A 57,120-nucleotide genomic window follows, 5' to 3' on the forward strand; every position below is an offset into this window, starting at 1 on the left:
TCCAACGCGCCGCCGAGCGCGGCACCACCATCGACATCACCACCAAAACCGAGCGGCCCGCGCCGTTGTCGCAATCCTTGCGCGACGGCCGGCTGGCCCGCTGACACACGGGAGGAGAAGAATATGCGCGAAGCCCTGATCGTCTGGGGTGGCTGGAGTGGCCACGAACCGGAACAATGCGCCGAGATCATCCGCGACATGCTGCAGGCGGATGGCTTCAAGGTCTATGTGGAACGCAGCACGGAGGCCTTTGCCGATCCTTCGATTCACGATCTCTCGCTGATCGTGCCGATCATGACCATGTCGAAGATCGAGAAGGAGGAGGCCAAGAACCTCGCCGCCGCCATCGAGGGGGGCGTCGGTTTTGCCGGCTATCACGGCGGCGCTGGCGACGCCTTCCGCGAATGCGTGGAATACCAGTTCATCGTCGGCGGGCAATGGGTGGCCCATCCCGGCAACATCATCGACTACACCGTCAACATCACACGTCCTGACGATCCGCTGATGGAGGGAATCGCTGATTTCCCCTATCACTCCGAACAGTATTACATGCATGTCGACCCCTCCAACGAGGTGCTGGCGACGACAACCTTTACCGGCGACCACGCCTGGTGGATCGAGGGTGTCGTCATGCCCGTCGTCTGGAAGCGCCGCTACGGCAAGGGCCGCGTCTTCTACTCCTCGCTTGGCCATGTGGCGCAGGAATTCGAGGTGCCGCAGATGCGCGAGATCTTTCGCCGCGGCGCGAACTGGGCAGCCCGCTAGGGCAGTGCCACGCGCTTTTGCGTGATGACAGGCGTCACGCTTGCCGTCGTGTCGCCAGCGGCCAACGCAAGTTTCGTCCCCGACTGGTGCCGGGGACGAAGCGCCCCGCTCAGAAGCGGTGAATGCGAAGACCCAGGAACTTCTCCGTCACCACGACCACGAGGAGCGTCAGGACCACCGACAGCGTGGAGACGGCGGCGGCTTCGGGCGTGAAATTGGTTCTCAGATAATCGTAGAGTTGGATCGGCAGCGTCGCCGTCCCGACACTCTTCAGCATGAACGAGATGGTGAAGATGTCGAAGGAGATGATGAAGGCGAACAGGCAGCCGCCGATCACGCCCGGCTTGATGAGGGGCAGCATGATGCGGCGGAAGCGGGTGACGGCCCCGGCCCCCAAGCTGCGGGCCGCCATGCTCCAGGCGGGATCGTAGCTCTCCAGCGAGGTCGAGACATTGATGAAGACGAAGGGCAGCGTGATCAGCACGTGGCCGACGATCATCGCGAACATGGTCTGCGTGCCGATGCCGATGGCATAGACGAAAAACAGGAGCGCGATCGCGGTCAGCACCTCCGGCAGCAGCAGCGGCGCCATCATCGCGATCCGAACCCCATCCTTCAGGCGGCCGGCAAACTGCACGAAGTAGATGGCCGCCATGGTGCCGATGATGCCGGAGATCACCGTGGAGACGGCAGCGACCCACAGCGAGGTCTTGATGGCGCGCAGAAACACCTCGTTGTTGAAGAAGACCACATACCAGCGGAAGGACAGGCCCTGCGGCGGGAAGGTCAGGAAGGCGCCGGCATTGAACGAGGCGCCGACGACCACGAGGATCGGGGCCAGCAGGAAGGCGTAGATGATCAGGCAATAGACGGTGAACACGATGCGGGACATGTCAATTGGCCTTCCATGTCATCCGGGTGAAGCGGGAGAAGAGGACGACGATCACGCCGCCGGTCACGGCAAGCCCCAGCGCCAGCGCCGAGCCGAACGGCCACTGGAAGGTATCGACCAGCGCATCGACGACCGAGACGGCCATGGTCTTCACCTTGGAGCCACCGATCAGCGACGGCGTCACATAGGCGGAAAGCGACAGAACGAAGGTCAGGATGCAGCCGGCCTGGATGCCTGGCATCGACAGAGGCAGGATGATGCGGCGGATGATCGTGGCACGCGATGCGCCAAGCGAGCGGGCCGCCGATTCCAGCGAGGGATCGATGCCCTGGATGGCGCTCATGATCGGCAGGATCATGAAGGGCAGGAAGACATGGGTCAGCGCAATGACGATGCCGAGCGTGTTGTACATGAGGCCCAGCGGCCGGTCGATGAGGCCAAGTCCCATCAGGCTGCGGTTGATCACGCCGTTATTGCCGAGCAGGATCGTCCAGCCATAGCTGCGGATGACGATGCCGACCAGAAGCGGCGACAGCACGACGCCATAGGCGAGCCCCCTGAGGCGGGAGGTGCCGCGCGCCAGTTGCCAAGCGACGGGAAACCCCAGAAGCAGGCAGGCCAGCGTGCAGATAAAGCCGATCATCAGCGTATTGGCGATCTGCCCCAGATAAAAGCTGTCGCCGAAGAAGCGCGCGTAATTCGCCAGCGTATAGCCTTCGCCATAGGGGCTCCCCTGCCCCGGTGTACGAAAGCTCATCACCACGATGGAGAGGTAGGGGAGCACCAGGAAGACGAACAGCAGGATTGCGGCCGGCGCAATCAGCAGCAGCGGTGCATGGCGATGGGAGGAGCCGGTCGTCATTCCGCATCCTCCAGCAGCCAGTAGCGATCAGCCGGCGCATGAACATGGACGCTGTCGCCTTCGGCAAAGCGCTGGCGCGGGAAGGTCTGCACGTCGATCCGGCTGCCATCGGCAAGCTGCAATCGGTAATCCATCAGGCTGCCGGAATAATGGCTGGAAAGAACCGTGGCAGACTGGCCGGGACCGGTGACGGAGATGTCGATGGCTTCCGGACGAAGGGCCACTGTGACCCGCTCTCCCTTTCGCAGCGCATGCGGGTTCGGCACCACCGCCTCGCCGAGCGGACCGCTCAGCCGCACGCGATCGTCGGCAAGCCGCTCCTCGACCACCATCGTCATCAGGTTCACCTGTCCGACGAACTGCGCAACCTCGATGCTGGAGGGTTTCTCGTAGATGTCGGAGGGGCTGCCGCACTGGGCGATGCGGCCGCCGAACATCACCACCACGCGATCCGACATGGTCATGGCTTCCGCCTGGTCGTGCGTGACATAGACGGTGGTGATGCCGACGCGGCGCTGGATGTCGCGGATGAAGACCCGCATTTCCTCGCGCAGCTTGGCATCGAGATTGGCGAGCGGCTCGTCAAGCAGCAGGATCTTCGGCTCGATGACGAGCGCGCGGGCCAGCGCCACGCGTTGCTGCTGTCCGCCGGAGAGTTGCCGCGGATAGCGATCCGCATGGCTGGTCAGCTGGACCATGTCCAGCACGCGGGCGATGCGCTCCTGCATCTGCATCTTCGGCACCTTGCGCATTTCCAGCCCGAAGGCGAGGTTGCCGGCCACCGTCATGTGCGGGAAGAGCGCATAGTTCTGGAACACCATGCCGATGTCGCGCCGCTCTGCCGGGACGTTCACCACATCGCGACCGTCGAAACGGATGGCGCCGCTCGACACGTCCTCGAAACCGGCAATCATCTTCAGCGTCGTTGTCTTGCCGCAGCCGGACGGACCGAGCAGCGAGATGAACTCCCCATCGCGGATGCGGACGGAAATGCCGGCCACCGCGCGATGCGTGCCGTAATCCTTGGTCAGCTGCTCGATGCTAACCTCTGTCATGACGTCAACTTTCTTCCTCTAGCCTGTCGCCTGCACGCCAGGTATCTCGTGGCGGTATGATCCGGCCGGAGGCCGACCGGATCGAGGTCAGTGCGAGGGTCGCCTGTTTACTTGACGGTCTTGGCCCAGACTTCGGCCAGTTCGCCCTGCTTGCTGTTCATGAAGTCCCAGTCCCAGGTGAGGATGTTGTCCATCTGCGCGCCGGAGATCGGGACGTCCGCCTTGAGATCGGCGGGCACGACGACCTTGGAATTGGTCGGCGAGACATAGAACTGCTTCATCAGCAGTGCCTGTGCCTCCGGCGACAGCATGAAGTTGGCATATTCGTAGGCCAGTTCCTTTTCCGGGGCATTGGCCAGGATGTTCAGCGTCTGGTCGAACATCAGCATGCCTTCTTCCGGAATGATCACATCGATCGGCAGGCCCTGCTTGCGCAGGCGGGCCACTTCGCCGAAGTCGAACGGCGCAACGACGAATTCACCGGAGGCGATGCCGGTGGAGAGGTTGAAGTCCGCCTGGATGATGGGGCCGAGCTTTTCCAGCGCCTTGAAGCCCGCATCCACGTCGTACTGGTCCTTGCCGAACAACTTGGAGAACAGCATCAGCTCCATCTTGCCGGCGGTATTGGCGAAGTTGTAAAGCCCGATGCGGCCCTTGAATTCGGGGTTGGTCCACAGATCCTTCCAGCCCTTCGGCGGCGTCTTCACCATGTCGGTGCGATAGGCAAGGCCGATCGGCGAGACCATGGCAATCGCACCCCAGCCATCGGTTTTCTTCGCCAGCGGATAGAGATCGGCATAGTTCGGCAGCTTGCTGAGATCGAGCTTTTCGAAGAAGCCTTCCTTGCGCAGGCTGTTGGCAAAAGCCTCGTTCGTCATCAGGAAGGAATAGGGCGGCTTGGCAACGCCGGCGGCGCGCAGGTTGGCGCTCCACACGCGGCCATTGCCGGTATCGAGCGTCACGGCAGCGCCGCTCTTTGCGGTGAAGGCGGGTGCGAGTTCCGTGCGCCAGAACTGTTCCCAGGCGCCGCCGAGCGTCGGCACCACCAGGCTCTTGGCCGCGGCATGGGCTGGAAGCCCGAAGGTTGCGGCCGCAGACGAGGCCGCCATGGCGGCCAGCATCTGTCGTCTTGTCATTGCTGTCATTGTCGTTCCCCTTTTTTGAGTGTGCAGTCGTGTACCCGGCCGCGCCGGCATCGGTCAGGCCTTCGAGAAGGCCTGGCTGGTCTTCAGCGCGATATAGTCGCCATAGGTGATGGGTTCGTACTTGGCCGCCTTGCCATCGCGCATGAACGGCTCCAGGCAGGCGATGACGGTTTCGGCGCTTGGATTGAGAAAGAACGGAATGGACTGGCGCCGCGCGCTGCCCTTGCGATCTCCGGGCGGATTGGCGACGCGATGCGGCGTCGAGACCCATTCGTCATTGGTCCAGCGCATGAAGGCGTCACCGATATTGACCACATAGGCGCCCTCGATGTTCGGCGCATCCAGCCACTCGCCCTTGCGCGTCCTGACCTGCAGCCCGCCCGGCGAGGCTTCGGAGCGCAGAATGGTCATGAAGCCGTAATCGGTATGCACGCCGGCCCGCAGCTGCCCTGGAAGCGGCGCCTCGTCCTGTTCGGGATAGTTGATGACCCGAAGCGCCGAGAGATGACTGTCGAAGCAGGGTTCGAAGTGATCCTCCGGCAGGCCGATTGCAGCGCAGAAGGCACGGCGCAGATGCCGGGCAAGCCGCTCCATCTCGGCGAAGTAATCGGCGAAGGCCTGTTCCAGCCCGTCAGGCTTTGCCGGCCACCGGCCGCCCTTCAGCCGCGGCCCGAAGTTCAGGCTCTCCTTGTAGTCTCCGGGTGTCTTGAGGCCGAGCGTTGCGGCGAGCGCCTCGTCGGCGAGGGGCGAAAAGCTGACGCCGCCTTCGAGCGTCGCCTCCCTGCCCTGCCCCACCTTCCAGTCCTGCGGCTCGTCGAAAAAGGCACGTGCCAGCGTGTAGAGGCGGTCGGTCACCTCTGGTGAAACGCCGTGGCCGGTGACGAGGAAAAAGCCGGTATCGCGTGCGGCGGCCTCCAGCTGGCGAACGACATCCCCCGCTGCCGGCCCACCGGCGATGAAGGGCGCCACGTCGATGACAGGAATGGAAGGGGCGGCAGGAGCGGCATCATGCGGCATGGAGGGTATTCCTTGTTCTGACGCTGTCATGACAATCTGTAAACTTATGTTGACAATATAAACACTTGTTGTCCATATGGTCCTGCTGAAATTTTCCGGACGGAGCACGCCCTGAAGGGGTGGCGATGCGCGCGGCCTCTGCGCCAACCGCGACAGACCGGACGCGAAGATGATCAGCCGCGAAAGCCACCAGAGGACCATTCCCATGACTGACCAGCCCGTCTTTGAAACGATCCTTTACGAGAAGGACGCCACGGACAAATTCGCCACGATCACGCTGAACCGGCCGGAGAAGCTGAATGCGATGAACAAGACGGCCATTCGCGAGATCGATGCCGCCGTGGCGCTGGCGGTTGCCGATCCCGATGTGAACGCGCTCGTCATCACCGGCGCCGGACGCGCCTTTTCCGCAGGTTACGACCTGCAGGGAGCCGATTACGACGTCGATATCGAAGACTGGCATGCCGACATGGGTGAAAACACCCAGGCGCTTCTCAACATCTGGAAGGCGCCGATCCCGGTGATTGCCTCCATCAACGGCTACGCCCTTGCCGGCGCGCTGGAACTGATGATGGCCTGCGATCTGGCGATTGCCGCCGATACCGCCAAGTTCGGCGAGCCGGAGGTGCGCCACAATTCCGGGCCGCCGTCGCTCTTCATGCCCTGGCTGCTCGCCACCCGCGACGTCCGCTGGCTGATGTATACGGGCGACACGGTCGACGCCCAGGAGGCGCTTGCCATGCGGCTGGTCAACAAGGTCGTTCCGGCGGCGGAGCTCAAGGACGCGACGGAAAAGCTGGCCCGCAAGCTGGCCCGCATGCCGGTGCCGGCGATCAAGTATGCCAAGGCGTCGATCAACAACCAGCAGATCGCAGCCGGCCTGATGACCTCGATGGACTACAATGTTCAGGCGATCGCCGCGCTGCATGTCAGCCGCAGAGGCCGCGAATGGATGGCCAACCTCGGCAGGATGACGCTGAAGGACTATCTCGAGGTGCGCGACGCGCCCTTCAAGGGCCTCGACTGAGGCCGGCGCCGGAGGGGCCGAGGGAAGAGCAGCCGTGGCGTTCATGCGATGCTCTCCCTTCCCTTCAGGCAATCGCCGCCAGTGACGGAGCGCGCTTCGCAAGCCGCTGCAAACGCTCCGTCAGCAGGTCGAAGAAGGCCTCGTCATCGACCTCGCGGATGAACAGCGCATTGGCCGGACGTTGGCTGACGCCCCACCAGTCAACCACGGTCATCCCGCGCGTCAGTTCCGACTCCGCCTCGATTTCGACATTGCACATCCGCCCGCCATAGAGGTCGGGCCTCAACAGATAGGCGATCACGTTGGGGTCATGCAGCGGTGCGCCATCGGTGCCGTATTTCTCCTCATCGAACCGCTCGAAATAGTCGAGCCAGCCGGCCGCCACTGCCCCGAGATGCCCGCCGATGCGGCGGATCCGGTCGACGCGGGCGGTGGTCGTCCTGACCTTGTGGGTCACATCGAGCGGCATCATGACGATCGGGATGCCGGAGGCGAAGACCATCACGGCCGCCTGCGGATCGACGAAGATATTGAACTCCGCCGCTGGTGTGATGTTGCCGCCTTCGAAACATCCGCCGCCCATCAGCACGATGCGGCGGATCCTGCCGGCAATTTCGGGCTGGCGAACGAGGGCCGTGCCGATATTGGTCAAGGGGCCGAGCGGGCAGAGGGTGACAGTTCCTTCCGGCTCCCGCATCAGCGTTTCGATGATGAAATCGACCGCATGGGTGGACGAGAGCGGAATCACCGGTTCCGGAAGGGAAGCCCCGTCAAGACCGGTTGCGCCATGCACATGCTCGGCCGTGACGAGCGGTCCTACCATCGGCTTGGCGCAGCCGGCAAAGACTGGCACATGTGCATGCCCCGCGAGTTCGACAATCTGCCGGGCATTTCGCGATGTCAGCGGCAGCGGCACGTTGCCGGCCACCGTGGTGATGCCGAGCACCTCAAGCTCAGGGCTTGCCAGCGCCAGCAGAATGGCAAAGGCATCGTCCTGGCCCGGATCGGTGTCGATGATGATCTTCTCAGGCATGGGCTTTCCCTTCCGCCGGCCGCGTCACCGTCTGATTTGCGGGGCTGCCGCGCCAGATCGACATCAGTTCAGTCTTGCGCGCCTCGTAGTGTGTGGCGGCCTCCAGCTTCACGGGGCCGAAACCGCGGACCATGTCGGGAAGACCGGCAAGCTCCACGGCGGCAGCCAGCCGCTCGGCCGAGAGGTCCCGACAGAGTTCGTCCACCAGCGCGGCGTAGTCGGCGATCATCTGCCGCTCCATGCGACGCTCCGCGGTGTATCCAAAAATGTCGAAAGGTGTTCCGCGCAGCCTTTTCATGCGGGCAAGCAGGCCGAACACCGGATTGATCCAGCCCCCGAGCGCAATCTTTGCCGGCCGGCCGGTGCGGCCATCGATCCGGCGGGAAAAGAGCGGCGGCGCCAGATGGTGACGCAGCCTGTAATCGCCCTCGAACTGGGCAGCGATGGCTTTGGCAAAGGCGGGATCGCGATGCAGCCGCGCCACCTCGTACTCGTCCTTGTAAGCCATCAGCTTGAAGGCGTTGCGGGCTACGGCCTCGGCAAAGCGTGTTGAGCCTCCCGCCCGTGCCTCGGCCTGCCGCGCGCGTTCGACCAGCCCCCGGTACTGCGCCGCATAGGCGGCATCCTGATAGGCGGTGAGGAAATCCGACCGACGCCGGACGATCTCGTCCAGACTTTCCGGCTTCGCCTCTTCCTTCACGAACCCTGCAGCCTTTGCCACGGCCAGCGGATCAAGCGCGAGACGCCGGCCCCAGTCGAAGGCCGCGCGGTTCATGGCAATGCCGGTGCCGTTGAGGGTGATGGCCCGCTCGATGGCGTCGAGGCTGATCGGGATCAGGCCGCGCTGCCAGGCGGTGCCGAGCAGCAGCATGTTGGCGGCAATCGCATCGCCGAGCAGTGCGGTGCCGGCGCGGGTTGCCTCGACGAGCGACAGCGCCTCCTCGCCGGCCGCCTTCTTCAGCGCCCGCAAGGTCGCTTCCTGCCTGAGGTCGATCGCGGTGTTCTGCACGAAGGCGGCGGTCGGTGCGAAGTGATCGTCCACCACGGCACGCGTGCGACCTTTGGCAAAGGTCGGCAGTACGGTGCGCCCTGCGGCAACCACCACGTCGAAGCCCAGCACCACATCGCTTTCGCCGGCGCCGATGCGCACGCGGTTCAGGGGCGAGGGCTCGGCCGCGAGCCGGAGATGGGAGACGACCGCGCCGTTTTTCTGCGCAAGTCCGGTCTGGTCGAGCGTCACCACCGCCAGTCCGTCGATATGAGCCGCCATCGACAGGATGGCCGAGACGGTGATGACGCCGGTTCCGCCGATGCCGGCCAGCAGGAGATTGTAGGGCTGGGACAGGTTTGCCGCGATCTGCGGCATCGGCAGGTCCTCCGCACCGGCGGCGACGCCCCGTCCCTTCGGCTTGCGCAGCGTACCGCCCTCGACGGTCACGAAGCTCGGGCAGAAACCCTTGATGCAGGAAAGATCGGTGTTGCAGCTTGACTGGTTGATCGTTCGCTTGCGGCCGAACTCGGTTTCCTTCGGTTCGATCGAAATGCAGTTGGAGACGGCCGAGCAATCGCCGCAGCCCTCGCAGACCAGTTCGTTGATGAAGGCCCGCTTGTCCGAGGTGGGGAAAGCGCCGCGCTTGCGCCGGCGCCGCTTTTCCGCCGCGCAGACCTGATCGAAGATGAGAACCGTGACCCCCTCGATCTCCCTCAGCGATCGCTGAACGGCATCCAGTTCGTCGCGGTGGTGGATCGAAACGGCGCGCGGCAGATTGCCGTGCCAGTGCTCGGGAAATTCCGCAACGACCACGACGCGCTGCGCCCCTTCCGCCAACACCTGCTCCACGACGGTTGGAACGCTCAGTTCGCCATCATGCCGCTGGCCACCGGTCATGGCGACGGCATCGTTGAACAGGATCTTGTAGGTGGCATTCACCTTGGCGGCGATCGCGGCGCGGATCGCCAGCAGACCCGAATGGAAATAGGTGCCGTCCCCCATGTTGACGAAGATGTGCTTCTCGTCGGTGAAGGGGGAAAGGCCGATCCAGGCCCCGCCCTCGCCGCCCATCTGGGTGAAGGTGGAGGTGTTGCGGTCCTCGTTGCCGATGATCATCATGTGGCAGCCGATGCCGGTGCTCGCCCGGCTTCCTTCGGGAAGGCGCGTCGAGATGCTGTGCGGACAGCCCGAGCAGAAATAGGGATCACGCCGAAGTGCGACGATCTCCTCGCCGGAAGCGGCACTCAGCGCCCGGATCATGTGCGCGGCGCCGGCCAGCCGCCCATCCGCATCCCCCAGGCGCGCAAGGATTGCGTGGGCAATCGAGAGCGGCGAGATTTCGCCGGTGGCCAGCAGAAGCGCCTGCCCCTGCTCGCCGCTCTTGCCGACGATGCGCGGGCGACGATCGGCGGACAGGTTGAAGAGCAGTCCCTTCAGTTGTTCCTCGATGATCGACCGCTTTTCCTCGACCACCAGGATTTCGTCGAAGCTTGCCGCGAACGCAGAAATGCCGTCCGGTTCGAGCGGCCAGACGAGGCCGACCTTGTAAAGGCCGATGCCGAGGTCCTGGAGGTCGCCTTCGGCAATTCCGAGCAGCGACAGCGCGCCCAGGAGGTCGAGCCAGCTCTTGCCGGTGGACACGATGCCGAGCCGGCCTCTGCCGGTCATGCCCGAGCGGCGGTCGATGCGGTTGGCCCGCGCAAAGGCGCGCACCGCATCCATCTTGCGCTCCAGACGAAGCTCCATCGCATGCGGTCCATCCGGCCAGCGAAGCGAAAGTTCGCCGGGCGTAAGCGCATTTTCCGGCAGCACGATCACCGGACGATGCGGACCGATCTCGACGGTTGCCGTGCATTCGACGATTTCCGTCTGGCACTTGAAGCCGATCCAGGCGCCGGAGTAGCGGCTCATCGCCCAGCCGATGAGGCCGTAATCGATATATTCGCCAACGCCGGCCGGCGACAGCAGCGGCACCATGGCCGAGATCAGATTGTGTTCGCTCTGATGCGGCAGCGTCGAGGAAGAGGCGCCGTGATCGTCGCCGGCGAGAAGCAGCACGCCGCCGTGCCGGCTGGTTCCCGCCGCATTGGCATGGCGGATCACGTCCATGCTGCGATCAACGCCCGGCCCCTTGCCATACCACATGGCAAACACGCCGTCGTAACGCGCGCCCTCGAAAAGTTCCGTCTGCTGGGTGCCCCACACTGCCGTTGCGGCCATGTCCTCGTTGAGGCCAGGCTGGAACCTGACATGGGCCTCATCCAGATAACGGCGTGCCCTGATGACTTCCCGGTCGAAGCCGGCGAGCGGTGAGCCGCGATAACCGGAAATATAGCCCGCCGTGTTCAGGCCGGCGGCAAGATCCCGCTGTCGCTGGATCATCGGCAGGCGCACCAGCGCCTGCGTGCCGGAGACGAGGATGCGCCCGTCTTCGAGGCGATAGCGGTCCTCGAGATCGATGCTCTCGTTGACCGCGCGGCGCGCGGCAATCACCGCCGAGGGAGGATTGATGGTCATGGGCACACCTTCTCGCCAGCATGCGACGGCTCCAGGTCGAAGACGCGACCGGGATTGAGGATGGAATGGGGGTCGAAAGCGCGCTTCAGCCGGCGCATGGCCGCCAATTCGGCGGGGCTGCGCACCAGAGAAAGCCAGGGCTTCTTGTCGAGGCCGATGCCGTGCTCTGCGGAAATCGAGCCGCCGGCTTCGGCTGCTGCCGTGAGAACCGCATCGGCCAGCGCATCGTGTTCCGGGCTGCGCACCATGTAATGCAGGTTGCCGTCGCCGAGATGGCCGAAGATGTAGGTTTCGGCGTGCCGGTCTATCGCCCTGACCGACGCCGCCGCCCGATCGAGGAAACGCGCCATGCTGGCGGCGGGAACGCTGACATCGAAACCCACGACATTGGACAGGCTGAAAATGAAGCTGTTGCTGGCCTCCCGCAGCCGCCACAACCCCTCGAAATCGCGCGAGGACTGCGACACGACCACGTCGCTTGCCAGCCCGTCATCAAGCGCGTCCATCAGGGCTTCGGAAAAGCGCTCGCGATCACTGTCGCCCGTCTGTCCCTGGATTTCCGTGAGAATGTAATAACCGCCCGTCACCGGCAGCGGCGGCGCGGCAAAGCCGCCTCTGGCAATACCGGCATAGACCTCCGGAAACAGGATCTCGAACGCCGACAGGAGAGAACCCAGCGACTGCCGGAGACGCAGCAGCAGATCCTGTGCCGCATCGATGCTCGGAACGACGCAAAGCGCATTGGCTTCCGTCACCGGCTTCGGCCAGAGCTTCAGGCAGACCTTGTTCACTACGCCGAGCACCCCTTCCGACCCGATGAAGAGGTGATTGAGGTCGAGCCCGGAATTGTCCTTGGGCAGGCCCTTGAGGCTGGAGAGAACCGAACCATCGGCAAGAACCGCCTCGACGCCGGCCACCTGCGCCCGGAACATTCCATAGCGCAGCACGCGGATGCCGCCGGCATTGGTCGCGACATTGCCGCCGATCGTGCAGGAGCCGCGCGCACCGATATCGACGCCGAAGAAGAAGCCCGCCTCATTGGCCGCCGCCTGCACCTCCTGCAACGTGACGCCGGCCTCGGCAACGATCGTCGCCGCATCGACATTCACGGGGGAAAGTTGCTTCATCCGCTCCAGCGACAGGGATAGCTCACCCTCCATCGGCCGGGCACCGCCGGCAAGTCCGGTCCGGCCACCCTGCAGGACGAGAGGCTGGCGAAGGTCGTTGCAGGCGGAAAGGATCAGGGACAATTCGTCTGTCGTGGCGGGCCTGAGTACCACGGGCGGCAGCGCACCCTTCTCATCCGTCGCGTCACCCCGGTAGCCATCCCCCACGTCGGAGCCAACCAGAAAGGCCGCAGGCGGCAGCCGGCTCGACACAATGCCGAGCACGGAGCGAACACGTTTGTCCGTGGCAGAGGGTGTCGCACGACGCAATGCGCCATCGACCGGATCGAGACCGGACCGGCAGACCATTCAGATTGTTCCCCTTGTTTTATAGGGTTATCGTGATCCACGATCCGATATTTGTCAAACCTATATTTAAAAAGGTGTAGCAATTTGGCCCGGCCCGTGCCATGATTCCGATGACGCGAGTGGAGAGGGGCATGATCCTCAAATATGATGAAGTGGTGCGATCCGGCATTGCCAAGCAGGTTGCCGAAAACATCCGTTCCGCCATCATGGACGGCCGGCTGAAGGTGGATGAGCGCCTTCCCAGCGAAGAGGATCTCGCCCGCAGTTTCGGCATTTCGCGCCCCACCGTGCGCGAGGCGCTGAAGCGGCTTGCCGCGCAGAATCTGATCCACTCCAAGCGAGGACCGACGGGCGGCAATTTCGTCAAGCGCCCTGATCCGGAAGGCCTGTCGAAAGCCATTACCGGCGCGGCGACGCTGCTGGTCGGCGTGGGCGCCTTCGACATCGAGGAAATCATCACCGCCCGCCGGGAAACCGAGACGATCTGCTGCCGGCTTGCCGCCGAACGGCCGGATCCGCTCTTTCTGGCGCTGATGGAAGACGAGATCCGGGTGCAGGAGGACAAGTCACTGAGTGACGAGGATTTCTGCGCGTCCGACGTTCGATTTCACCGCGCGCTGGTCGATTCCACCGGCAACGGGCCGCTGAAGCTGATGATGTACACCGTCATCGAGGCCTTCATTCCGATCACCAACATGATCGTCTTTCGCGTGCGCGAGCGCCGCCGGGTGGCGTCGCTGCACCGGGACATCCTCGAGGGCATCCGTGCCGAGGATGCCGCCCGTGCGGTCACCGCGCTCGGGCAGTTGCTCGACTATGTCAGCCAGTCCTATGCCGCGGCCCTGCAGGCCCGGGAAAATCGCAAGCTCGCCGGCTCGTCCGAAGCCTGACTCTTGTTCTTTCATCCATCAGGAGCGTCTCTGCCCATGAGCGAAACCTTTACGGCCCTCGTCATCGATCTCGTGGATGGCAAACCGAAGGCCGAATTCAGAAACCTCGGCCTCGCCGATCTGCCGGATCACGATGTGCTCGTGGAGATCGCCTGCTCGGGCCTCAACTACAAGGATGGCCTCGCCATCAGCGGCAAGGGGCGCATTGCCCGCCGCACGCCGATGGTGGCCGGCATCGATCTGGCGGGTACCGTCGTCGAGTCTCGTTCTTCTCTCTGGAAGGCCGGCGACCGCGTGCTGGTCAACGGCTTCGGCCTGTCGGAAACGGAATGGGGCGGCTACAGCCGTTTTCAGCGTCTCAAGCCCGAATGGCTGATGGCGATCCCTGACGGCTTTTCCTTTGAAGAGGCGATGGCGGTCGGCACGGCCGGCTATACGGCGGCGCTGTGCGTCAACGCGCTGGAAGCCTGGGGCGCCATCAAGCCGGGGGCTGGCGAGGTGCTGGTCACGGGTGCGGCCGGTGGCGTTGGGTCTGTTGCGGTCAGCCTTCTCGCCGCCAAGGGCTATAGCGTGACGGCTTCGACGGGGCGGCCCGAAACGCACGACTACCTGCGCGACCTCGGCGCCAGCGCCTTCATCGACCGTGCCAGCCTGACGGAAAAGGGCGGCCCGCTGCAGAAGGAACGCTGGGCCGGAGCGGTTGACTCCGTCGGCTCCATCACGCTGGCGAACGTCCTGTCGCAGACGGTCTATGGGGGCGCCGTTGCTGCTTGCGGTCTGGCCGGCGGCGCTGATCTTCCGGCAACCGTGCTGCCGCACATCCTGCGCGGGGTGGCCCTTCTCGGTGTGGATTCCGTGATGGCGCCAATGGTCAAGCGCAAGGCCGCCTGGGCAACGCTTGCAGAACATCTCAACCGCGACCATCTCGCAGCCATGACCCGCGTCGAGCCTCTCTCCCGCCTCCCCGAACTCGCCAACGAGATCGTCGCCGGACAGGTGCGCGGCCGCGTCGTTATCGACGTGGCCCGGTAAGCTCGAGGATGGCCAGCGCTCAACGCGCCTCGCTCTGAAAGGACAGCCGGATCCGCTGGCTGTTCATGACTGCCCTCTGGCATTCGAGCAGAATGCCATTGTCGACCCCGCCTGCGGAGTAAACCAGCAGCACCGGCGCATTGATCGGGCTTTGCAGGAGGCTTGCCTCCCGCTCTGTCGGCAGCCGCGCCTCCACGGTGGTGGAGACACGCCGCAACTGCCCGAGCCCCTCCCGGCGTGCCACCAGCGTCAGCGAGTTGGCCTCTTTCAGCTTTTGCTCGAGATCCTCGATCAGGTCCGCACGGATGTGGCGCACCGTCAGGATGAACGGCACCTCGTCTCCGAGGATCAGATCGGTGGCTCTGAGAAGCGGGTGGCCGGGTTCAACCTTCAGGATGCGGGCAATCTCTTCATCCGCCTCTGTGTATTCGCTCTCCAGCAGCCGGACGGCCGAGTGCACGCCCTGCCGGTCCAGAACGTCGCGGAAACGCGAGGTGGCATCCACCTCATAGGTCATTCCCCTTTGCATGACGAAGGAGCCGCGCCCGTTGACGCTGCGGATCAGGCCTTCCTGTGAGAGTGCCAGATAGGCGCGGCGCACCGTATTGCGGCTGACGCCATATTCCTCCGACAGATCGAATTCAGGCGGCACCTTACTGCCGGCCTGCAGTTCTCCCACCAGAATGGCTGTCTTCACGGCCTGATACACTCTGAACCATTGCGGCTCCATCAATCGCCCCGCCCCCCTAATTTTACTAGCTGTACCTACAGCTGTCATGCGCAGTTCACAATGACCCCTTAATGAATTTCGCATCGCGGCGGACACACTTGGAGTGCGCATTCCGCCGGGCACGCAGATCATTCGTCCATTAAGCGCCGACGCTTGAAAACGCCGGACGCGGGCCTGCCCGCGTTCTTGCGGCTCGTTCCCTTTGCCTGCCATTTTGAGAAGGTCAAGAAAATGACTGGAATCTCCCGCCGCCATCTCCTTTCCCTCTCGGCCGCGTCCACGGCGGCCCTCGTCATGCCTCGGTTTGCCGCGGCACAATCCGGCGATCGTCCTGCGGTCACCGTTGCCGTACAGCGCATTTCGAATTCAAACACATTGGAAATGCTCACCGAACAGTCCAATGTCGGCACCCGCATCTATACAAGCTATGCCGAAACGCTGATCGGCAACAACTGGATCGGCGACATGGCGCTGCAGCCGCAGCTCGCGACCGCATGGAAGCGCGTCGACGACATGACCGTGGACGTGGACCTGCGCGAAGGCGTCAAGTTCCACAATGGCGATGTGATGACTGCCGAAGACGTGGCCTTCTCCTATGGTCCGGAGCGCATGTGGGGTGGTGGCACGGTCGAGGTTCCGGATAACGTCAAGGTCGTGGCGCGGCAGGCGCTTCCGGCTTTCGAGCGCATCGAGGTGCTGGGGCCGTACAAGATCCGCATGCACAATGCCTCCATCGACCCTGTTCTGGAAGGTCGCCTCTCTGCCTCGATCGGCATGATCGTCAACAAGCGCGCCTTCCTGGCCGCCAAGAGCTGGATGGACTGGGCCCGCCAGCCCGTGACTACGGGTCCCTACGCCATTTCCGAATACAAGCCGGATTCGGTGCTGACGCTGAAGGCCTTCGACGATCACTGGGAGGGCCGGCCGCCGCTGCGCCAGGTGCGGTTTGTGGAAACGCCTGAAACCGCGTCCCGCATCAACCTGCTGCGTTCCGGCGGCGCCGATTTCGCCTGCGACATCCCCCCGGACCAGATTGCAACGGTCGAGGCCGACAAGCGCTTCAAGGTCGTCGGCGGACCGATCAACAACACCCGCTATACGGTGTTCAACAAGTCGCATCCGGTGCTCGCCAATCCGCTGATCCGCCAGGCGCTGACCCATTCCGTCGACCGCAACCTGATCGTCGAATCGCTGTGGAGCGGGCGCACCGAGGTGCCGCGCGGCCTGCAGTGGTCCTTCTACGGCGATTTCTACATCACCGACCACGAGAATCCCGCCTATGATCCGGACAAGGCGCGCATGCTTCTGCGCAAGGCCGGCTACAATGGCGAGCCGATCCCGTACCGCGTGCTGAACGACTACTATACCGCCCAGACCGCGACCGCGCAGATCAATACCGAAAACTGGCGCGCCGTCGGTCTCAACATCAAGCTGCAGATGGTGGAGAACTGGGGCCAGATCCAGGAAGGCGGCCCGGAAACCCGCGGCATTCACGACTGGTCTGCTGCCGCCAGCCTGCCCGATCCTTACGTCCAGATGTCCGGCTCCTGGGGCCCGCTCGGCTCGCCCTGGAAGAGCAATCAGTGGCGCAACGAGGAATTCGGCAACCTGTCGCAGGAACTCGGCAGCAGCACGGACAAGGCGCGCCGCATTCAGGTCTGGCGCCGCATGCTGCAGATCATCGAGATCGAAGATCCGGCCTATGTGGTTCTGCACCGCAACGCCTCCTTCACCGCCAAGCGGGCTGACATCAAGTGGGCGCCGGCCCAGTCCTTCGTGATGGACTTCCGTCGTCACAACTGGGGCGCCTGAGGTCATGGCCTTCGTCGAGATCCAGAATCTCTCGGTCGCCTTCGGCCACGCGCCGGCCTTGCGGGGGATCAACCTCGCGGTCGAGCGCGGGGAGGCGGTCGGCCTGGTGGGCGAGTCCGGGTGCGGCAAGTCCGTGACCTGGCTCGCGGCACTCGGCCTCCTGCCCGCCTTTGCCACCGTGCGCGGCTCCGTGCTGCTGGATGGCGCGGACATTCTGGGGGCACCCAAGCGCAGGCTCGAGCCGGTGCGCGGCGGGCGCATCGCGATGATCTTCCAGGATCCGGCGGCAAGCCTCAATCCCGTCCACCGGATCGGCCGCCAGATTGGCGAGGCACTCACACTCCATCGTGGCCTGACCGGCGAGCGGGCGAAGGCGGAAGTGATCCGCCTGATGGATCAGGTCGGCATTCCAGACGCGAAGAACCGCTTCAATGCCTATCCGCATGAGCTTTCCGGCGGCCAGAACCAGCGTGTGATGATTGCCATGGCGCTCGCCGGCGAGCCAGAGCTTCTGGTGGCGGACGAGCCGACCACGGCGCTCGACGTCACCATTCAGGCGCAGATCCTCGATCTCCTGACGACGCTGCGTCGTGATACCGGCATGGCGCTTGTGCTGATCTCGCATGATCTCGGCGTCGTCGCGGAAACCTGCTCGCGCATTGCCGTGATGTATGCCGGACGTATCGTTGAAGAGGCGCCAAGCGGACAGCTCTTCGCCCATCCGAGCCATCCCTATACGCAGGGTCTTCTCGGCGCATTGCCGCCGCTCAGCGGCGCGCGGCACAGGCTGACCGCCATCCCCGGCAGCGTGCCGGAGGCGGCGCAGATGCCGAAGGGCTGCGCCTTTGCGCCGCGCTGCCATGCAGCAACCGCTCTCTGTGCAGAGGTTGATCCGGCAGCCCTGCCGCTGGCGGACGAGCACAGCGCCGCCTGCCTCCATGCGAAACCGTACCAAGCGACCGATATGCCGTGGCATCGGCTGGCGGATGCGTCGTTTCGCGAAAGGGCAATGCAATGAGTGTGGCACGAGCAGACCTCCTTCAGGCGCACGGTCTGACGCGCGGCTATATGATGCGGCGCGGCCTTCTGGGGCGCCCGAGCCTTGTGAGGGCCGTGGATGGTGTGTCGCTCACCGTCGCCCGCGGCGAAACGCTGGGACTGGTCGGCGAATCCGGCTGCGGAAAATCGACGACCGCCCGGCTGGTGCTCGGCATCGAACCGCCGGATACCGGCACCGTCACGTTCGACGGAGGCCCGATGCCGATGACTGGCACCACCGCCTGGGCCGCGTTGCGCCGTCGCATGCAGATGGTCTATCAGGATCCGCTTGCGGCCCTTGACCGGCGGCTTGCGATCGGCACGCAGATCGCCGAACCGCTGGACATTCACCGGATCGGCAATCCGGTCGAGCGCCGGGAGCGGGTTGCTGCCGTGATGGCCGAGGTCGGTCTGCAGCCGCACCATGCGGCGCGCCATCCGCAGTCTCTTTCCGGCGGCCAGCGCCAGCGCGCGGTGATTGCCCGGGCGCTCGTCACCAACCCGGATCTTCTCGTCTGCGACGAGCCGATCAGTGCGCTCGACGTGTCGATCCAGGCGCTGGTGCTGAACCTGCTGACCGACCTGCAGGAGCGGCTGCAGATGGGCATGCTGTTCGTCAGTCACGATCTGCGCGCCGTACGCCAGATCAGCCACCGGGTGGCCGTCATGTATCTCGGCCGGATCGTTGAGGAAGGCGAACCGGATGCGGTGCTGCACGAGCCCGCCCACCCCTATACACAGGCACTTGTCTCAGCCATTCCGCACCCCGGCAAGACCGCAACCCGCGTGATCCTGCAAGGCGATCCGCCCAACCCGGCCAATCGTCCGACGGGTTGCGCCTTCCATCCCCGCTGTCCGGTCGCGACCGCCACCTGCCGCACCGAAACGCCGGACCTGAAGCCGCGCGCCAGTGATGGCCGCCGCGTCGCCTGCCATGTGGCGCATGGGGAAGCCTCCTCTGCCCGCGCGCCCGCTTCGCTGGAGACCTGCTGAGATGCTGCATTACGTTCTTTCCCGGCTGCTGCGCGCGGCCGTCAGCATCGTGATGGTCGTCACCTTCGTCTTCGTCGTGCTGCGCATGTCCGGCGACCCGGCAACCGTGATCATGGGGGCGGACGCACCGCCGGAAGCCATCGACGCCTTCCGCAAGGCCTGGGGGCTCGATCAGCCGTTATGGATCCAGTATTTCGCCTTCTTCGAGGCCGTGTTCAGCGGTGAACTGGGACGCTCGATGCGCGACGGGCGCGACGTCGTCGCCGTGGTGCTGGAGCGGGTGCCCTCGACGCTGGCGCTGACCGTTCCGGCCTTTCTCATCAATATAGCGGTCGGTATTCCGGCCGGCGTCTATGCGGCGCTGCATCGCAATTCGCTGATCGACCGCTGTGTGATGGTGATGGCGGTGACGGGCTTTGCGGTGCCCTCCTTCATCCTCGCCATGCTGCTGGTCCTGATCTTTTCCGTCAATCTCGGCTGGCTGCCGTCTGCCGGTCAGGACAGCTGGCTGAATGCCATCCTGCCGATTGCCACCATGGGCTTTGGCGGCGCGGCACTTCTGGCCCGCTTTACCCGCAGCGCCATGCTCGAAGTTCTCGGCCAGTCCTATATCCGCACCGCAAGCGCCAAGGGGCTGCCCTGGTCGGCGGTGGTCTGGCGTCATGCGCTGCAGAATGCGGCGATCCCCACCATCACCATCATCGGCTTCATGCTGGGCGGCCTCGTGGCGGGCGCCGTCGTGGTGGAAAGCGTCTTCTCCTGGCCGGGTGTCGGGCGCCTGCTGGTGGTCTCCGTCGCCAACCGCGATCTCGCCGTGGTGCAGGCCATCGTGCTGATGATCGCCATCACCATGGTCGGCGCCAACATGATCGTGGACGTCCTCTATGGCCTGGTCGATCCGCGCATGCACGGGCAGGCAAGGCCCGCACGCCGCGGATGAAACCCGCGGCCTGCCAGAGCACGTCCGAGCCAGAAGTGCGTCAGCGGTTTTGCGTCCGGACTGCGTGAAAACAAAGAGATAGAGCATTTCAGGTGACCCGGTTTTCCCCGGAAATGCTCTGGCAGCAGAAGTCTTGAAGGAGCCAGATCATGGTTGATACCATCTCCTCCCCACCCCTCGCAGGCACTTCGTTCATGGCGCGGATCACGTCCCGTCTGGGAGCGCTGAACCGGATGCCGGTGCTGATCACCATTGCCATTCTCTGGCTGGTGCTGATGCTTGCGATTGCCGTGTCCGCCGACCTGATCTCGCCCTACCGCTTCACGCAGATGGATCTGCGCAACCGGCTGAGCCTGCCGGTCTTCATGGGGGGCAGCTGGGCTCATGTGCTGGGCACCGATGAACTTGGCCGCGATGTACTGTCGCGCCTCATCACCTCCATCCGCATGAGCCTGCTGATTGCCTTCGGCGCCACCATCATCGGCGCGGTGATCGGCGTGACGCTCGGCTTCGTTGCGGCGCATTTCCGCGGGATCGTGGAACAGGCCGTTCTGGCGCTGGTGGATTTTTCCGCCGCCATTCCCTTCCTGGTGCTGGCGCTCGCCGTGCTCGCCTTTTTCGGCAATTCGCTGGTGCTGTTCGTCTGCCTGCTGGGCTTCCATGCCTGGGAACGCTATGCGCGCATCGCCCGCGGTCTTGCGATCAGCGGCAAGATGCATGGTTACGCGGCGGCCGTGCATCAGCTGGGGGCCTCGCCCTGGCGCCTCTATGGCCGGCATATCCTGCCCAATATCGCCTCCACCCTGATCGTGTCGATGACGCTCGCCTTCCCGGAGATCATCCTGCTGGAAAGCGGGCTCTCCTTCCTCGGGCTCGGCATCCAGCCGCCGGACACCTCGCTCGGCAACATGGTCGGCTTCGGCCGCGAATATCTCTCGTCGGCGCCGTGGATCATGCTTGCGCCGGCCTTCGTCATCACCGTCACGGCGCTTTGCGTCTCCCTGCTCGGCGACTGGTTGCGCGACCGGCTGGACCCGACCCTTTCCTGATTTCCCTCCCCCCGCAGCATCCTGCTCGACAACATAAGGACTGAACCATGTCTGAACTGCCCATCCTCGGCGCCGCCATGACGTTGAAGGACGTTGAACTGAACCGCGACTGGCTTCTGGAAAAGCCGCGCGATCTCGAACTGCAGGATTTCGTATCGGCCGAGGTTCTCTCCGGCGACTGGCAGCCGCTGGTGGACCGTGCGAAGCAGCTGCTCGACGGTCATCAGGGCCGGCTTGGCATGCACGGCCCCTTCATGGGTCTCAACGTCGCCTCCGCCGATCCGGACATCAGGGCCGTGGTGGCACGGCGCATGGAGCAGGCGCTCGACGTAGCCGCGGCGCTCGACATCACCCAGATCGTCATCCACAGCCCTTACACGACCTGGATGCACAACAATCTCGACAACTGGCCGGATCAGCGCCAGCGCGTCTTCGAGGCAACGCACCAGACGCTCGATGCCGCCGTCAAGCGCGCCGAGGAGCAGGGCTGCGTCTTCGTGCTTGAGAACATCGAGGACAAGGACCCTGCCGATCGTCGCCGTCTCGTTGAAGACTTCAACTCGCCGGCCCTCGCGCTGTCGATCGATACCGGCCACGCGCATTACGCACATGGTTCCACCGGTGCGGCTCCGGTCGATTACTTCGCCCATGATGCCGGCAACCTGCTGCAGCATATTCACCTGCAGGATGCCGACGGCTATGCCGACCGTCACTGGCCGCTCGGCCATGGCAACATCAACTGGCGTGCCTTCTTTGCACGTCTGTCGGTCATCACATCCAACCCGCGCCTGATCATCGAGATCCGCGACAAGAGCCAGATCCAGGCCTCTGCCGCCCATCTCGCCGAACTGGGACTCGCCCAGTAAGTTCGAAGGATTGGCGCGGAGCCCGGCTTGCTGTGCCGGGTCTTCGCGCCGTCCACACCGAATTGAGGCACAGGATTCGGTCGGGCGCATTCGGTCAGCGCAAGGACATACCCGGCACGGAACGCACAAGGACGATTGATATGGCGCATAAAATGGCGGTGACGGTGATCTGTGACGGGCACCGCCCGGACTTCGTCAGCGACGAAACGACCCCGGTCATGGCAGCGCTGGCGCGCGCCGGCACGTGGTTTGCCAGCCAGCGCGGCATCTTCCCCTCCGCCACGCGCGCCTCCTCCGCCTCGATCGCCACCGGCACGCATCCGCTGGCGCATGGCCTGCGCGGCAACAGCATGGGTCTGCCGATCGAGGGCGGCTTCGAATTTCACGATGCCGGCAAGCCGGAATTCTTTGAAACCTATCGCCGGCATTACGGCCGCATGCTGGCGCGCCCTGCCCTCTCCAAGCTGGTGGCCGGCCTGCACGGCTCGATCATCGCCAGCAACACCTCGCCGGGCGCTGCCTTCTTTCATGACAGCGAAAGCCATGCGCACATGTATCACCGCGAACTCTGCTATGCGCCGGGCCGCATCCCGACCGGTGAGACGCTGAAGACGGCCGCGGGCCATGCGGGGGACGCCATCGTCACGCAGCGCTTCATCGAAGCCTTGAGGGAGCGCCGGCCATCCTCCGCGACGCTCTGGCTGTCGGAACCGGATACCTCGATGCATGCGGCCCCGCTCGGCAGCGACGTGCATCTTTCGGCCTTGGCCGGTGTAGACCAGCTCGTCGGACAGGTGGCCGAGGCCGTCGAGAGGCTGCGCGACGAGGGCCACGAGGTGCTGTTCCTGGTCGGCTCCGACCACGGGCATGAAGCGGTGACCGAGGTGATCCCGGTCGAGCGCCGCCTGTTTGAAGCCGGTTTCAAGCCCGCGCTGGAAGGGCCGGAGATCATCGTCGCGCCCCAGGGCTGCGCGGCCTTCATCCATTTCGGGGGCACGTCTGCTGCGTGCCGACGGGAGGCTGCGGATTGGCTGCGGCAACAGCCCTGGGTCGAAGAGGTCATTCTGGGCGAGGATCTCGCCGACCTCGGGCAGATCCCCGGCGACGACCTGATTGCCATCGATATGGCGAAGAGCGCCGGCTCCAACCGTCTTGGCGTCCCCGGCCTGTCGGCAATGGCAGTGCGCTTCGATGAAACCCTCAGCGAGAGCCGGCGTGATTGCGGCATGCATGGCGGCCGCGGTCGCTTCGAAACCAACCCGGTCCTGATGATCATCGGGGAGGGTTTTTCGGCGGGGCGGATCGTGACGGAGGACACCTCCATCACCGATATCGCCCCGACCATTCTGTCTCATCTCGACCTGCCGCTGACTGACATGGATGGCAGGCCCCTGCAAGACCGATAGGCTGCGCGACAGAATGGCGGGCGGCAGACGACCGCCCGCTGCCTTGCCTGTCGCGCCGCGGTCCCGTCAGGTCGCGGTTGCTTCGGCGGTGTCTTCGCCACGCGCCTTGCGACGCCGGGCACGCCAGTCTCCCAGGAACAGCAGAATGGGCGCCGCTATGAACACCGACGACGATGCGGCGATGAAGATACCGAACACCATGGGCACCGCAAAACTCTCCACGGCACTGCCGCCCCAGATCGCCATGGGCAGCATGGCGAGGAAGGCTGTCGCCGAGGTATAGAGACTGCGGGCCAGCGTTTCGTTGATCGACAGGTTGATCAGGTCGCGGAAACGCATCGACTTGTAGAGGCGCATGTTTTCACGCATGCGATCATACACGACGACCTTGTCGTTGACGGAATAGCCGACCAGCGTCAGCAGTGCGGCAATTGCCGTCAGGTTGAAGTCGAGACCCGTCAGCGCGAAGAAGCCGACGGTTTTCGTGACATCGAGCACCAGCGTGGCAATCGCGCCCACCGCAAAGGGCCAGTCGAAGCGCACCCAGATGTAAACCAGCATGGCAAGCGATGCGAGGATGACGGAGGTGATGCCGGCGGTGGCAAGCTCGCCGCTCACCTTCGGGCCAACCACTTCCGTGCGCTCGATCTTCGCCGTCTTGTCGATCTGGCCAACCGTCTCCCGCACCTTCGTTACGGCGTCCGTCTGTGCCTGTTCGCCGCCCGGCTGGCGTTCCAGCCGCACCATGACATGGTTGCTGTCGCCGAATTCCTGCAGCGCCACCTCGCCAAGTCCGAGAGCATCGAGGCCGGACCGGAACGCCGCCAGGTCTGCGGGTCCCTGCGTCGACACCTCCAGCTGGATCCCGCCCTTGAAATCCACCCCGTAATTCAGGCCGGGGGTGATGAAGAGGACGACAGACGTGACGGAGAGGACCGCCGAGATGCCGATGCCGACCAGCCTTGCCCGCATGAAATCGATGGTCGTTCCGTCCTTGACGAGGCGGAATGGCAGGAGCGGCCTGATGGCGATGGTCTTCAGGCGGTAGCGGTTGGCAATGGCGACCATCGCGACACGCACCACCGAGACGGCGGTGAACATCGAGATTGCGATGCCGAGACCCATGGTCACGGCAAAGCCGCGCACAGGGCCCGAGCCGAACCAGAACAGCAGCACGGTTGCGATGAGCGCGGTCACATTGCTGTCGATGATCGTCGAATAGGCCTTGCTGAAGCCGTGGTCGATGGCGGCGAAGGCGCTGCGGCCCTTGCCGACCTCTTCCCGGATACGTTCGTTGATCAGCACGTTGGCATCCACCGCAAGCCCGATGCCGAGCACGATACCGGCGATACCGGGCAGCGTCAGCGTGGCGCCGAGCAGGGTCAGACCCGCGAAGGTCAGGATGACGTTCAAGGTGAGCGCCAGAACGGCAAGCAGGCCCCAGGCGCCATAGAGCACCAGGATGAAGGCCGCCACGAGACCGAAACCGGCAAGGCCGGACATGATACCCATTTCGATGGCATCGCCGCCGAGATCGGCGCCGACCGTCCGCTCCTCGATGACCGTCAGCTTGGCCGGCAGCGCACCGGCCCGCAACAGGGCGGCGAGCGTATTGGCCTGTTCGACGGAGAAGGCGCCGGAGATCTGGCCGGAACCTCCAGTGATCGGCTCGCGGATGACCGGCGCGCTCAGCACCTTGTCGTCGAGCACGATGGCGAAGGGGCTGCCGACATTCTGCTGGGTGATCTGGGCAAAGCGCGCGGCACCCGCCTGATCGAAGCGGAAGGAGACGACCGGCTGGCTGGTCTGGGGATCGAAGGCGACCCGCGCATCCGTCAGGCGGTCGCCGGACAGAAGGATGCGGCTTTCCACCGGATAGCTTCGCCCTTCCTCGTCTTCCAGCATGCGCACACCCGGCTCACCCTGCTGACCGAGCAGATGAAAGCTCATCTTGGCGGTGGATCCCAGCAGGGCACGCAGGTTGGAGGGATCCTGCTCGCCCGGCAACTGCACGAGCACGCGGTCGCTGCCGACGCGCTGGATTGTCGGTTCGGCGACGCCCACCTGGTCGACACGCTGGCGGATGACCTCCAGGCTTTGTTCGACGGCATGGCTCATGCGGTCGGAAAGCCCGGCCTCGCTCGGCGCAAGCACCAGCGTATCGGTGCCGCGGGTCGTAACGTCCAGTTCGGATCGTCCGGCATTGAGGCCTGTGGAGATCTGGCCGTTAAGCGGCGCAAGAGTTTGGCGGGCTTGCACCAGTATGGCGGGATCGGCAAGCGTGACGATCACGGACCGCCCTTCGCGGCGGATGACGCGCGTTTCGATGCGGGCATCCCGCAAGGCAGTGCGTGTCTCCTGGGTCAGGCTCTGCATCCATTCGTCCTGTAGCGAGGCCTGATCGACCTCCAGCACGAGATGGGAGCCGCCCCTGAGATCGAGGCCGAGGGAGACGCGTTGCTGCGGCAGCCAGGAGGGCAGCTTCGAAAGGGTTGCGTCCGAGAGAATGTTCGGAAGAGCGGTCAGAAGACCGATGAGGATGACGAGCAGGTAGCCCGCCACCTTCCAGCCTGCGTTTTTCATGGTGTTTCCAGCAGATGACAGCCCGGTATCGGGACCGGGTACAAGGTTGCCATGGCGCCGCTTTCGCGGTCGCAGCGATCGTCAGATGGGCTGGAGCGGCGGGGCGCGCGGCTGGTAGCTGGCAACAAGGTTCACCGCGAAGCCGCGACGAATGTCCGCCAGCCTGAGGATGTCCTGTGCCTCAGGCAGTGAAACCGAGAAAACGGGAACGAGGCCCGCCTCCGGCGAGCCCGACGGGCGCGCCTTGTGGCGGCCGGAAAAGTCTGCGGAAAGAACGAGGCGCGTTTCGTGCGCGCCATCGGCAACGGATGACGTGCCATGCAGGCGTGCGGTTGCCGATGCATTCGCAGCAAGCGGCTCCACCCGACGCTGGGCATTGGCCCCCGTCAGCCCAAGCAGCGCGAGGATCACAAGACCTGTCAGGACTGCAATGGGTGGCAGGGCACGCCAGCGGCACCAGCCAGAGCCGAACCGGGTTCGTTTCATGGTCATCCTTCCCAAGGATGTCCCCTCGCATGATTGGCGCGGCTTGCCAAGCATTGTCTGGAGTCCTGCAGCGGCTTGGCGCTCTTTCAGGCGATCACAATCCTGGAATCCTGGGGGCGCCGCCGGTCGCGGATCCGGGTCACACTTAACCACTGCCTCGCTGCCTGCTTGCAGACATTGTCAGGGCCTGCCGGGCAGAGTCCGGCAGCGCGGCTAGACCCCCTCTGGCTGAACCAGACGCGGTGTCGAGGGAATCATGCGGCTCTGCATGAGTTCGCCATGTTGTTCGAGGATCGGATAGGCGGCAGCGGCAACCAGATGCGAGTTGATCTGCTTGAAGTCGCGCAGCAGATCGAGATGGATCGAACTGGTTTCGGCGGCGTTGAGATCGCCTTCGCGCATCCGGTTGAAGTGCTGGTTCGTTCCGTCTCGCTCCGCCTTGCGGAACACGATCTTCTCGTCTGTCAGCATCCGGGCGACGCGTTCGTCCTGGCTCATGAAGAGGGCTGCCGCCGTGCGCAGATTGACCTGCAGGCGATCGAGAAGCGAGCCAAGCTCCTGCTCGCTTTCCCGCGAGAACTTGACGCCCCGTCGCAGCCGCTTTGCCAGGTGCGGCAGGACGTTCTGGTCCAGAACGTCGCCGGCATGTTCCAGCCCCGTGGAGAACAGGAGGATTTCGTCCATGCGCCGCCTGTCCGCAACGCTCAGCTCATCCGGTTCGATCGACGTCAGATACTGCTTCACGGCCAGATTGATCCTGTCGATGACATTGTCCTTCTGCCGAAGCGCCGAGAGCGCGCGTCGATCGGTTGTCGAAAGCGCAGCCTTGGTGCCATCAAGCATTTCCCCCAGCGTATCGACCAGCCGCAAGACCTCGCGGGCCGCCCCCTGCAACGCAACGATCGGCGTCTCCTTGGCGGAGGGGTCTAGATAGCGCGGAGAACTCGGATCGCTGTCGTCCTGCCGCTCTGGCAGCAGCCGCACCAGCAGGTCGGCGACGCGGCTCAGGAAGGGCATGGCGGCCAGCGCCACGACGAGATTGAAGGCGGTGTGGAAGTTGGCGACCACGCGGGCCCCGTCGCCATCAAGAGAGGTCAGGAGATGGGTGATTTCCGGCAGGAGGGCAAAAGCCACGGCAACGCCGAGGATCCGCATCGCCAGATTGCCGATCGGCAGACGCCGGCTCGACAGATCATTGTCCGTATGTCCCTCGACCACAGGATTGATGGCCGTGCCGAGGTTGGCGCCGAGGGTCAGCGCGAAGGCCTGATAGGGATCGATCAGCCCCTTTGCGGAAAGCGCCATGACCAGCAGGACGACGGCCACGCTGGAATGCGCTGCCCAGGTGACCACGGCGGCAAGCAGCAGGCTGAGCAGCGGTGTGGCGGAAATGGCCGACAGCACCGCTTCGAATGCCGGCGATCCCGCATAATCCGCGAGCGCCTCCAGCAACTGGTGCAGCGCCAGCAGCATGAAGCCGAGGCCGATGAAGACGCGGCCGAGATCATGGATCTGCGGGTTTTTGACCCGACGGAACAGGACGACGCCGATGAGGATCAGCGCGGGCGAGACGGCTGCGACGTTGAAGGACAGCACCTGCACGATCAGCGTGGTGCCGACGCTGGCGCCGAGCACGACGGCCAGCGCAGGTACGAGTCCGACGAGGCCGCTTGCCGCCAGACCCGAGGTCATCAGGCTGGTCGCCGTGCTGCTCTGAAGGATCGCCGTGACCACCAGTCCGGCCAGAAAAGACTTCGCCCGGTTGCTGAGGGCGTGGCCGAGAAACGAGCGCAGGCCGGGGCCGAAGGCGCGCTGGATGCCCGTCTGCACCATGTGCGTGCCCCAGAGAAGAAGCGCGATATGACCAGCGAGATTAACAAGGGCTTGGATGAACGGCATGATGTTCGAAACGGCCTGCAGGGTGTGTGCGGTGAGTCAGAAGGCGTTAGCCAGCTAACAGGATGGCACCCGTTGAAGGGCTTTGCAAGGCTGTGCAATGGTGATCTGCCAGAAAGTGTGGCCTGCGGTTGTGCGAGGCTTGCCCATTCGCAAACGGGTGCAACGGAAGGCGGACGACGCGCGGGCGGCATGTCGCCTCTCCGGTCGCAGGCCCAGCCTGACACCGGCGGGACCGGAAGCAAGGCTGAACCGGTCAAAGATCGATGGAAGCGGCGTCGAGGCACTGTGGCCCGTGGCGGGCCGGATGCCTTTCAGCCCGGGGGCAGCACCTTGCCAATGATGCGCAGCAGATCATCCGGTTGAACCGGCTTGGTCAGCCAGCCGGTGGCGCCAAGGCGCTTGGCTTCATCACGCTTGCTACCCTGTGTCTCGGTGGTCACGACGAGGATGGGCGTGAATTTCAGCACCTTGCGTACCCGTTCGATCAACTGCAGCCCGTTCATGTTGGGCATATTGAGATCGGTGATGATCAGATCCGGCTTGAGGCCGTTCTCGATCTTGCCGGCGGCCTCTTCGCCGTCGCCGGCCAGTTCCACCGAAAATGCCGCCTTCTGCAGTGCCGTCTGGAGAACCCACTGGATCAGCTGGGAATCATCGACCACGAGAATGGTTCGCATTGTATTACTCCCTGTTCTTCAGGCTTGCGATGGCCTCAGCCGAAAAGCGGTCGGCGGGCTCGCCCTTCATTCGAAAACCGCTGGCTGCAATCACCTGCAGCACGGCCGTGTGGAGATAGGTTGCTGCGGATATGTCCACCGCCTTCGCAGGATGCCCGGCCAGCCAGCCGAGAAGCGGTTCGGCATCCTCGATGGTCGCAGCACCCGACAAGACGCATCGGCCTCTCGTGATCTTCAGCGGCATCACACCATTCCCTTCAGGTTGAGGATCAGAAGCACGCCGCCATCGCCCATCAGCGCCGTACCGGACAGGAAGGAGAGGCTGGCGAGCGGCCCCTCGAGCGGTTTCATGATCACGTCGGTCGTCTGCAGGAAGCCATCGACCATCAGGCCGAAGGTTTCGCCGTTGACGCTGGCCACAAGCACCGCACATTCGTTCTCGGCATTGCGTGCCGGCTCTCCGGCGAGCTGAAGGCAGTCATAGGCGCTGTAGAGCGGAACGATCTTGCCCCGCATCAGCGCCACCAGGCGGTGCCCGACCGTATGTATGTCCGAGCCACCCACCCGGCCCGTTTCAAGCACATGGTCCATGGGCACGCCATAGGTCTGACCGGCAATGGAAACCAGCATCATCTGCGAGACGCTGATCGAGAGCGGAAGGCTGAGGCGCACAAGCGCACCGCTCCCGGCGCGGCTCGACAGGCTGACTTCGCCACCGAGACGCTCGATGGCATGCTTGACGGCATCCATGCCGACGCCGCGGCCGGACAGGTTGGAAACCTTTTCGGCGGTGGAAAAGCCGGGCGCGAAAATCAGGAGGTTGATATCCTCATCGCTCATCTCGCCGGCCTGGGTTTCGCTGATCAACCCGCGTTCGAGTGCCTTGTGGCGGACGGCTGCGGAATTGATGCCGCGCCCGTCATCCTCGATCTCGATCACCACACGGTCGCCTTCGGGCCGCGCCCGCACGGTGAGACTTCCCTGCTCCGGTTTGCCAGCCAGCCGGCGTGCTTCCGGCATTTCGAGGCCATGGTCCAGTGCATTGCGGACGAGATGGATCAATGGATCGCCGAGCGCCTCGATGATCGTCTTGTCGGCCTCGGTGTCCTCTCCCTCGATGACGAGGCGAACCTGCTTGCCAAGCTGGTTCGCCGTGTCACGCACCAGACGATGAAACCGCTGGAAGACGGAGCCGACCGGCATCATGCGCACCTGCATCACCCCGTGATGCAGTTCTTCCACGATGCGGTTGATCACCGTGTACTGGCTCTTGATCTCGCGGCTCAGTTCGCGGGCACTGTAAATCTGCTCGGCGCGTTCTGCGATATAGGGCAGTCCGTTCTTGGCCACGACCATTTCGCCGATCAGTTCCATCAGGCGGTCGATCCGGTCGGCGGGCACCTTCAAGACCGGAACGGTGGTCTCGCGCCCGGTCTTCTGGCCGTTGCCGGCGGGCGTGATGGTCGAATCCGGCGGCGGTTCGGTCTTGCCGGCATCCTCCGTGCCGGTGGCTGGCCCCGCGACAGGGACAGAAACGAACTGGCACTGGTCGGCGACATATTCGAAATGCTCCCGCAATGCCTCCTCGCCAGCGGTCGAGACCGCGTCGATCTGCAGATTGCACGTATAGGCATCCAGTCGCTCCAGCGGCCCCCATGCGTCCCGGCGGCGTAGCGAGAATGCGACAAGGCCGGGCGCGCTGCGCAGCATGGCGAGCGGGTCCTCGCCCTTGAAGAAGCAATCCTGATCCGGCAGGTAGCGCAGGGCAGTCAGCACCTGTCCCGGCGGCAGCGCCTGCAAGGTCGCGCGTTGCGTATCGTCCAGCGCATTCAGGATGGCGTCCGCGTCAAGTTCAGTCTCGCATGAGGCCGTTTCGACCGGGCCGGTCGGTTCGCTGCCCATCAGCGTTCGCAAGGCGGTGGCCAGTTCCGTGCTGCGATCGTCAAGCACGTCATCGATCGCGGAGGCGCGCTCCATGCGGTCGATCATTTCTGCCGTCACATCGGTGGTGGCCAGCAGGGTATCGGTCAGAGCCCGATCCATGGCCATCTCGGCATCGCGGACCCGGTCCAGCACATCTTCGGCCGCGTGCAGGAGCCGGGTCAGTTGCGGAACGTCGAACAGGCCGGAATTGCCCTTCAGAGTATGGACGAGCCGGAAGACTTCGTTGATGACCATCCGGTTGTCCGGGCTCTTCTCGAGTTCCAGCAAGGCTGCGCCGATCCGGTCGAGAAAGTCACGCGATTCCAGAACGAAGTGATCGAGAAGGGTCTTCATTGCGGGGCTCCCGTCAGGCGCGTGGCAATCCGCGTTAACCGCTCCGGATCGACGGGCTTGCGCAACACGCAGGCGGCGCCCGCTGCCAGGGCATCGCGCATCACGCTCCGGGAGACCTCGGTGGTCGCCACGACGGTCGGGATCTGTACGGTCTGCTGATGGTCGTGGAGCCGCCTGAGGAAGGTGATCCCGTCCATCCGCGGCATGTTGACATCGACAAGCAGCAAGTCGAAGCGGCCATTCAACGCTTTCTCCAGCGCTTCGACACCGTTTTCGGCCTCGTCGATCTCAAACCCGGCATGATGCAGCACGGTTGAGAAATAATGGCGAATGGTCGCCGCATCATCCACGAGCAGTACGCGGGGCATGACACTCTCCTCATCGCGGTCGCTGGTAGACCGTCGCTTCCGGCAGACGACGGACCTGGAAAAGATTGGATATGCGGCTCATGGATTCCGAATGGCCGAGACACAGGAAGCCACCCGGCGCGAGGCAGCCATGCAGGGCCTCGGCTGCAGCGCGCCGTGATATTTCATCGAAATAGATCAAAAGGTTACGACAGAATATGACGTCGATACCCGAGAAGCGGGCGAGATCGCCGGGATCGAGGATGTTGACGTGCGAGAACGAGACGCTTTGCCGGATGTCCGTGTTGAGCTGCCAGCGGTCGCCATCCGCCCGCTGAAAGTAGCGCTGGAGCAGGTCCGGTGACAGGTTCTGCACCGAACGCCTCGAGAACAGGCCGCGTTCGGCAGAGGCAAGGATGCCGGTATCGATGTCGGAGCCAAAAATCTCGACATCGTAGATGCTGATCTCTGGCCAGTATTCCAGGAGATAAAGCACGATCGAATAGGGTTCCTCGCCGGACGAGCATGGCAGGGACCAGATCTTGATGGTTTCGCCGGGCCGCTTGCGCGGCGCCACCTCGGCCAGCATGCTGCTTACCAGGCAGTCGAACTGGTAGGCCTCGCGAAAGAAGTATGTCTCGTTCACCGTCATCGAATTGGTGAGCGCCTGCATCTCCTGCGCCGAGGCCTTGCGGCCGACATGGGTGAGATAGGTCTTCACGTCATGGCAGTTGGTGGCACGCATGCGATCGATCAGCCGTTTGTCAACGAAATAGCGTTTCGATTCATCGAAGAAGATGCCGGTCCTGTCGTAGAAGAAGGACGAGAACTGCGAAAATTCCTGGGGTGAGATCTTCATGGTCATCCGCGCGCCTCCCGCGCCGTGCCGCCGGTCGCGATGAACCGGAGAAAGGGAATATCTCCGAAGCGGCGGAGCACGATCTTGCAAGCAGCGTGGCGGGTCCTTTCACCCTCTTCGTCCGCATCGGCACCCAGCAGGATCATATCCAGCAATTGCGCCGCCACATTGGCATCCGCTTCCGTCGTCAACGCCTCGGCGAGACTGCGCACCATACCCTTGCTGTCGTGGCCCTGAACCACGCTCAGCAACTGGAGCTTCAGCAGCGGGTCCTCGCCCGCAAGCCATTGCGGCGCACGCGCGGCGATGAACGCGGCGTGGTGACCGAGAACTTCCACCGCCAGTCCGCGGATTTCCGCGCTGTCGTGGCGGAGCAGCGGCACAACCAGATCAGCGACCAGATCCGAGCGTGCCTTCATCAGCGTGATCGCAACCATCTCACGACAGGATCCGTGCGACAGGTTGGCCAGGAGCCGCGCAAGCAGCGGGATGCAGTCATCGAGATGGGCAAGCTGATCGGAGGCGGCATGCCGGTGGCCGGGATTTTCGTCCTTCAGCAGCGCCAGCAGATCATCGAGTGCAGCCGTCGTGGCCTGCATCGGCGTGGACGAGGCCAGCGGCGAAGCCTTGGACCCCCCGTCATCTTCCGTCGAGAACTTTCGCAATGGCATCGTGATCTCCTAGCGGATCCAGGACGAGAGCTGGCTGGCGATGCGGGAGGCCGGCAGAACAAGGCTCGCGCCACCCTGCTGGATGAGTTCCTTGGGCATGCCGAAGATGATCGCGCTTTCCTCGCTTTCGGCGATGGTGCGGCCGCCCTGCCGGTGCAGGCGCGCCATGGCCCTGGCGCCATCATTGCCCATGCCCGTCAGTTGCACGGCGATGAGCCGCTCGGCCGGAAAGGCCTCCATCGCCGTTTCGACCAGGAGTTCCACCGAGGGATGCCAGGTATGAGCGGAGGATTCCGGGCGCGTGCTGAAGAAAGGCCGGCCATCCCGCCGCGTCACCGTGAGGTCGGAGCCACCGCGTGCGATGGTGATGGTGCCCGGGACGATCTCGTCCAGGGCACTCGCTTCCCGCACCGGCAGCTGGCACATGCCATCCATGCGCTGCGCCAGTGCCTTGGTGAAGCTCACCGGCATGTGCTGGGCAACCGCAACGGCCCATGGAAAGCTGGCGGGCAGATGCGGGAGGATTTCCTCAAGTGTGCGGGGACCCCCGGTCGACACACCGATCAGCACCAGTCCGGTCAGTGCCTTGCGGGAAGCAGCCGTTGTCGTGGGGCGCGCCGGAGCGGGCCGTGGAGCAGAGGGGACGCGTCTGCCGGCGCCGGGACGGATGCGGGCGCCGATTGCGGACTTCACCTTGGCGAGGATTTCGTCCGCGATGTCGTCGATCGAAAGGGAGATTGTCCCGCCCGGCTTCGCGATATAGTCCACGGCGCCAAGCGCCATGGCCTCCAGTGTCACGAGTGCGCCCTTGCTGGTAAGCGATGACACCATGATGACCGGGGTCGGGCGTGCTGCGATAATCTGCGAGAGCGCCGTCATGCCGTCCATCTCAGGCATGTTGACATCGAGCGTCACCACATCGGGATGATGCTCGAGTACCATGTCCACGGCCTCGCGGCCATTGCGGGCGGTGAAGGTGTCATAGCCTGCCGCAGACAGCAGCGTGCTCAGATGCTTGCGCATCAGGGCGGAGTCATCGACGATCAGGATCTTCGCCACCATGGTGCCTCACGCTGCCGCCAGGGACTGGATGTCGAGATCACGAAACAGAGCATCACAATCCATCAGCAGGATGATGCGGCTGTCCTTTTCCAGATTGACGAGGTTCGGGAAGGCCGCGCCATGCGCCCCCCGGCCGGCTGGCGATGGCTGAACCTGTGCCTCCTGGAGCTTGAGCACCTCACTGACGGTATCGACGATCAGCCCGATGCGCGTGCCCGCGACGGAAAACACCATGATGCGCTGGCGATCATTGGCGTCGAGCCGCTCCAGCGCGAGACGCTGGCGCAGGTTGACGACAGGCAGGACCGCGCCGCGCAGGTTGATGACCCCGGCCACCCAGCCGGCCGTGTGGGGAATGCGGGTCAGCCGTTCCGGGACACGGACGATTTCCTGGACGAGTTCGATCGGCGCGCCGAACTCCTCTTCGCCAAGATGGAAGATGACGAATTGCCGTTCGCCGGCTTCCTCCGTCTCGATGCCATCGCTGTCGCCTTTCCCCTTGCGCATTGCCCTGGTCTCCTCGCTGGATGGGTCCACAGCGGCCGCCAGCGTGTCCGCGCTGACGAGCCGAGACGGTTCGAGAATGGAAATCAGCCGGTTGTCCGCATCCGGCCGGCAGATGCCGGAAATCGCCGTTTCCTCCGGTCGCGCCAGCATGGCGGGCGGCGGCTGGATCGTCCGTCTGGACGCGCGCAGTACCTGGTCGACCCTGTCGACCACCAGACCGACCTGGCGATCGCCGGGTGCTTCGATCACCACCACGCGCTGGCCGGCGGCGCTGCTTTTGGCAAGCCCCAGCAGGTGTCGCAGCGAGAGGAGCGGCAGCAGCCGCTCGCGCAGTGCCACCAGCCCGACAAAAGCCTCCGGCGCATGCGGCAGTTCCGTCATGCTGTCAGGTGCCACGACGATCTCGCTGACGTTTTCGATGGCGAATGCATAATCCTGTCCATCGACCCGGAAAGTGACCAGACGCACTTCGTCGCTCGCATCACCGTCCTCACCCTCGTCGTCATCGGTGCTGCGATTCGCCGTGGAGTGGATGGGGCCGCGGTGCTCCTGTGCTGACGCCTGCAGACCGTCGAAAGAGCGGCTGACGATGCAATCGAAATCAAGGACCGTCACCAGCGCGTCGTCGGGCAGTCGGGCGATGCCGCTGACGCAATCGTCTGCGCCATGCGCCCTGTCTGAGGCAACGATGCGCGTCGCATCGATCGACATGACGCTGAGCACGGCATCAACGACAAAGCCGAAATGGTTGCCGAGGTCGAAGACAAGCGCGCGTGTCTGTTCCGATTGCGGCTGTTCGGCAAAGCCCAGCACGCGACGCAGGCTGATGATCGGCAGCACGCGGCCTCGAAGATTGGCAAGCCCTTTCAGCGCCGCCGGTGCCATGGGCACGCCGACGAGGGCCGGCAGGCGGATGATTTCCTGAACCTTTTCCAGCGGTGCGGCAAAGGTCTCCTTGTCAATGCGGAAGGTGACGAAGAGGTCGGTCCCCGCGTCATGGTCGTGTTCCGGCGGCAGATCCGCGGCCGGCGGCGGTGTGTCAGACAACATGACAAGCCTCCGGTCAGGCGGAGGTCTGGAGTTCGTCGGCCAGCGAGGCGATTTCCTCGACGGCGGCAACGAGCATGTCTGCACCTTCATTCTGCTGGCGGGCGGCAACGGCGGCTTCGCCGGCTGCACGCTGCGCCTCCTCGCAGGCCGCGGCGATCTGGTCGACGCCCTTCTTCGCCTGGGCAATCGCAGCTGCGATCTCCTGCGCTGTGGTGAGGATTTCGTCCGAACTCGACTGTACGGTGGTAATGTCGGTTTCGATGGTGGCGAGGTTGCCTGTGGTGGCGAGCGCCTTTTCCGCTTCGCTCAGGGCGGCGCGCACGATGTCTTCGAGATCCTCGCCCACCCGGCCGATCTGGTCCTGGATCGCCTTCACCACATCCTTGATGCGGTCCGCATTCTCAGCGGAATCCTGTGCAAGATTGCGGATATCCGTCGCGACAACGGCAAATCCCTTGCCGAATTCCCCGGCGCGAGCCGCCTCGATGGAACCGTTGACCGCCAGCATGTTGGTCTGCACGGAGACGGTCGCGATCGCATCCACGATCTTGTCGATCTTTTGCGATACGGTGGCAAGCGTGCGGATCTGCCCGATGCTGGAGCGGGTTGCCTCGGCCGAGCGCGAGACGCCGGAAATCAGGGCATCCACCTCTGCCTTGTTCTTGCCGAGCAGGGACTGGATCGCCGTGATGCGCTCGACGCTCTGGATGGCGCGTTGCTGCGCCACCTGCAATCCCTTCTCGATCTGGGTCATGGCCGCAGCGGATTCCGCCGTGGCGGCCGCGGCACTCTGGGCGCCGCTTCGGATTTCCTCGAGTGCTGCCAGAACCTGTGAACTCGACCGGCTGATCGTCTGGATCGCGAGCGACAGTTCCTCCGTCACCGAGGCCACGTCCTCCGCGCTCTTGGCGACGTCTGTGGAGTTCTTCAGGTCTTCGGCCAGTTCGCTGAGGGAAAGGGCGGTCTGTTCGCACTCGGCCAAGGCGCCGGCCTGTTCTTCCACCGATTTGGCAGACTCTTCGGCGGCGGCGGACTGCTGGGCTGCGGCGGTCGCGATTTCCTCGGAGCCCTTGAGGGCCTGGGCGGCCGCAGCATTCGACTGGATGGCCCCCGCGGCGATTTCCCGTACCCCATCCATGATGGCGCTGATGTCACGGCCGATCAGTTCAAGCTGGGCGGTGATGTCGCGTCCCTTGCCGACCTCCGTCTGCACGCTGGTTGCCTCGGCATTGACGCCATTGGCGATCTGCTTCACGTCCGTCTGGATCTGCTGGACGAGGTCTGTGATCTGGCGGGCGCTTGCCTCCGAGCGTTCTGCAAGGGTACGCACTTCATCGGCCACCACGGCAAATCCCTTGCCGTGCTTGCCAGCTCGCGCGGCTTCGATCGCGGCATTGAGGGCAAGAAGATTGGTCTGGTCGGCAATGCGGGCGACGGCCTTGACGATGTCACCGATATCGGCTGCCTGGCGCTCGAGTTCGGTGATCAGTTCCACGGACCCCGCCTGACGCTGGGCGGCGACCGAGACATTGGCGATCAGCGCCATGATCTGACCCGTCGTGTCGGCGATCAGGGCCTGCGTTGCTTCCATCTTGGTCTGTGACGTTTCGGTGGCCCGCAACTGTCGACCGATCGATTCGGTGATCTGGGTGCAGGCGACCAGGGATTCCTGGGCTGCGGCGCCGCTCTGTTCCGCACCGGCAGCAATCTGGTCGGATGCGCGCTTCAGCTCTTCTGCGGCCGAGGCCGCCTCGTTCACGCCGCTTGCCAGTTGCGTGGTGGCAGACGCGACGCGCTCTGCGATCTGCTGCTGCTTGGCAATGGTGCGGGCACGCTTGCGCTGCAACTCCGCATCTCTGCTCTGACCGTTTCGGATCCGCACAGCCGCCGCCGTCGGGGTGGCCGACGCGATCGCCGCCGGTGATTTTTTAACAATAGCCATGCTGACAAGCTCCCGCGGGCGCTCGACGAGATCCGTTCCGTCGCTTCCGTGCCCCGGGAAAGAGTGGTACGTCGGGGTGGTCTCCAATTGCTGAATTGAATACCTTTAATTTTAGTTCATTCTATTTTAGGGTTGACTGATGTTTTGGTATTTTGCGCCATGCTTAATGCGCTCATAATGACGGGAACGGGCCGGGGTTCGTGTTGTCACCTTTGGCAAAGCGTCCAATATGCGTCATATCCTGCGCGATCAGGATGGTTTCGGGCAATGCGGCAGGAACGCCGCGTCCCCCGACCAGAAGGTTGATGTCGGCAGGCAGATGCTCTCTCAGAATGCAGAGCATGCCACGCGCGTCGGCATCCTCGCAGAACACAACGCTCACCATGACGAGTTTTGCATAAAGCGCCAGCGCCACGGCGGCGATATCGCGGGGTGGCAGGCTGCCGCCGAGATAGATGGAATTGATGCCGTCCAGCCGGGCGGCGATGGCGGCGCAGATGGCGCCAAACTCGTGCTGCTCTCCCGAAAGCGTCGCGGCGATGGCAACGGGGCCGCCGGGCGTATCGGGCATGGCCGAAAGCGCGGCGAGAAGATGGCGCGTGAGCGCTGCTGAGACGAGATGCTCTCCGGCTGCCGGCAGGGCACGCGCCTCCCATCTGGCGCCCATGGCCTGCATGAGGGTCGGAAACGTCTGCCGGATGAAGCATGCCGCGCCCTCTTGCCTCAGCCGAAGACGGATCATGGCATCGATGCGCGCCATGTCCATCTCTTGTGCGGCCGTCAGAAGATACGGTACAAAGGGATCGGGATCGCAAGCGAGCGCAAGGCCCTCGATCTCCGCCACGCTCTTGTCGACGAGATTTCCGATGCGGTGGCCGGCATCGCTGGCAGCCTTCAAGGCGCGGATGCGGCGCAGGGACTGCAGGCTGTAGAAACGATTGCCCGCGTGATCGCGCCAGTCCGGCGCGACCTCATGGCGACGTTCCCAACTGAACAATGTACGGCGATTGAGCCCGGTGGCCGCCAGAAGTTCGCGCAGGGGGATGAGGTCGTCCGCGTTGATCATGGCATCCGAAGAGATTTCCTTGCGATGGCGCGGGCGGCTTGACTGAAGATAGACCTCCTGCGGCTGGCCGATGTCTGCCAGATCGACCTTGCCCCAGGGTGGTGGCAAGGCACGCCGACGGAGCGGCGTTCTTCCGGTCGTGCAGATGCACAGGGTTTGTCGTCTTCGGCAGCACGCTTCGGATGCGGCCAGCAAAGGCATCCGTTGGTCTCGGCAGGATATCACTCCCGTCGTATCGTTTTGCCTTCCACCAGGCTGAAGCCGAGATCGAGGGTCTGCGCAGGGGCATCTGCCAGAAACAGTTCTGCAGCGCGCTGACCCGCCTCAATACGCGGCGTTCGAATGCTCGCGATGGGCTGCGGCGTGTGACGACAGATATCGAGAGCATTGAAGCCGATGATCGCAAGGCGCTCGGGTACGGCGATGCCGGCCGCCAGACAGTGGAAATAGCCCCCGAGAGCCATGTCGTCATTGGAGAAATAGACCGCGTCTATGTCCGGTGATCGCTCCAGAACTTTGGCAAGGCCCTGCTTGCCCTCGCTGATCGAAGAAGGCGACGGGCGGATATCATGGTCGTGCAACGGGATCCCCGCTTCCTGAAGACGTTGTGTAAAGGCATTGAAGCGTTTGGCACTGCGCGTATCCCGGCGGATATCGTGCCCGACATAGGCAATCCTGCGATAGCCTCCGGCGATCATGGCATCGGCCGTGGCACGACCGGCGGCACGATGGGAGAAGCCGACAGCAATGTCCATCGGGGTTCCGTCCACGTCGAGCAGTTCGATGACGCGGCAGCCGGCTGCCCCCAGCATGCGGCGCGTGCCCGCGCTGTGTTCAAGTCCGACCAGCATTACGGCGGCCGGCCGCCAGGCCAGAACGGCCGCCACAAGCGCCTCCTCTCGCTCCGCGTCGTAATCGGTGACCGCAAACACGGCTTGCCGCTGCCCGGCCTCCAGCGTTCGCGTGATGCCACTCAACACATCGGAGAAGACGATGTTGGAAAGCGACGGCACGATGATCGCCACGAGCGGCGAACCGGTGGAGGCGAGCGTTCCCGCAATGCGGTTCGGAACATAGCCCAGCGCCTCGACGGCCGCCATCACACGCGTGCGGGTCTTGTCTGAGAAGGAACCATGATTGCGCAGCACCCGCGAGACCGTGCTTTCACCGACCCCGGCGGTCTTCGCGACGTCTGCAAGCGTGATGAGACTGGTCTTGTCGTTCATAGGGGTCCGGCTGCTCCGCATTCGAAGGAGCAAGCATATCCCTCACGATGGCTTGCAGTTCAATGGCAGCGCTGCCAATTTCAACTTGGCAGCGCTGCCAAAACTGTCTAACGATGAGTGGAGCGGCGTTTTCCGGGAGGATGCAGATTTGCAGCGGCGGGAGCGAGAGCAGGGCAACAGACGGAATGGTAACCTTCCGCTGCGGACCGAGTCCGTTTGTCTGTCACGATGCGAGCCGCTGTGTCGCCTTCTCGCCCTGGCGTCTGCCCGTATGCAGCCGCAACGATTCGTACCGATCCCCTTTTTGCGTCTTCAAGGATGACAAGCATGGCTCTCTCCAAAACAGGTGCCGTTTCGCGTATCGCAGCCGTCATTGGCCTCGGCTCCATGGGTATGGGCATGGCCCTCTCCCTGAAGCGGGCGGGACTCGACGTGCTGGGCGCGGATATTTCCAAGGACGCCGTGGCGCGCTTCGTCGAAGCCGGCGGACGTGCGGTCACAGACCTCGCCGAGGATGTGCGCCACGCCGACATCGTGGTGTCGGTCGTCGTCAACGCCGCGCAGACGGAGGGCGTGCTGTTCGGACCGGCCGGAATTGCCGAGACGATGCGTCCGGGCGCTGTCTTCGTCTCGTCGGCCACGATGGATCCGGCGATCGCGCGCCGGCTGGCCGCACAGCTGGAAGCCAAGGGCGTGCATTATCTCGATGCACCGATTTCCGGCGGCGCCGCGCGTGCTGCGAAGGGCGAGTTGACCATCATGGCGTCGGGCACGCCGGCCGCCTTTGCGGTAGCCCGCCCTGCCCTCGATGCCATGGCCACCAAGGTTTACGAACTCGGCGACAGCGCCGGTTTCGGCGCCGCCTTCAAGATGATCAACCAGCTGCTCGCCGGTGTGCACATCGCTGCGGCCTGCGAGGCGATCACGCTCGCCGCCAAGCAGGGTCTGGACCTTGCAAAGGTTTATGAGGTGATCACGGCCTCGGCCGGCAATTCCTGGATGTTCGAGAACCGTATCCCGCATGTGCTGGCTGGAGATTACACGCCGCTGAGTGCTGTCGATATCTTCGTCAAGGACCTCGGTATCATCCAGGATATGGCGCGCAGCGAGCGTTATCCGGTGCCGCTGAGTGCTGCGGCATTACAGATGTATCTCGCCGCCTCCGGTGCCGGCATGGGCCGAGATGACGATTCCTCGCTGGCGCGCATCTATGCACAGCTTTCCGGTGCAACGCTTCCCGAAAAGGCCGAGTGACCCATGCCTGTCTTTGCCGCCAATCTGACGATGATGTTCACCGAGTGGTCATTCCTTGACCGCTTCGATGCCGCCGCCGAGGCCGGGTTTTCCGCCGTGGAATATCTCTTCCCCTATGAGTTTGCTCCAGAGCAGATCGAGGAGCGGCTGCAGCGCAACAACCTGACCCAGGCGCTGTTCAACATGCCGCCGGGCGACTGGGCAGCGGGTGAACGCGGCGTGGCCGCCCTGCCCGCGCGGTTTGCGGATCTGACGGCCGGCGTCGACCGCGCGCTGGACTATGCCGAGGCAACCGGCGTGAAGCGCATGCACATGATGGCGGGTATCGCCGATCGTCACGACAGAGACGCCCGCGCCAGCTATCGACGGGCGATTGACCATGCCGCGCCGCGGCTGGCGGAAAAGGGCATTGATCTGCTGCTGGAGCCGATCAATGCCCGCAACATGCCGGGTTATTTCCTCAACAGCTTTGATTTCGCCCGCGAGATCATCGCCGAAGCCGGTCTTGCCAATCTGCGGCTGCAGTTCGACATCTACCACTGTCAGGTGATCCACGGTGACGTGACCATGCGCCTGCGCAACGCCTTTGACGACGTGGGCCATGTGCAGATCGCCAGCATTCCCTCGCGCAACGAGCCGGATGGCGAGGAGCTGAACTATCCCTTCCTGTTCGCCGAGCTTGATCGTCTGGGCTATGCGGGCTTTGTCGGGTGCGAGTACAATCCACGCGGCAAGACCCTCGACGGGCTGGGCTGGTTCGAAGCCTACAGACGGAGCTGAGAGCATGGGCGTTCTTCTGGGCATCATTGCCGATGATTTTACCGGCGCCACCGATATCGCCAGCATCATCGCCCGCGAGGGAATGAAGGTGGTGATGACGATCGGCATTCCGAGCGCCGAGGTCGATATCGGCACTGCCGAAGCCGTGGTGGTGGCGCTCAAGTCCCGCACCATCCCCTCTGCCGATGCCGTCGCCCAGTCGCTCACGGCGCTGGAATGGCTCAAGGCACGCGGCGCGCAACAGATCGTCTTCAAATATTGCTCGACCTTCGATTCCACCGCCGCGGGCAATATCGGTCCGGTGGCGGATGCGCTGGCCGATGCGCTGGGGGCCAGCATTGCCGTGGTCTGCCCGGCCTTTCCGAAGAATGGCCGCACCGTGTTCAACGGCCACCTCTTCGTTGGGCGCCAACTGCTGCAGGATTCGCCGATGAAGGATCATCCCCTGACTCCGATGCGCAAATCCGATCTGGTGGCCCTGATGGCGGAACAGTCGGCCTATCCCGTGGCGCTTGTCCCGCATGAAGTGGTTTCTGCCGGCGAGCCTGCAATTGTCGCGGCCTTTGAGGCCGCCATCAAGGCCGGCCACCGCTATGCCGTTGTCGATGCGTTCAATGACGAACATCTCAGGGCTCTGGGCCGCGCGGTGCGGGACCATCGGCTGTTGACTGGCGGTTCTGCGCTTGCGATGGGCCTGCCGGCAAATTTCGGCATCCGGCCGCGTGATGCCTCCGAACAAGGGCCTGTCTCAGGCAGGGCGTTGCGGACGGCCATCCTGTCCGGCAGTTGCTCCGCCGCCACCCGCCAGCAGCTGGCGCGCGCACGGTCACTGTGGCCGAGCCTCCGGATCGATATCGATGCGCTCTTTGCGGCAAAACCCGTCGTAGAGGAGGCGCTGGCCTGGGCGGCCGCGCAACCCGCCGATCAGCCGGTCGTGCTCTACGGCTCTGCCGATCCGGCCGAGGTGGAGTCCAATCAGGGTCGCTATGGCCGTCAGCAATCCGGGGAGATGATGGAAAAGGCTCTGGCCGAGATCGCCCGGGGACTGGTTGCGGGCGGCGTGGAGCGGCTGCTGGTGGCGGGCGGCGAAACCTCCGGCGCCATCATCTCCGCACTCGGGATCCGGGGGCTGTCAATCGGCACGGAGATCGCTCCGGGTGTTCCTTGGACCACCACGCTCCCCTCCAGCCGTCCGTTGCGGGTCGCCCTGAAGAGCGGCAATTTCGGCGGCCCCGACTTCTTCGAACGGGCCCTGGAGATCGCAGGATGAGCGAGACTGCGCTGCGCGACCAGATTGCATCCTATGCCAAATCGCTGTTCGACCGCGGACTGACAGCCGGTTCGACGGGCAATATCAGCGTGCGGGTGGATGATGGCTGGCTGATGACGCCGACCGGTTCCTCGATGGGCATGATCGATCCGGCCCGCATCTCCAGGCTCGATGCGGAAGGGCGCCACGTCTCCGGCGATCCGCCGACCAAGGAAGCCTTCCTGCACCGGGTGATGTATCGCAACCGGCCGAAGGCGAAGGCTGTGGTGCACCTGCATTCCACCCATTGCGTCGCCGTCAGTTGCCTGTGCGATCTCAACGAGAACGACGTGCTGCCGCCGCTGACAGCCTATTACGTGATGCGCGTCGGGCGCCTGCCGCTTGTTCCCTATTTCCCGCCGGGCGATGAAGCCCTTGCGGAGGCGGTGGCCGAGCGGACCAAGACTTCGCATGCGGTGCTGCTTGCCAATCATGGACCGGTGGTGGCGGGCGTGGATCTGCCGGACGCCGTCTATGCAACGGAAGAGCTGGAGGAAACGGCAAAGCTGTTCCTGATGCTGCGCGGAGAGCGCACGCGGCCTCTGACCTGCGACGAGACAACCGAACTGAATCGGCGCTTTCCGAGCAAGGTCTGACGCTCGGGTGTACGGTTGGGCAATCCAGCCCTCCTTCGGTCGGCCTCCAAGGGAGCAGCCTCCGCTTCAAGGGGCGGTGGATGCTTTGCTCAGCCGCTTCAGATCGGTAAAGACGGTGTGGTTTCCCGCCCAGATCGGCCCTGGCGCCGATAGCGTGCCAGCGAAATCGGCAAGGCCACCGGCCTCGCGGATCAGCACCACGCCGGCCAGGCAATCCCAGCAGTAGAGCGTCGGATCATAATAGCCCGCCAGGCGGTTGGCCGCGACATAGGCCAGCATCAGCGCGCCGGAGCCCACGCGGAAGATCACGCCGCCATCCTGGTAGAGGCGTGTGATGAACGCGCCGACTTCTTGCGGATCGGCCCGTTCGGTGCCGCCATAGCCGATGGTGGTGGAGCGGATGGTCCAATCCGCGCGCATCATAAGTCTCTTGCCGTTGAGATACGCCCCCTGCCCCTGCCGGGCCACATAGAGTTCACGCAGCATCGGCGCATAGACGACGCCGATCACCGGCTCACCATGATGCAATACCGCAATCGAGACAGTCCAGTTCGGCTGCCCTACCAGAAAGGCCATTGTGCCGTCGATGGGATCGATCACCCAGTCGAAAGCGGAGGCACCTTCTGCTCTGCCCGCCTCCTCACCAACGATGCCGTCCTGCGGAAAATGCCGGCGGATCATGCGGCCGATATAGGCTTCGGTCGCCTGATCGGCGGCGCTCACCAGATCCTGCGAGGACGATTTTTCCACTGCGTGCAAGGTTTCCGGGCGGCGCAGGAAGCGTCTGGCGCGTGCTCCGGCCTCCTTTGCAATGCGTTCCGCCAGCCTGCGGCGTGCGTCGATCTCCTCCTTTGCCGTCCGGTCCGGCTCTGTGCTGTCAACCATGTGATGCCCTCTTCTCCTCACCCGAAATATCATCATATTTGGGCGACGAATGCTATTGCAAAATGAAAATTACAGATGTATCCGTTATTCACCCCGCCAAGAGGAATGGCGAGCCCAAGCGATTGAAATAGCTGGAAGAACGCGCAGTTTTGCGTGGGGCGAAGCTATGGCTTTCGAAGGCTCAAGGGGAGAGTGCGACACAGGTTCACGGGTCTTGCAGACGCTGCGGCAGCCATGCCGCCCAAGCGTTGGCGAAGCCTTTTCGATTGACGCCGGATCAGGGCTGCCGGGGAGGCAGTCGGCACGAAGGAGGAGTGAAATGAAACGCCTGTTGAAAGTCTGCGCCAGCGTTCTGGCGCTTGCGGCTGCGAGCGCAAGCATGCCGCTTGCGGCCCACGCCGACTGGCTGGAGGATGCGGCAAAGCCGCTGAAGGGCACCCAGATCAGCGGTATCTTCCTGGATCGCCCAGGTTACCGCGCCATCATCAAGCTTCTGCCGGAGTTCGAGAAAAAGACCGGCATCAAGGTGAACTACGAGATCGTTCCCTACGAAAACACCCGCGAGAAGGAAGTGCTGAACTTCACCTCGCAGGGCGATATCACCATGGCGCTCGTCGATCTGGTCTGGATGGGTGAGTTTGCGGAAAATGGCTGGATCGAACCGATCGAAAAGTTCACCAAGGACAAGTCGATCACCGACCCCAACCTGAAGCTGGATGGCTTCTTTCCGCTGCTGCTGGACGCCTTCGGCTCCTGGGGCGGCAAGACCTACGGCCTGCCCTTCGACAACTATTCCGGTCTGCTGTTCTACAATTCCTGCAAGCTGAAGGAAGCGGGCTTCGACAAGCCGCCGGCGACCTGGGACGAGTTGATGAATGTCTACGCGCCCAAGCTGACGGATGCCTCGAAGAACCAGTATGCCTTCGCGCTTCAGTCGCTGCGTGGCGAAACGCAGTCCGCCGACAGCTTCATGCGCTTCCTGTGGCCGTTTGGTGGCTCGCTGCTCGACAAGCAGTTCAAGTCGAACCTGATGAGCAAGGAAAGCCAGACCGGTCTCAACTTCCGTCAGGCGCTGATGAAGTACATGCCGCCCGGCATCGTGAGCTTTGACCATGCCGAATCCGTCAATGCGCTGGCGCAGGGTCAGGTGGCGATGATCACCGAGTGGTCGGCCTTCTACGGGACCCTCGTCGATCCGGCCACCTCCAAGCTCGGCGATTGCCTGGCCGTTGCACCGGAACCGGCCGGCCCGGCCGGCCGTCTGCCGGCACTCGGCGGCTTCTCGCTTGCGGTCGCGGCACAGGCTTCCGAGGCGCAGAAGAAGGCCACCTGGCTCTTCATCCAGTGGGCAACCTCCGAAGACATCGCCAAGTCCTATGTGGAGGCCGGCGGCGTGTCGGGTCGCATGTCGGTCTATAACGACCCGGCCATCAAGGCGAAGTACAAGTTCGTCGAGCCGATGGTCGCCTCCTGGCAGAAGGGCGTGCCGGAGTTCCGTCCGCGCTTCCCGGCCTGGCCGGCAATCTCCGAAGTGGTGGCCGAGTGGGGCTCCAAGATGATGCTGGGCCAGGTTTCCGTCGAGGCTGGCTCCAAGGAGATCGGCACCCGCATGGAGGATATCCTGAAGAAGGAAGGCTATTACGACGGCAAGAAGAAGCTGTTGCAGTAACGCCCACCCTGTCCCTCCCGGGATGGACGACGGGAGATGGCGGCCGAGAGAGGCCGTCATCTCCCTCATCCCCTGCATCAGGCGAGACATGACCATGCTTCATCTCTACGACAAGGCGCTTGCGGAACTCAGCGACTGCCTCGGCAAGATCGATGCGACGCAGTTCGAGACGGCCACCGAAGCCATCGCGGCGGCCGGCCGGATCGCGCTTTACGGCGTCGGCCGGGAAGGCCTGCAGATCAAGGGGCTTGCGATGCGCCTCTTTCATCTCGGCCTGCGCGCCGCCGTCGTTGGCGACATGACGACACCGCCGCTCGGCGCCGGCGATCTCCTGATTGTTTCGGCCGGCCCCGGCGACTTTTCGACCGTTTCGGCGCTGATCGGCGTGGCCGGGAAAGCGGGCGCACGGGTGCTGGTGGTGACGGCCGAACCGCAAGGTGCTGCGGCCGGCAAAGCCGATCTCGTGCTGCACGTGCCGGCGCAGACCATGGCGAATGATCAGGGGGCGAGAACCTCCGTGCTGCCGATGGGATCGCTCTACGAAGGCGCGCTCTACATCGCCTTCGAACTTTTGGTGCTGGCCGTCCGCGACCGGTTGCAGGTGTCGCCGGCGATCATGCGCGCCAACCATACCAACCTGGAGTGAGAGGGATGCGGGCCTGCGTGCGGCGCTGCGCCACGCCCTTTCAGCCGGGCATCAAGAGGAAAAGCAGATGACGAGGACCACGCCTGCCCCCACCATCAGACCCAATCGCGGCTATGGTCGCTGGACACCGTTCTGGTTTCTCGCACCGGCCGTGCTGACGCTGTTTCTCATCGGCATCTATCCGACGCTGTTTGCGCTGGTGACCTCCTTCCGCCGCTACAATATTGCCCGTCCGCGCGACGGCTTTCCTTTTGTCGGCCTGGAAAATTATATCTCTGTGCTGACGGACGGCACCTTCTGGGCCTCGCTGTTTCTCACGACCAAGTTCTACGTCACCGTTCTGCCGGTCGAGATCGCGCTTGGTCTGATGATTGCGCTTCTGCTGCACAAGACGGGCATGGGCTTTCTGAAATCGCTGGCCCGCGTCACGCTCGTCGTGCCGCTTGCCACCACCTATGCCGTCGTCGGCCTCATCGGCCGCCTGATCTTCAACCGCGATTTCGGAGTCGCCAACTGGTTCCTCGATCTGTTCGGGATCGGCGCGCTGGACTGGCTGGGCTCGCAGGCCGGCGCCTTCGCAGCGATCGTCATCATGGATGTCTGGCAGTGGACGCCGTTCTGCGCGCTGATCTTCCTCGCCGGTCTCTCCATGGTGCCGGGCGAGATCGAGGAGGCGGCCCGGCTGGAAACCTCGTCCAAATGGGCGCTGCTGAAGCATGTGCAGCTTCCCTATCTGATGCCGGGGTTGACCGCGCTTTTGATCCTGCGCTCCGCCGACGTGCTGAAGTTGTTCGACATGGTGTTCGTCATGACCCGCGGCGGCCCGGGTTCGGCGACTGATCTCGTCTCGGTCTATATCCAGCGCGTCGGCTTCCGCGTCTTTGATCTCGGCACGGCCTCGGCGCAGGCGATCCTGCTGCTTATCCTCACCATCCTGATCAGCCGTCTCTATATCCGCGTTCTCTACAAGGAAGTGAACTGATGCGCGTCTCGTCGGACAAGATCCTGCACGCCCTCGGCCTCACCGCCGTCATTATTTTCACGCTGTTCCCGTTCTACTGGATGGTGTCGGCGAGCTTCAAGACGCAGGCCGATATTCTTGCCTCGCCGCCGGTCTGGCTGTTTACTCCGACGCTCGATCACTACCGCGAGATTTTTGCGGATTCGAAGGTGCTGGGCGCGGTCGGCAATTCATTGATCATCGCCACCGCCACGACGGCGCTCGCCGTGCTGCTCGGCGCCCCCGCCGCCTTCGCACTGGCCCGCTATGACTTTCGCGGCAAGTCGGATCTCTGGTTCTGGTTCATCTCCAACCGGATGACGAGCCCGATCGTGCTGGCGCTTCCGGTCTATATCCTGGCGCTACAACTGAAGATGCTCGATACGCATCTGGTGCTGATCCTCATCTATCTCACCTTCAATCTGCCGATCGTGGTGTGGATCTGCACCGACCAGTTCAAGTCCATTCCGCCGGATCTGGAGCAGGCAGCGCGTCTGGATGGCGCCGACCAGTTCACCATCTTCCGCAAGATCTATCTGCCGCTCGGTGCGCCGGGCATCGCGGTCTCGGCGATCTTCTCCTTCATATTCTCGTGGAACGAGCTGCTCTATGCCCTTGTTCTGACACGCCGTGACGTTCAGACGGCGCCGGTCGTCGCCACCAGTTTCATGTCCGGCTACGAACTGCCCTGGGGCAAGATCATGGCCACCGGCACCGTTATCGTCCTGCCCGTCACCATCTTCGCGCTGATCGTCTCACGACACATGGTGCGCGGCCTGACCATGGGAGCGACCAAATGACCGCCTCTTCTCCGCTCGGCATCAATCTTTCCTTCTGCGTCAAGCGCTGGGTGACGCCTCAGCTTTGGGCACCGGTGGTGCGCGATCGCCTGGGCCTTGACCTTGTGCAATTCTCCTTCGATCTGGTCGATCCAATGTGGCCCGCCGCGATCCTGTCACGTCATGCGAAAGACGTGCGGCAGGCGGCCGATGATCATGGTATCGCCATCCACAGCGCCTTCATCGGACTGGCCCACTACACGTTCAACCAGTTGCTGCATCCCGATCCGGATGTGCGCAGTTATGCCGAACACTGGCTGGAACGCGCCTATGGCTTTGCCGCCGAAGCCGGCATTCCGGGCGTCGGCGGGCCGCTTGGCGCCATCGCGTCCCGGCCGGATGGGGCCGAGGCGGATGCGCTTGACGACCGCGACTATGCGGATCTTGTCGAGCGCATGCTGCGGCTTGGCGAAAAGGCCCGCGCGGCGGGACTGGATGCGCTGTATGTGGAGCCGACGCCGATGCGCCGCGAATGGCCCTGGACCATCGGTCAGGCAAGGCGGATGATGCAGGATGTCTCCGGCAGCGCAACACCCTGGCAGCTGTGCGTGGACTGGGGGCATGGCACCATCCTGCCGCTTTACGGCCCGGCGGCGGATACGATGGAGCCGTGGTTCTCGAGCCTCAGCGATGTGATCGGTGCGATCCACATCCAGCAGACCGATTTCCAGTTTGACCGCCACTGGGATTTCACCGAGCCTGGTCGTGTGGACCCGGCCGAGGCGAAGGCGCAGCTTGCCCGCACGGGGCTTGCACAATCTCCGGTGTTCCTTGAAGTGTTCTATCCTTTCGAACGGGATAGCGCATCCATTCTGGATGCCCTGACGGCATCGGCCTTGTCGCTCCGGCAGGCCTTTGCCTGAGCCAAGGAGACGAGCACGCAATGGCCACCAAGGGAACCGACACCGCAACGACCGGCATCGAGGATCTCGACGCGCAGCAGATCCGCGCGCGCGTTGCCTGGCTCTATTTCATCGGTGGCCTGACCCAGCAGGAAATCGCCGATCAGCTGGGCCTGACGCGCCTGCGGGTCAACAAGACCCTCGGCCAGTTGCGCACCGATGGTTCCGTGGTGGTGGATATCCGTCTGCCGATGGCCAATTGCATCGATCTCGAAAACCGCATGAAGGAGCGGTTCGGCCTGGATGACGTGTCGGTCATCCCGACGCTGCCGGATGATTCGGAAAACCAGCGGGCGGTCGGCGATGCGGCCGGCGGCATGCTGGACAGGCTGCTGGAAGATGGCATGGGCCTTGGCGTCGGCTGGGGCAAGACGCTGACGGCGGGGCTCAAGCGTCTCACGCCCCGCCCTCTTCCCGGCAGCTGGGTGACGTCCGTGATGGGCGGGCTGACGCGTGGCTCGGGATCGAGCACCTTCGAGGTTGCCACCGGTTATGCACGGGCCATTTCGGCCGAATGCTATTATCTCACGGCGCCGCTCTATTTTCCCTCGGTGGAAAGCCGCGAGGCCCTGCTTTCCCACCACGGAATCCGAGAAACCATGCGGCGCGCGCGGTCCGTCGATGTCGCGCTCGTGTCCTGCGGTGACATGACCGCCCGCTCGCTGCTCGTGCAGACGCCGACGGTGTCTGAAAATCTCGCGACCCTGCAGGCGGCCGGCGCCGTGGGCGACCTGCTCGGCGTCTTCCTCGACGAGGCCGGACGGCCGGTGGACCATCCGCTCAACGAGCGCGTGTTGTCGGTCACGCCGCAGCAGCTGAAATCCGTTCGCCATTCCATCCTCGCCTCGGGCGGCTGGTACAAGGTGAACATCATCCGCGCCATTCTGCGCGGCGGTTATGTCACGCGGCTCGTCACGGACGAGATGTGTGCCGCCGCCATCCTTGACGACACGGGCCAGACCCCAACCAACAGCCAACAGACATGACGTGACGCCGGCGGCCTGGCCGCGGCATCGACGGATCGGGAGTAACGAGAGCATGACCTTCCTGCAGCTGGACAACATCAAGAAGACGTTCGGGGAACTCAGCGTCATCAAGGGTGTCGATATTTCCGCCTCGCGCGGCGAGTTCGTGGTGTTCGTCGGTCCGTCCGGCTGTGGCAAGTCCACGCTGCTGCGAATGATTGCCGGACTGGAGGATGTCTCCTCGGGCACGCTTTCGATCGACGGCAAGGACGTAACCTATGAGGAGCCCGCCAAGCGCGAGGTGTCCATGGTTTTCCAGTCCTATGCACTTTATCCGCATATGAGCGTGTTCGAGAACATGGCCTTTGGCCTGCGCATGGCAAAGCTGCCGGAAGACGAGATCAGGCGCCGGGTCGCGGAAGCTGCCCGCATTCTGCAGATCGAAGCGCTTCTGGAGCGCAAGCCGCGGGCGCTGTCCGGTGGCCAGCGTCAACGCGTCGCCATCGGTCGCTCCATCGTGCGCAACCCGAAGATCTTCCTGTTCGACGAGCCGCTGTCGAACCTCGACGCGGAGCTGCGCAGCCAGATGCGTGTCGAGATCGCCAAGCTGCACCGCAATCTCGGCGCGACCATGGTCTATGTCACCCATGATCAGGTCGAGGCGATGACGCTGGCAGACCGGATCGTCGTGCTGCGCGCCGGGCTTGTCGAACAGATCGGCACGCCGACGGAGCTTTACGATCGCCCCGCCAACACCTTTGTTGCGGGCTTCATCGGCTCGCCCAAGATGAATTTCCTCACCGCCTCCGTCACCGCCACGGACGGCAGCAGCCTGACCTTGCGACACTCCGCTTTCATCGATGGAGCGATGACGCTCGCCCATGCCGCCGCGACCAAGGTCAAGGCGGGCGATGCCGTGACCGTTGGGTTGCGGCCGGAGCATCTGGATGTGGCAAGCGCTCGTCCGCTTCTGCGGCTGACACTGGATTTCGCCGAAAACCTCGGCGGGTCGACCCAGCTTTATGCCCGCACCGACACCGATACCGTAACCATTCTGGCGAATGGACGGCCGGAGCTTCGCCCGGGCGAAGCCATGGTCGCCGGCATCGACCCGCGCCATATCTATCTCTTCACCCCCGCAGGCGCAGCCCTCTGACCACAGGAAGACGATCATGAAAGCCCTCGTTCTGGAACGCAAAGGCGAACTCGCCATCCGCGACATCGAACTTCCCCGGGAGGTCGGGCCGGAGGATGTGAAGATCGCCATCCATACCGTCGGCGTCTGCGGCAGCGACGTTCATTACTACACTCATGGAGCGATCGGCTCCTTCATCCTGCGCGAACCCATGGTGCTGGGTCACGAGGCGGCGGGTGTCGTGCTCGAGGTGGGCGCGGCCGTCAAAAACCTGAAGGTCGGTGACCGGGTGTGCATGGAGCCTGGCATTCCCAACATGGCCTCGCGTGCCTCGAAACTTGGCATCTACAATGTGGATCCGGATGTGCGTTTCTGGGCAACGCCGCCGATCCACGGCGTGCTGACGCCGGAAGTGGTCCACCCGGCCGCCTTCACCTACAAGCTGCCGGACACTGTATCCTTTGCGGAGGGCGCGATGGTCGAGCCCTTCGCCGTCGGCATGCAGGCCGCCACGCGCGCCCGCATCACGCCCGGCGACGTGGCCGTCGTCATCGGCTGTGGCCCGATCGGCATCATGACGGCGCTGGCGGCACTGGCCGGCGGCTGCTCCCGCGTGTTCATCTCCGATCTCAGCGCCCCGAAGCTTGCGATTGCCGGCCAATATGGCGGGATCACGCCGGTCAACATTACCGAAGCCTCGCTGCTGGAAACGGTCATGGCCGCGACCGATGGCTGGGGTGCGGATGTGATCTTCGAGGCGAGCGGTAGCCCGCGCGCCTATCAGGGTATCTTCGATCTCATGCGCCCGGGCGGCACGCTGGTGCTGGTCGGCCTTCCGGTCGAGCCCGTTGCTTTCGATGTGCCGGCCTCGATCTTCAAGGAGGCGCGCATCGAAACCGTGTTCCGCTATGCCAACAATTTTGATCGTGCCGTCAACCTGATCGCCGCCGGCAAGGTGGATCTGAAGCCGTTGATCACCGAAACCTTCGCCTTCGAGGACAGCATTGCCGCTTTCGAACGAGCGGCAAAGGGCCTTCCGGACGATGTGAAGCTGCAGATCCGGATGCCCGGCTGAAACCGCCCTTCGTCTCATATTCGATTATGCAAGGAAGCGAGAACCATGACGAACACGCTGGAAGGAAAGGTGGCGGCCATTACAGGCGCCGCTTCCGGGATCGGGCTTGCCTGCGCCCGAAAGCTGATAGCCGAAGGTGCGACGGTGGTGCTGATCGACCGCGCGGAAGACAGGCTGGCTGCGCTTTGCCGGGAACTCGGTGAGCGGAGCCGAAGTCTCGTCATTGATCTGCTGGATGGTCCGCAGGTCTCCGGCCTTCTGCCGCGCATCCTCGATGTGGCGGGCCGGCTCGACATCTTCCACGCCAATGCCGGCGCCTATGTCGGCGGTCCCGTGGCCGAAGGCGATCCCGATGCCTGGGACCGCATGCTGAACCTCAACATCAATGCCGCTTTCCGCAGCGTGCATGCCGTCCTGCCGCACATGATTGCGGAAAAGACCGGCGACATCCTGTTCACAAGCTCTGTGGCGGGCGTCGTTCCCGTGGTCTGGGAGCCGATCTACACGGCCTCGAAGTTTGCCGTGCAGGCCTTTGTCCACACCACCCGGCGGCAGGTGTCCCAGTACGGCGTGCGGGTGGGCGCAGTGCTGCCGGGCCCGGTGGTGACGGCACTGCTGGATGACTGGCCGAAAGAGAAAATGGACGAGGCGCTCGCCAATGGCAGCCTGATGCAGCCGCAGGAGGTGGCGGAAGCCGTGTTCTTCATGCTGTCGCGCCCGCGCAATGTCGTCATCCGTGACCTTGTCATTTTACCGAACAGCGTGGATCTGTAAGCGTATACGAGCAGGATCTGACGCAGCGGGAGGATAACAGGATGAGCGGTCGCAGGCATTTCATCGGCGTGGATGTGGGAACGGGCAGTGCCCGCGCCGGTGTGTTCAACGAGGCAGGCGAGTGCCTCGGAACCGGCAAGCGCGACATCGACCTCTACCGTGATGGAGCGCACCGGGTGGAGCAGTCCAGCGCCAATATCTGGCAGGCGGTGTGCACGGCGGTTCGCACCGCTGTCTCCGCGGCCGGCATTGCGCCGGAAATCGTCGCGGGGCTTGGCTTCGATGCCACCTGCTCGCTGGTCGTCCTCGGCGAAGGTGGTCAGTCGCTGCCCGTCGGCCCTGCCGGCATTGCCGAGCGCGACATCATCGTCTGGATGGATCACCGCGCGGTCGAACAGGCGGAACGCATCAACGCCCAGGGACATGAGGTGCTGCGCTATGTCGGCGGACGCATCTCGCCGGAAATGCAGACCCCGAAACTGCTCTGGCTAAAGGAGAACCTGCCGGAGATATTTGCGAAGGCCTGGCAGTTCTTCGATCTCGCCGATTTCCTCACCTGGCGCTCGACGGGAAGCCTTGCGCGCTCCACCTGCACGGTGGCCTGCAAGTGGACCTATCTCGCCCATGAGCAGCGCTGGGATCCCGGCTATTTCCACGAAATCGGGCTCGGCGCACTGGCGGACGAAGAGTTCCGTCGTATCGGTCAGCAGATCGTCGAGCCCGGCACGGCGCTCGGCAACGGATTGACCGAGGCTGCCGCACGCGACCTCGGCCTCGTGGCCGGAACGCCGGTCTCCGCCGGCATGATCGATGCCCATGCGGGCGGCATCGGCACGGTCGGCATCGGCGGCACGCCAGAACGCAACATGGGCTATGTGTTCGGCACTTCGTCCTGCACGCTGACCTCGACCGAAAGCCCGAAATTCGTCCCCGGCGTCTGGGGTCCTTATTTTTCCGCCATGGTGCCCGGTCTCTGGCTGAACGAAGGCGGCCAGAGCGCGGCAGGAGCCGCGATCGACCAGCTCATCAGCCTGCATCCGGCCTTTGCCATCGCCAGCGAACGCGCCCGTGCCGATGGAATATCGCTGCCGGTGCTGCTCGCCAATCTTGCCGTTGCGACACAGCCGAACGCATCCGCTGTCGTCTCGCTGGCCCGCGGTCTGCATGTGGTGCCGGAATTCCTCGGCAATCGCGCCCCCTTTGCCGATCCGGCCGCCCGCGCAGCGATCGCCGGGCTTGGCATGGAACGTGATCTCGACAATCTCGTCGCGCTCTATGTCGCCGGCCTCTGTGGCATCGGCTATGGCCTGCGGCAGATCATTGCCGTCCAGGAGGAGGAAGGCGCCGGTGTCGACCAGATCATCATCAGCGGCGGCGCCGGCCAGCACGATCTGACCCGCCAGATCCTGGCCGATGCCAGCGGCAAGACGGTGATTGCACCGGAAACGCCGGAGCCGGTGCTGCTGGGGGCGGCGCTGCTTGGCGCAACTGCCGCCCGCGCTTTTCCGGATCTGAAGGCGGCCATGCAGGCGCTGAGCCGCGCCGGACGCGTCTACGAACCTGCCGGCGGCGAAATCGCCAGCATTCATGCGCGCCGGTACGAAGCCTTCCGGACCCTGCAAGCCGACCTGCGCACGATGCGGGATTTCTGATCACGCCAGGGACTGAAGCGCGGCAACCTGTTCCATACGGGTTGCCGGGGCCAGCCTCGCTATCGCGAGCTCTCGCGTACGATGAGTTGCGGCTGCAGCGTCACGTCGGCGATCGTCCGTTCGCCGTTGAGGAGATCGAGGATGAGCGCCCCGGTGCGTTCGCCGATCTGTCGGGCATGGGCGTTGACGGTGGTCAGCGCCGGCACGGAAATGCCGCCGATCTCATAATCCCCGAAGCCGCCGATGGCGATTTGGTCCGGCACCCGCACACCGCGCCGCTGGCATTCTGTCAGGGCGCCGAAGGCTGAGAGGTCAGACACGCAGATGACCGCCTCCGTATCGGGCAGTTCGGTCAGCAAGCGGCCCATGGCATTGGCCCCTTCCCGCATGGAAATCGGCGGCGCTCCGGCATCGATCAGCCGCGAGGCGTCAAGCCCGTGGTCCTTCAGAGCCGCGATGAAGCCGTGGCGGCGATCGGTGCCGCGCGTGTCCCGGCTGGCATCACCGCCGATGAAGGCAATCCGGCGATAGCCGACGGCGACGAAATGATCGACCATGCCACGCACGGCCTTGGCATTGGAAAAGCCGACGAAATGGCCGATCGGTTCGGCCGGCACGTCCCAGGTCTCGATGACCGGAATTTTTGCGTTTTCGAGAAGCTTGCGGGCGCGCCGCGTGTGCTTGCCGCCAGTCACCGCGATCGCCTGCGGCTTGCGGCGCAGCAGATGCTCGATCAGCCGTTCTTCTTCCTCGACATCGTAATTGGTGTAGCCGAGCAGGATCTGGAAACCGCGGGCGCTGAGCACGGAGGACAGGCCGCCCACCGTATCGGCAAAGTTCGCATTGTTGATGGAGGGAATGGTGACGGCGATGAAGTCCGTTTTCTTGGAGCGCAGGTTGGAGGCCGTGGAATCGAAGACGTAGCCCAGTTCCTCCGCCGCCTTCAGGATGGCGTCGCGCGTTTCCTTGTTGATGAGGCTGCCGGACTTGAAGGCACGCGACACCGTCATCGGGGACACGCCCGTCTTGCGCGCAATATCCGCCATGGTCGGCGTTCTGTCGTTCTCCATGTCCCGCCCCATTTCTGCAGCCGCCTATCTTTGCCAGCCGATATGGCCGCGAATGGCGAGCGATACCGCATAGACCGAGGTGGTGGCCGTGATAAAGAGCCGATGGCCGTGCCGCCCGCCGAAACAGACGTTGGACACGGTTTCCGGCACCAGGATCTTGCCGAGGCGATGCCCGTCCGGCGCGATGCAATGAACGCCATCTGCGGCGGAGGACCAGAGATTACCCGCCGCATCCACCCGCATGCCATCCGCGCAACCGGGTGCTATGGTGTGGAACAACTCACCGCCGGTCAGCCGCCAGCCTTCGCCGACGTCGAACACGCGGATATGGCGCGGATCATCGGAAAACATCCGGCCGGTATCGGCGACATAGAGCTTCGTC

52 protein-coding genes (2 of these 52 running past the window's edge) are annotated in these 57,120 nt (G+C 64.0%); 26 read left to right on the plus strand and 26 right to left on the minus strand.

Annotation, left to right across the window (positions count from 1 at the left end):
* Both F3H95_RS08850 and F3H95_RS08855 read left to right on the plus strand, forming a co-directional pair.
* A protein-coding gene (locus tag F3H95_RS08850; protein WP_149745676.1) for a Gfo/Idh/MocA family oxidoreductase crosses the window boundary here: on the plus strand, positions 1-104 show its end. The gene continues 997 nt to the left of window position 1, outside the view; 104 of the gene's 1,101 nt are visible here — the last part of the coding sequence; the start codon falls outside the window, past its left edge; its stop codon occupies positions 102-104.
* A 19-nt stretch (positions 105-123) separates the two neighbouring features.
* A complete protein-coding gene (locus F3H95_RS08855) occupies positions 124-765 on the plus strand; it encodes a ThuA domain-containing protein (RefSeq protein ID WP_143127382.1) in 642 nt (213 codons plus the stop codon).
* Between the two features lie 109 nt (positions 766-874).
* On the opposite strand, the gene F3H95_RS08860 is transcribed toward F3H95_RS08855, so the two are convergent.
* The 5 genes from F3H95_RS08860 to F3H95_RS08880 all read right to left on the minus strand — a co-directional run bounded on the left by F3H95_RS08860 (position 875) and on the right by F3H95_RS08880 (position 5,736).
* Positions 875-1,657, minus strand: coding sequence for an ABC transporter permease (locus tag F3H95_RS08860; RefSeq protein ID WP_149745677.1), 783 nt, complete (start codon positions 1,655-1,657; stop codon positions 875-877).
* A gap of 1 nt (position 1,658) precedes the next feature.
* Positions 1,659-2,519, minus strand: coding sequence for an ABC transporter permease (locus F3H95_RS08865; RefSeq protein WP_143127380.1), 861 nt, complete (start codon positions 2,517-2,519; stop codon positions 1,659-1,661).
* Positions 2,516-3,574 (minus strand): ABC transporter ATP-binding protein, encoded by a 1,059-nt coding sequence (locus F3H95_RS08870; protein ID WP_149745678.1) that lies wholly within the window; start codon positions 3,572-3,574, stop codon positions 2,516-2,518. The genes F3H95_RS08865 and F3H95_RS08870 overlap by 4 nt, the downstream gene beginning before the upstream one ends.
* A 107-nt stretch (positions 3,575-3,681) precedes the next feature.
* Positions 3,682-4,719 carry an ABC transporter substrate-binding protein gene (locus F3H95_RS08875; protein WP_149745679.1) on the minus strand — a complete coding sequence of 346 codons (1,038 nt, stop codon included), beginning with the start codon at positions 4,717-4,719 and terminating at the stop codon, positions 3,682-3,684.
* A 54-nt stretch (positions 4,720-4,773) separates the two neighbouring features.
* On the minus strand, positions 4,774-5,736 hold the full coding sequence (locus F3H95_RS08880; protein ID WP_149745680.1) for a 2OG-Fe(II) oxygenase family protein: 963 nt from the start codon (positions 5,734-5,736) through the stop codon (positions 4,774-4,776).
* 205 nt (positions 5,737-5,941) lie between these two features.
* On the opposite strand from F3H95_RS08880, the gene F3H95_RS08885 reads away from it, so the two are divergent.
* Positions 5,942-6,763, plus strand: coding sequence for an enoyl-CoA hydratase/isomerase family protein (locus F3H95_RS08885; RefSeq protein WP_149745681.1), 822 nt, complete (start codon positions 5,942-5,944; stop codon positions 6,761-6,763).
* A 64-nt stretch (positions 6,764-6,827) separates the two neighbouring features.
* On the opposite strand, the gene F3H95_RS08890 is transcribed toward F3H95_RS08885, so the two are convergent.
* Genes F3H95_RS08890 through F3H95_RS08900 form a run of 3 tightly spaced genes read right to left on the minus strand, consistent with a single transcriptional unit; the run spans position 6,828 to position 12,779 of the window.
* Positions 6,828-7,796, minus strand: coding sequence for a nucleoside hydrolase (locus F3H95_RS08890; RefSeq protein WP_149745682.1), 969 nt, complete (start codon positions 7,794-7,796; stop codon positions 6,828-6,830).
* Positions 7,789-11,304, minus strand: a complete 3,516-nt coding sequence (locus F3H95_RS08895; protein WP_149745683.1) for an indolepyruvate ferredoxin oxidoreductase family protein — start codon at positions 11,302-11,304, stop codon at positions 7,789-7,791. Before F3H95_RS08895 ends, F3H95_RS08890 begins: the two co-directional genes overlap by 8 nt.
* Complete coding sequence (locus F3H95_RS08900) at positions 11,301-12,779, minus strand: FAD-binding oxidoreductase (protein WP_149745684.1); 1,479 nt, start codon at positions 12,777-12,779, stop codon at positions 11,301-11,303. The genes F3H95_RS08895 and F3H95_RS08900 overlap by 4 nt, the downstream gene beginning before the upstream one ends.
* Positions 12,780-12,910: 131 nt before the next feature.
* Here F3H95_RS08900 and F3H95_RS08905 point away from each other — a divergent pair, with 131 nt between their 5' ends.
* Positions 12,911-13,669, plus strand: coding sequence for a FadR/GntR family transcriptional regulator (locus tag F3H95_RS08905; RefSeq protein WP_143127372.1), 759 nt, complete (start codon positions 12,911-12,913; stop codon positions 13,667-13,669).
* A 36-nt stretch (positions 13,670-13,705) separates the two neighbouring features.
* On the plus strand, positions 13,706-14,701 hold the full coding sequence (locus F3H95_RS08910) for an MDR family oxidoreductase (RefSeq protein WP_149745685.1): 996 nt from the start codon (positions 13,706-13,708) through the stop codon (positions 14,699-14,701).
* A 19-nt stretch (positions 14,702-14,720) separates the two neighbouring features.
* Here F3H95_RS08910 and F3H95_RS08915 read toward each other — a convergent pair whose 3' ends face one another.
* Positions 14,721-15,686: a GntR family transcriptional regulator gene (locus F3H95_RS08915; RefSeq protein ID WP_149745686.1), complete on the minus strand. Its 966-nt coding sequence runs from the start codon at positions 15,684-15,686 to the stop codon at positions 14,721-14,723.
* Here F3H95_RS08915 and F3H95_RS08920 point away from each other — a divergent pair.
* The 7 genes from F3H95_RS08920 (at position 15,663) to F3H95_RS08950 (ending at position 23,535) form a co-directional block, all read left to right on the plus strand.
* Positions 15,663-17,243, plus strand: a complete 1,581-nt coding sequence (locus F3H95_RS08920; RefSeq protein WP_149745687.1) for an ABC transporter substrate-binding protein — start codon at positions 15,663-15,665, stop codon at positions 17,241-17,243. The two genes, F3H95_RS08915 and F3H95_RS08920, sit on opposite strands and share 24 nt — an antisense overlap.
* A 4-nt stretch (positions 17,244-17,247) precedes the next feature.
* A complete protein-coding gene (locus F3H95_RS08925) occupies positions 17,248-18,261 on the plus strand; it encodes an ABC transporter ATP-binding protein (RefSeq protein ID WP_149745688.1) in 1,014 nt (337 codons plus the stop codon).
* The gene (locus F3H95_RS08930) at positions 18,258-19,274 is read left to right on the plus strand and encodes an oligopeptide/dipeptide ABC transporter ATP-binding protein (RefSeq protein ID WP_143125688.1); all 1,017 of its coding nucleotides are present in this window, start codon (positions 18,258-18,260) and stop codon (positions 19,272-19,274) included. Before F3H95_RS08925 ends, F3H95_RS08930 begins: the two co-directional genes overlap by 4 nt.
* 1 nt (position 19,275) lies before the next feature.
* Positions 19,276-20,214 (plus strand): ABC transporter permease, encoded by a 939-nt coding sequence (locus F3H95_RS08935; protein WP_143125689.1) that lies wholly within the window; start codon positions 19,276-19,278, stop codon positions 20,212-20,214.
* Positions 20,215-20,408: 194 nt separating this feature from the next.
* On the plus strand, positions 20,409-21,263 hold the full coding sequence (locus F3H95_RS08940; RefSeq protein WP_149745930.1) for an ABC transporter permease: 855 nt from the start codon (positions 20,409-20,411) through the stop codon (positions 21,261-21,263).
* Positions 21,264-21,310: 47 nt separating this feature from the next.
* Positions 21,311-22,129 carry a sugar phosphate isomerase/epimerase family protein gene (locus F3H95_RS08945; protein WP_149745689.1) on the plus strand — a complete coding sequence of 273 codons (819 nt, stop codon included), beginning with the start codon at positions 21,311-21,313 and terminating at the stop codon, positions 22,127-22,129.
* 140 nt (positions 22,130-22,269) lie between these two features.
* Positions 22,270-23,535, plus strand: coding sequence for an alkaline phosphatase family protein (locus F3H95_RS08950; RefSeq protein ID WP_149745690.1), 1,266 nt, complete (start codon positions 22,270-22,272; stop codon positions 23,533-23,535).
* A gap of 66 nt (positions 23,536-23,601) precedes the next feature.
* Here the strand turns inward: F3H95_RS08950 and secD are convergent, their stop codons facing one another.
* The 14 genes from secD to F3H95_RS09020 all read right to left on the minus strand — a co-directional run bounded on the left by secD (position 23,602) and on the right by F3H95_RS09020 (position 40,187).
* Positions 23,602-26,118, minus strand: a complete 2,517-nt coding sequence (gene secD / locus F3H95_RS08955; protein ID WP_149745691.1) for a protein translocase subunit SecD — start codon at positions 26,116-26,118, stop codon at positions 23,602-23,604.
* A gap of 81 nt (positions 26,119-26,199) precedes the next feature.
* The gene (locus F3H95_RS08960; protein WP_149745692.1) at positions 26,200-26,604 is read right to left on the minus strand and encodes a hypothetical protein; all 405 of its coding nucleotides are present in this window, start codon (positions 26,602-26,604) and stop codon (positions 26,200-26,202) included.
* A 213-nt stretch (positions 26,605-26,817) separates the two neighbouring features.
* Positions 26,818-28,503 carry a Na/Pi cotransporter family protein gene (locus tag F3H95_RS08965; protein ID WP_149745693.1) on the minus strand — a complete coding sequence of 562 codons (1,686 nt, stop codon included), beginning with the start codon at positions 28,501-28,503 and terminating at the stop codon, positions 26,818-26,820.
* A gap of 311 nt (positions 28,504-28,814) precedes the next feature.
* Positions 28,815-29,180, minus strand: coding sequence for a response regulator (locus F3H95_RS08970; protein WP_143125695.1), 366 nt, complete (start codon positions 29,178-29,180; stop codon positions 28,815-28,817).
* 4 nt (positions 29,181-29,184) lie between these two features.
* Positions 29,185-29,424, minus strand: coding sequence for a hypothetical protein (locus F3H95_RS08975; RefSeq protein WP_143125696.1), 240 nt, complete (start codon positions 29,422-29,424; stop codon positions 29,185-29,187).
* A complete protein-coding gene (locus F3H95_RS08980; RefSeq protein WP_149745694.1) occupies positions 29,424-31,457 on the minus strand; it encodes a chemotaxis protein CheA in 2,034 nt (677 codons plus the stop codon). The genes F3H95_RS08975 and F3H95_RS08980 overlap by 1 nt, the downstream gene beginning before the upstream one ends.
* Positions 31,454-31,825 carry a response regulator gene (locus tag F3H95_RS08985; RefSeq protein ID WP_143125698.1) on the minus strand — a complete coding sequence of 124 codons (372 nt, stop codon included), beginning with the start codon at positions 31,823-31,825 and terminating at the stop codon, positions 31,454-31,456. Before F3H95_RS08985 ends, F3H95_RS08980 begins: the two co-directional genes overlap by 4 nt.
* 10 nt (positions 31,826-31,835) lie before the next feature.
* On the minus strand, positions 31,836-32,669 hold the full coding sequence (locus tag F3H95_RS08990) for a protein-glutamate O-methyltransferase CheR (RefSeq protein WP_149745695.1): 834 nt from the start codon (positions 32,667-32,669) through the stop codon (positions 31,836-31,838).
* Positions 32,666-33,334 carry a HEAT repeat domain-containing protein gene (locus F3H95_RS08995; protein WP_149745696.1) on the minus strand — a complete coding sequence of 223 codons (669 nt, stop codon included), beginning with the start codon at positions 33,332-33,334 and terminating at the stop codon, positions 32,666-32,668. Before F3H95_RS08995 ends, F3H95_RS08990 begins: the two co-directional genes overlap by 4 nt.
* Before the next feature lie 9 nt (positions 33,335-33,343).
* On the minus strand, positions 33,344-34,396 hold the full coding sequence (gene cheB / locus F3H95_RS09000) for a chemotaxis-specific protein-glutamate methyltransferase CheB (RefSeq protein WP_210248542.1): 1,053 nt from the start codon (positions 34,394-34,396) through the stop codon (positions 33,344-33,346).
* Positions 34,397-34,402: 6 nt separating this feature from the next.
* The gene (locus tag F3H95_RS09005; RefSeq protein ID WP_188134340.1) at positions 34,403-35,953 is read right to left on the minus strand and encodes a chemotaxis protein CheW; all 1,551 of its coding nucleotides are present in this window, start codon (positions 35,951-35,953) and stop codon (positions 34,403-34,405) included.
* Between the two features lie 13 nt (positions 35,954-35,966).
* Entirely contained in the window at positions 35,967-37,895 is a 1,929-nt protein-coding gene (locus F3H95_RS09010) for a methyl-accepting chemotaxis protein (RefSeq protein WP_143125702.1), read from the minus strand.
* A gap of 172 nt (positions 37,896-38,067) precedes the next feature.
* Positions 38,068-39,069, minus strand: a complete 1,002-nt coding sequence (locus F3H95_RS09015; RefSeq protein WP_188134341.1) for a MerR family transcriptional regulator — start codon at positions 39,067-39,069, stop codon at positions 38,068-38,070.
* A gap of 113 nt (positions 39,070-39,182) precedes the next feature.
* On the minus strand, positions 39,183-40,187 hold the full coding sequence (locus F3H95_RS09020) for a LacI family DNA-binding transcriptional regulator (protein WP_149745699.1): 1,005 nt from the start codon (positions 40,185-40,187) through the stop codon (positions 39,183-39,185).
* Between the two features lie 318 nt (positions 40,188-40,505).
* Here F3H95_RS09020 and ltnD point away from each other — a divergent pair, with 318 nt between their 5' ends.
* Genes ltnD through otnC form a run of 4 tightly spaced genes read left to right on the plus strand, consistent with a single transcriptional unit; the run spans position 40,506 to position 44,126 of the window.
* The gene (gene ltnD, locus F3H95_RS09025; protein ID WP_185969849.1) at positions 40,506-41,441 is read left to right on the plus strand and encodes an L-threonate dehydrogenase; all 936 of its coding nucleotides are present in this window, start codon (positions 40,506-40,508) and stop codon (positions 41,439-41,441) included.
* 3 nt (positions 41,442-41,444) lie between these two features.
* Entirely contained in the window at positions 41,445-42,221 is a 777-nt protein-coding gene (gene otnI, locus F3H95_RS09030) for a 2-oxo-tetronate isomerase (protein ID WP_143125706.1), read from the plus strand.
* A gap of 4 nt (positions 42,222-42,225) precedes the next feature.
* Positions 42,226-43,491: a 3-oxo-tetronate kinase gene (gene otnK / locus F3H95_RS09035; protein ID WP_149745700.1), complete on the plus strand. Its 1,266-nt coding sequence runs from the start codon at positions 42,226-42,228 to the stop codon at positions 43,489-43,491.
* The gene (gene otnC / locus F3H95_RS09040) at positions 43,488-44,126 is read left to right on the plus strand and encodes a 3-oxo-tetronate 4-phosphate decarboxylase (RefSeq protein WP_149745701.1); all 639 of its coding nucleotides are present in this window, start codon (positions 43,488-43,490) and stop codon (positions 44,124-44,126) included. The genes otnK and otnC overlap by 4 nt, the downstream gene beginning before the upstream one ends.
* A 66-nt stretch (positions 44,127-44,192) precedes the next feature.
* Here the strand turns inward: otnC and F3H95_RS09045 are convergent, their stop codons facing one another.
* Positions 44,193-45,011, minus strand: a complete 819-nt coding sequence (locus F3H95_RS09045; RefSeq protein ID WP_149745702.1) for an inositol monophosphatase — start codon at positions 45,009-45,011, stop codon at positions 44,193-44,195.
* 319 nt (positions 45,012-45,330) lie between these two features.
* Here F3H95_RS09045 and F3H95_RS09050 point away from each other — a divergent pair, with 319 nt between their 5' ends.
* From F3H95_RS09050 to F3H95_RS09095, 10 genes are all read left to right on the plus strand, one after another.
* Positions 45,331-46,680 (plus strand): sugar ABC transporter substrate-binding protein, encoded by a 1,350-nt coding sequence (locus F3H95_RS09050; RefSeq protein ID WP_149745703.1) that lies wholly within the window; start codon positions 45,331-45,333, stop codon positions 46,678-46,680.
* A gap of 88 nt (positions 46,681-46,768) precedes the next feature.
* Entirely contained in the window at positions 46,769-47,326 is a 558-nt protein-coding gene (locus tag F3H95_RS09055; RefSeq protein WP_149745704.1) for an SIS domain-containing protein, read from the plus strand.
* 67 nt (positions 47,327-47,393) lie between these two features.
* Positions 47,394-48,308, plus strand: coding sequence for a sugar ABC transporter permease (locus F3H95_RS09060; RefSeq protein WP_149745705.1), 915 nt, complete (start codon positions 47,394-47,396; stop codon positions 48,306-48,308).
* Complete coding sequence (locus tag F3H95_RS09065) at positions 48,308-49,126, plus strand: carbohydrate ABC transporter permease (protein WP_149745706.1); 819 nt, start codon at positions 48,308-48,310, stop codon at positions 49,124-49,126. The genes F3H95_RS09060 and F3H95_RS09065 overlap by 1 nt, the downstream gene beginning before the upstream one ends.
* On the plus strand, positions 49,123-50,028 hold the full coding sequence (locus F3H95_RS09070; protein WP_149745707.1) for a TIM barrel protein: 906 nt from the start codon (positions 49,123-49,125) through the stop codon (positions 50,026-50,028). The genes F3H95_RS09065 and F3H95_RS09070 overlap by 4 nt, the downstream gene beginning before the upstream one ends.
* A gap of 20 nt (positions 50,029-50,048) precedes the next feature.
* Positions 50,049-51,053, plus strand: a complete 1,005-nt coding sequence (locus F3H95_RS09075) for a sugar-binding transcriptional regulator (RefSeq protein WP_149745708.1) — start codon at positions 50,049-50,051, stop codon at positions 51,051-51,053.
* A gap of 52 nt (positions 51,054-51,105) precedes the next feature.
* On the plus strand, positions 51,106-52,188 hold the full coding sequence (gene ugpC, locus F3H95_RS09080; RefSeq protein ID WP_149745709.1) for a sn-glycerol-3-phosphate ABC transporter ATP-binding protein UgpC: 1,083 nt from the start codon (positions 51,106-51,108) through the stop codon (positions 52,186-52,188).
* A 16-nt stretch (positions 52,189-52,204) separates the two neighbouring features.
* Positions 52,205-53,242 carry an NAD(P)-dependent alcohol dehydrogenase gene (locus F3H95_RS09085; RefSeq protein ID WP_188134342.1) on the plus strand — a complete coding sequence of 346 codons (1,038 nt, stop codon included), beginning with the start codon at positions 52,205-52,207 and terminating at the stop codon, positions 53,240-53,242.
* A gap of 45 nt (positions 53,243-53,287) precedes the next feature.
* Positions 53,288-54,016, plus strand: a complete 729-nt coding sequence (locus F3H95_RS09090) for an SDR family oxidoreductase (RefSeq protein WP_149745710.1) — start codon at positions 53,288-53,290, stop codon at positions 54,014-54,016.
* Between the two features lie 41 nt (positions 54,017-54,057).
* Positions 54,058-55,668 carry an FGGY-family carbohydrate kinase gene (locus F3H95_RS09095; RefSeq protein WP_149745711.1) on the plus strand — a complete coding sequence of 537 codons (1,611 nt, stop codon included), beginning with the start codon at positions 54,058-54,060 and terminating at the stop codon, positions 55,666-55,668.
* Between the two features lie 59 nt (positions 55,669-55,727).
* Here F3H95_RS09095 and F3H95_RS09100 read toward each other — a convergent pair whose 3' ends face one another.
* Positions 55,728-56,738, minus strand: coding sequence for a LacI family DNA-binding transcriptional regulator (locus tag F3H95_RS09100; protein WP_244617946.1), 1,011 nt, complete (start codon positions 56,736-56,738; stop codon positions 55,728-55,730).
* Positions 56,739-56,762: 24 nt separating this feature from the next.
* On the minus strand, positions 56,763-57,120 hold the end of the coding sequence (locus tag F3H95_RS09105; protein WP_149745712.1) for an SMP-30/gluconolactonase/LRE family protein. 548 nt of this gene lie beyond the right edge of the window; only the last 358 of its 906 coding nucleotides appear in the window; its start codon lies off the right edge, out of view — the gene reads right to left on this strand; the stop codon is at positions 56,763-56,765.

Source organism: Rhizobium sp. RU35A (assembly GCF_900156005.1).
GTDB classification, from domain to species: Bacteria; Pseudomonadota; Alphaproteobacteria; order Rhizobiales; family Rhizobiaceae; genus Neorhizobium; species Neorhizobium straminoryzae.

Coding starts and splice junctions, on each gene's coding strand:
- F3H95_RS08855 (WP_143127382.1), top strand. CDS start 124: ATGCGCGAAGCCCTGATCGTCTGGGGTGGCTGGAGTGGCCACGAACCG.
- F3H95_RS08860 (WP_149745677.1), bottom strand. CDS start 1,657: ATGTCCCGCATCGTGTTCACCGTCTATTGCCTGATCATCTACGCCTTC.
- F3H95_RS08865 (WP_143127380.1), bottom strand. CDS start 2,519: ATGACGACCGGCTCCTCCCATCGCCATGCACCGCTGCTGCTGATTGCG.
- F3H95_RS08870 (WP_149745678.1), bottom strand. CDS start 3,574: ATGACAGAGGTTAGCATCGAGCAGCTGACCAAGGATTACGGCACGCAT.
- F3H95_RS08875 (WP_149745679.1), bottom strand. CDS start 4,719: ATGACAGCAATGACAAGACGACAGATGCTGGCCGCCATGGCGGCCTCG.
- F3H95_RS08880 (WP_149745680.1), bottom strand. CDS start 5,736: ATGCCGCATGATGCCGCTCCTGCCGCCCCTTCCATTCCTGTCATCGAC.
- F3H95_RS08885 (WP_149745681.1), top strand. CDS start 5,942: ATGACTGACCAGCCCGTCTTTGAAACGATCCTTTACGAGAAGGACGCC.
- F3H95_RS08890 (WP_149745682.1), bottom strand. CDS start 7,796: ATGCCTGAGAAGATCATCATCGACACCGATCCGGGCCAGGACGATGCC.
- F3H95_RS08895 (WP_149745683.1), bottom strand. CDS start 11,304: ATGACCATCAATCCTCCCTCGGCGGTGATTGCCGCGCGCCGCGCGGTC.
- F3H95_RS08900 (WP_149745684.1), bottom strand. CDS start 12,779: ATGGTCTGCCGGTCCGGTCTCGATCCGGTCGATGGCGCATTGCGTCGT.
- F3H95_RS08905 (WP_143127372.1), top strand. CDS start 12,911: ATGATCCTCAAATATGATGAAGTGGTGCGATCCGGCATTGCCAAGCAG.
- F3H95_RS08910 (WP_149745685.1), top strand. CDS start 13,706: ATGAGCGAAACCTTTACGGCCCTCGTCATCGATCTCGTGGATGGCAAA.
- F3H95_RS08920 (WP_149745687.1), top strand. CDS start 15,663: ATGACTGGAATCTCCCGCCGCCATCTCCTTTCCCTCTCGGCCGCGTCC.
- F3H95_RS08915 (WP_149745686.1), bottom strand. CDS start 15,686: ATGGCGGCGGGAGATTCCAGTCATTTTCTTGACCTTCTCAAAATGGCA.
- F3H95_RS08925 (WP_149745688.1), top strand. CDS start 17,248: ATGGCCTTCGTCGAGATCCAGAATCTCTCGGTCGCCTTCGGCCACGCG.
- F3H95_RS08930 (WP_143125688.1), top strand. CDS start 18,258: ATGAGTGTGGCACGAGCAGACCTCCTTCAGGCGCACGGTCTGACGCGC.
- F3H95_RS08935 (WP_143125689.1), top strand. CDS start 19,276: ATGCTGCATTACGTTCTTTCCCGGCTGCTGCGCGCGGCCGTCAGCATC.
- F3H95_RS08940 (WP_149745930.1), top strand. CDS start 20,409: ATGGCGCGGATCACGTCCCGTCTGGGAGCGCTGAACCGGATGCCGGTG.
- F3H95_RS08945 (WP_149745689.1), top strand. CDS start 21,311: ATGTCTGAACTGCCCATCCTCGGCGCCGCCATGACGTTGAAGGACGTT.
- F3H95_RS08950 (WP_149745690.1), top strand. CDS start 22,270: ATGGCGCATAAAATGGCGGTGACGGTGATCTGTGACGGGCACCGCCCG.
- secD (WP_149745691.1), bottom strand. CDS start 26,118: ATGAAAAACGCAGGCTGGAAGGTGGCGGGCTACCTGCTCGTCATCCTC.
- F3H95_RS08960 (WP_149745692.1), bottom strand. CDS start 26,604: ATGAAACGAACCCGGTTCGGCTCTGGCTGGTGCCGCTGGCGTGCCCTG.
- F3H95_RS08965 (WP_149745693.1), bottom strand. CDS start 28,503: ATGCCGTTCATCCAAGCCCTTGTTAATCTCGCTGGTCATATCGCGCTT.
- F3H95_RS08970 (WP_143125695.1), bottom strand. CDS start 29,180: ATGCGAACCATTCTCGTGGTCGATGATTCCCAGCTGATCCAGTGGGTT.
- F3H95_RS08975 (WP_143125696.1), bottom strand. CDS start 29,424: ATGCCGCTGAAGATCACGAGAGGCCGATGCGTCTTGTCGGGTGCTGCG.
- F3H95_RS08980 (WP_149745694.1), bottom strand. CDS start 31,457: ATGAAGACCCTTCTCGATCACTTCGTTCTGGAATCGCGTGACTTTCTC.
- F3H95_RS08985 (WP_143125698.1), bottom strand. CDS start 31,825: ATGCCCCGCGTACTGCTCGTGGATGATGCGGCGACCATTCGCCATTAT.
- F3H95_RS08990 (WP_149745695.1), bottom strand. CDS start 32,669: ATGACCATGAAGATCTCACCCCAGGAATTTTCGCAGTTCTCGTCCTTC.
- F3H95_RS08995 (WP_149745696.1), bottom strand. CDS start 33,334: ATGCCATTGCGAAAGTTCTCGACGGAAGATGACGGGGGGTCCAAGGCT.
- cheB (WP_210248542.1), bottom strand. CDS start 34,396: ATGGTGGCGAAGATCCTGATCGTCGATGACTCCGCCCTGATGCGCAAG.
- F3H95_RS09005 (WP_188134340.1), bottom strand. CDS start 35,953: ATGTTGTCTGACACACCGCCGCCGGCCGCGGATCTGCCGCCGGAACAC.
- F3H95_RS09010 (WP_143125702.1), bottom strand. CDS start 37,895: ATGGCTATTGTTAAAAAATCACCGGCGGCGATCGCGTCGGCCACCCCG.
- F3H95_RS09020 (WP_149745699.1), bottom strand. CDS start 40,187: ATGAACGACAAGACCAGTCTCATCACGCTTGCAGACGTCGCGAAGACC.
- ltnD (WP_185969849.1), top strand. CDS start 40,506: ATGACAAGCATGGCTCTCTCCAAAACAGGTGCCGTTTCGCGTATCGCA.
- otnI (WP_143125706.1), top strand. CDS start 41,445: ATGCCTGTCTTTGCCGCCAATCTGACGATGATGTTCACCGAGTGGTCA.
- otnK (WP_149745700.1), top strand. CDS start 42,226: ATGGGCGTTCTTCTGGGCATCATTGCCGATGATTTTACCGGCGCCACC.
- otnC (WP_149745701.1), top strand. CDS start 43,488: ATGAGCGAGACTGCGCTGCGCGACCAGATTGCATCCTATGCCAAATCG.
- F3H95_RS09045 (WP_149745702.1), bottom strand. CDS start 45,011: ATGGTTGACAGCACAGAGCCGGACCGGACGGCAAAGGAGGAGATCGAC.
- F3H95_RS09050 (WP_149745703.1), top strand. CDS start 45,331: ATGAAACGCCTGTTGAAAGTCTGCGCCAGCGTTCTGGCGCTTGCGGCT.
- F3H95_RS09055 (WP_149745704.1), top strand. CDS start 46,769: ATGACCATGCTTCATCTCTACGACAAGGCGCTTGCGGAACTCAGCGAC.
- F3H95_RS09060 (WP_149745705.1), top strand. CDS start 47,394: ATGACGAGGACCACGCCTGCCCCCACCATCAGACCCAATCGCGGCTAT.
- F3H95_RS09065 (WP_149745706.1), top strand. CDS start 48,308: ATGCGCGTCTCGTCGGACAAGATCCTGCACGCCCTCGGCCTCACCGCC.
- F3H95_RS09070 (WP_149745707.1), top strand. CDS start 49,123: ATGACCGCCTCTTCTCCGCTCGGCATCAATCTTTCCTTCTGCGTCAAG.
- F3H95_RS09075 (WP_149745708.1), top strand. CDS start 50,049: ATGGCCACCAAGGGAACCGACACCGCAACGACCGGCATCGAGGATCTC.
- ugpC (WP_149745709.1), top strand. CDS start 51,106: ATGACCTTCCTGCAGCTGGACAACATCAAGAAGACGTTCGGGGAACTC.
- F3H95_RS09085 (WP_188134342.1), top strand. CDS start 52,205: ATGAAAGCCCTCGTTCTGGAACGCAAAGGCGAACTCGCCATCCGCGAC.
- F3H95_RS09090 (WP_149745710.1), top strand. CDS start 53,288: ATGACGAACACGCTGGAAGGAAAGGTGGCGGCCATTACAGGCGCCGCT.
- F3H95_RS09095 (WP_149745711.1), top strand. CDS start 54,058: ATGAGCGGTCGCAGGCATTTCATCGGCGTGGATGTGGGAACGGGCAGT.
- F3H95_RS09100 (WP_244617946.1), bottom strand. CDS start 56,738: ATGGAGAACGACAGAACGCCGACCATGGCGGATATTGCGCGCAAGACG.